The 57671-nt window shown below is 45.1% G+C and carries 49 protein-coding genes, 1 pseudogene and 1 other annotated feature (2 of these 51 only partly in view); of the genes and pseudogenes, 13 read left to right on the top strand and 37 right to left on the bottom strand.

All coding sequences use genetic code 11. The features are described 5' to 3' along the window. On the bottom strand, nt 1–758 hold the 5' portion of the coding sequence (brnQ, locus tag NSS94_RS09770) for a branched-chain amino acid transport system II carrier protein (protein ID WP_069011368.1). 601 nt of this gene lie to the left of the window's left edge; only the first 758 of its 1359 coding nucleotides appear in the window; the start codon lies at nt 756–758; its stop codon lies off the left edge, out of view. Between the two features lie 544 nt (nt 759–1302). Between brnQ and NSS94_RS09765 the strand changes: the two genes are divergently transcribed. After that, nucleotides 1303–2577, top strand: a complete 1275-nt coding sequence (locus NSS94_RS09765; protein WP_341039224.1) for an oligosaccharide MFS transporter — start codon at nt 1303–1305, stop codon at nt 2575–2577. Nucleotides 2578–2672: 95 nt separating this feature from the next. Here the strand turns inward: NSS94_RS09765 and NSS94_RS09760 are convergent, their stop codons facing one another. Beyond that, nucleotides 2673–4376, bottom strand: coding sequence for a methyl-accepting chemotaxis protein (locus NSS94_RS09760; protein ID WP_341039223.1), 1704 nt, complete (start codon nt 4374–4376; stop codon nt 2673–2675). 33 nt (nt 4377–4409) lie between these two features. After that, nucleotides 4410–5684 (bottom strand): ABC transporter substrate-binding protein, encoded by a 1275-nt coding sequence (locus tag NSS94_RS09755; protein WP_341039222.1) that lies wholly within the window; start codon nt 5682–5684, stop codon nt 4410–4412. A 242-nt stretch (nt 5685–5926) separates the two neighbouring features. On the opposite strand from NSS94_RS09755, the gene NSS94_RS09750 reads away from it, so the two are divergent. Continuing rightward, nucleotides 5927–6775, top strand: a complete 849-nt coding sequence (locus tag NSS94_RS09750) for a copper amine oxidase N-terminal domain-containing protein (protein ID WP_341039221.1) — start codon at nt 5927–5929, stop codon at nt 6773–6775. A gap of 141 nt (nt 6776–6916) precedes the next feature. Here NSS94_RS09750 and NSS94_RS09745 read toward each other — a convergent pair whose 3' ends face one another. The 5 genes from NSS94_RS09745 to NSS94_RS09725 all read right to left on the bottom strand — a co-directional run bounded on the left by NSS94_RS09745 (nt 6917) and on the right by NSS94_RS09725 (nt 13809). Beyond that, the gene (locus NSS94_RS09745) at nt 6917–7258 is read right to left on the bottom strand and encodes a darcynin family protein (protein ID WP_341039220.1); all 342 of its coding nucleotides are present in this window, start codon (nt 7256–7258) and stop codon (nt 6917–6919) included. A gap of 82 nt (nt 7259–7340) precedes the next feature. Next, entirely contained in the window at nt 7341–7922 is a 582-nt protein-coding gene (locus NSS94_RS09740; RefSeq protein WP_029516774.1) for a Crp/Fnr family transcriptional regulator, read from the bottom strand. A gap of 125 nt (nt 7923–8047) precedes the next feature. Next, nucleotides 8048–9889, bottom strand: a complete 1842-nt coding sequence (locus NSS94_RS09735; protein ID WP_069011364.1) for an adenine deaminase — start codon at nt 9887–9889, stop codon at nt 8048–8050. Between the two features lie 153 nt (nt 9890–10042). Next, complete coding sequence (gene helD, locus NSS94_RS09730; RefSeq protein ID WP_239645170.1) at nt 10043–12421, bottom strand: RNA polymerase recycling motor HelD; 2379 nt, start codon at nt 12419–12421, stop codon at nt 10043–10045. A gap of 356 nt (nt 12422–12777) precedes the next feature. Further along, the gene (locus NSS94_RS09725) at nt 12778–13809 is read right to left on the bottom strand and encodes an FUSC family protein (protein WP_175405266.1); all 1032 of its coding nucleotides are present in this window, start codon (nt 13807–13809) and stop codon (nt 12778–12780) included. 204 nt (nt 13810–14013) lie between these two features. On the opposite strand from NSS94_RS09725, the gene NSS94_RS09720 reads away from it, so the two are divergent. Together NSS94_RS09720 and NSS94_RS09715 are read left to right on the top strand one after the other, a co-directional pair. Beyond that, nucleotides 14014–15318, top strand: a complete 1305-nt coding sequence (locus NSS94_RS09720; RefSeq protein WP_049816954.1) for an MFS transporter — start codon at nt 14014–14016, stop codon at nt 15316–15318. Between the two features lie 93 nt (nt 15319–15411). Beyond that, nucleotides 15412–16581, top strand: a complete 1170-nt coding sequence (locus NSS94_RS09715; protein ID WP_029516770.1) for a glycosyltransferase family 4 protein — start codon at nt 15412–15414, stop codon at nt 16579–16581. 135 nt (nt 16582–16716) lie between these two features. Here NSS94_RS09715 and NSS94_RS09710 read toward each other — a convergent pair whose 3' ends face one another. From NSS94_RS09710 to NSS94_RS09685, 6 genes and pseudogenes are all read right to left on the bottom strand, one after another. Beyond that, on the bottom strand, nt 16717–17349 hold the full coding sequence (locus NSS94_RS09710; RefSeq protein WP_029516769.1) for a DUF2238 domain-containing protein: 633 nt from the start codon (nt 17347–17349) through the stop codon (nt 16717–16719). A 25-nt stretch (nt 17350–17374) separates the two neighbouring features. Then, the gene (locus NSS94_RS09705) at nt 17375–17578 is read right to left on the bottom strand and encodes a YwbE family protein (RefSeq protein WP_025721733.1); all 204 of its coding nucleotides are present in this window, start codon (nt 17576–17578) and stop codon (nt 17375–17377) included. 63 nt (nt 17579–17641) lie between these two features. Then, on the bottom strand, nt 17642–18382 hold the full coding sequence (locus NSS94_RS09700) for a DUF1361 domain-containing protein (RefSeq protein ID WP_029516768.1): 741 nt from the start codon (nt 18380–18382) through the stop codon (nt 17642–17644). Between the two features lie 313 nt (nt 18383–18695). Next, nucleotides 18696–18993: pseudogene (locus NSS94_RS09695) on the bottom strand (sugar phosphate isomerase/epimerase); the annotation flags it as partial. Nucleotides 18994–19193: 200 nt separating this feature from the next. Further along, nucleotides 19194–21746 (bottom strand): beta-mannosidase, encoded by a 2553-nt coding sequence (locus NSS94_RS09690; RefSeq protein WP_029516767.1) that lies wholly within the window; start codon nt 21744–21746, stop codon nt 19194–19196. Between the two features lie 205 nt (nt 21747–21951). Next, the gene (locus NSS94_RS09685; RefSeq protein ID WP_341039219.1) at nt 21952–23019 is read right to left on the bottom strand and encodes a LacI family DNA-binding transcriptional regulator; all 1068 of its coding nucleotides are present in this window, start codon (nt 23017–23019) and stop codon (nt 21952–21954) included. A gap of 280 nt (nt 23020–23299) precedes the next feature. Here NSS94_RS09685 and NSS94_RS09680 point away from each other — a divergent pair, with 280 nt between their 5' ends. Then, nucleotides 23300–24991, top strand: coding sequence for an ABC transporter substrate-binding protein (locus NSS94_RS09680; protein ID WP_341039218.1), 1692 nt, complete (start codon nt 23300–23302; stop codon nt 24989–24991). 71 nt (nt 24992–25062) lie between these two features. On the opposite strand, the gene NSS94_RS09675 is transcribed toward NSS94_RS09680, so the two are convergent. Genes NSS94_RS09675 through NSS94_RS09665 form a run of 3 tightly spaced genes read right to left on the bottom strand, consistent with a single transcriptional unit; the run spans nt 25063 to nt 27251 of the window. After that, the gene (locus NSS94_RS09675; RefSeq protein ID WP_341039217.1) at nt 25063–26286 is read right to left on the bottom strand and encodes an MFS transporter; all 1224 of its coding nucleotides are present in this window, start codon (nt 26284–26286) and stop codon (nt 25063–25065) included. Nucleotides 26287–26288: 2 nt separating this feature from the next. Beyond that, complete coding sequence (locus NSS94_RS09670) at nt 26289–26849, bottom strand: GNAT family N-acetyltransferase (protein WP_029516763.1); 561 nt, start codon at nt 26847–26849, stop codon at nt 26289–26291. 39 nt (nt 26850–26888) lie between these two features. Then, on the bottom strand, nt 26889–27251 hold the full coding sequence (locus NSS94_RS09665) for a DUF2500 domain-containing protein (protein ID WP_069011357.1): 363 nt from the start codon (nt 27249–27251) through the stop codon (nt 26889–26891). Between the two features lie 407 nt (nt 27252–27658). Here NSS94_RS09665 and nrdI point away from each other — a divergent pair, with 407 nt between their 5' ends. From nrdI to nrdF, 3 genes are all read left to right on the top strand, one after another. Next, nucleotides 27659–28018, top strand: a complete 360-nt coding sequence (gene nrdI, locus NSS94_RS09660; RefSeq protein ID WP_016819181.1) for a class Ib ribonucleoside-diphosphate reductase assembly flavoprotein NrdI — start codon at nt 27659–27661, stop codon at nt 28016–28018. Continuing rightward, the gene (gene nrdE, locus NSS94_RS09655) at nt 28005–30089 is read left to right on the top strand and encodes a class 1b ribonucleoside-diphosphate reductase subunit alpha (RefSeq protein ID WP_029516761.1); all 2085 of its coding nucleotides are present in this window, start codon (nt 28005–28007) and stop codon (nt 30087–30089) included. The genes nrdI and nrdE overlap by 14 nt, the downstream gene beginning before the upstream one ends. 218 nt (nt 30090–30307) lie before the next feature. Then, entirely contained in the window at nt 30308–31273 is a 966-nt protein-coding gene (nrdF, locus tag NSS94_RS09650; RefSeq protein ID WP_029516760.1) for a class 1b ribonucleoside-diphosphate reductase subunit beta, read from the top strand. 96 nt (nt 31274–31369) lie between these two features. Here the strand turns inward: nrdF and NSS94_RS09645 are convergent, their stop codons facing one another. The 11 genes from NSS94_RS09645 to NSS94_RS09595 form a co-directional block, all read right to left on the bottom strand. After that, nucleotides 31370–32620 (bottom strand): MFS transporter, encoded by a 1251-nt coding sequence (locus NSS94_RS09645; RefSeq protein WP_069011356.1) that lies wholly within the window; start codon nt 32618–32620, stop codon nt 31370–31372. A 154-nt stretch (nt 32621–32774) separates the two neighbouring features. Further along, nucleotides 32775–33248, bottom strand: coding sequence for a MarR family transcriptional regulator (locus NSS94_RS09640; RefSeq protein WP_029516758.1), 474 nt, complete (start codon nt 33246–33248; stop codon nt 32775–32777). 160 nt (nt 33249–33408) lie between these two features. Further along, nucleotides 33409–33834, bottom strand: a complete 426-nt coding sequence (locus NSS94_RS09635; protein ID WP_039270073.1) for a VOC family protein — start codon at nt 33832–33834, stop codon at nt 33409–33411. A 91-nt stretch (nt 33835–33925) separates the two neighbouring features. After that, on the bottom strand, nt 33926–34576 hold the full coding sequence (locus NSS94_RS09630; RefSeq protein ID WP_341039216.1) for a hypothetical protein: 651 nt from the start codon (nt 34574–34576) through the stop codon (nt 33926–33928). Nucleotides 34577–34785: 209 nt separating this feature from the next. Continuing rightward, entirely contained in the window at nt 34786–36894 is a 2109-nt protein-coding gene (locus NSS94_RS09625; RefSeq protein WP_318626706.1) for a class I SAM-dependent methyltransferase, read from the bottom strand. 328 nt (nt 36895–37222) lie between these two features. Further along, complete coding sequence (locus tag NSS94_RS09620; RefSeq protein WP_029516754.1) at nt 37223–37567, bottom strand: DUF3024 domain-containing protein; 345 nt, start codon at nt 37565–37567, stop codon at nt 37223–37225. A 235-nt stretch (nt 37568–37802) separates the two neighbouring features. Continuing rightward, the gene (locus NSS94_RS09615) at nt 37803–38774 is read right to left on the bottom strand and encodes a glycoside hydrolase family 43 protein (protein WP_341039215.1); all 972 of its coding nucleotides are present in this window, start codon (nt 38772–38774) and stop codon (nt 37803–37805) included. A 40-nt stretch (nt 38775–38814) separates the two neighbouring features. After that, entirely contained in the window at nt 38815–40200 is a 1386-nt protein-coding gene (locus NSS94_RS09610; RefSeq protein WP_341040405.1) for an arabinan endo-1,5-alpha-L-arabinosidase, read from the bottom strand. Nucleotides 40201–40280: 80 nt separating this feature from the next. Then, nucleotides 40281–41123 carry a carbohydrate ABC transporter permease gene (locus NSS94_RS09605; RefSeq protein ID WP_029516751.1) on the bottom strand — a complete coding sequence of 281 codons (843 nt, stop codon included), beginning with the start codon at nt 41121–41123 and terminating at the stop codon, nt 40281–40283. A gap of 27 nt (nt 41124–41150) precedes the next feature. Further along, on the bottom strand, nt 41151–42041 hold the full coding sequence (locus tag NSS94_RS09600; protein WP_013309768.1) for a carbohydrate ABC transporter permease: 891 nt from the start codon (nt 42039–42041) through the stop codon (nt 41151–41153). Between the two features lie 92 nt (nt 42042–42133). Further along, nucleotides 42134–43477 (bottom strand): ABC transporter substrate-binding protein, encoded by a 1344-nt coding sequence (locus NSS94_RS09595; protein WP_250244585.1) that lies wholly within the window; start codon nt 43475–43477, stop codon nt 42134–42136. Nucleotides 43478–43984: 507 nt separating this feature from the next. Here NSS94_RS09595 and NSS94_RS09590 point away from each other — a divergent pair. After that, nucleotides 43985–44914 (top strand): ArsR/SmtB family transcription factor, encoded by a 930-nt coding sequence (locus tag NSS94_RS09590; RefSeq protein WP_341039214.1) that lies wholly within the window; start codon nt 43985–43987, stop codon nt 44912–44914. 57 nt (nt 44915–44971) lie between these two features. Here NSS94_RS09590 and NSS94_RS09585 read toward each other — a convergent pair whose 3' ends face one another. Further along, the gene (locus NSS94_RS09585; protein WP_341039213.1) at nt 44972–45682 is read right to left on the bottom strand and encodes a DUF1361 domain-containing protein; all 711 of its coding nucleotides are present in this window, start codon (nt 45680–45682) and stop codon (nt 44972–44974) included. A 92-nt stretch (nt 45683–45774) separates the two neighbouring features. Beyond that, entirely contained in the window at nt 45775–46383 is a 609-nt protein-coding gene (locus NSS94_RS09580; protein ID WP_341039212.1) for a DUF1349 domain-containing protein, read from the bottom strand. 189 nt (nt 46384–46572) lie between these two features. Beyond that, nucleotides 46573–46811, top strand: a binding site (T-box leader). Between the two features lie 43 nt (nt 46812–46854). Between NSS94_RS09580 and NSS94_RS09575 the strand changes: the two genes are divergently transcribed. Next, a complete protein-coding gene (locus NSS94_RS09575; RefSeq protein WP_250244582.1) occupies nt 46855–48039 on the top strand; it encodes an aminotransferase class I/II-fold pyridoxal phosphate-dependent enzyme in 1185 nt (394 codons plus the stop codon). A gap of 175 nt (nt 48040–48214) precedes the next feature. Here NSS94_RS09575 and NSS94_RS09570 read toward each other — a convergent pair whose 3' ends face one another. From NSS94_RS09570 to NSS94_RS09555, 4 genes are read right to left on the bottom strand one after another with little or no spacing between them, the layout of a single operon-like run. After that, entirely contained in the window at nt 48215–48775 is a 561-nt protein-coding gene (locus NSS94_RS09570) for a GrpB family protein (protein ID WP_341039211.1), read from the bottom strand. Between the two features lie 35 nt (nt 48776–48810). Beyond that, the gene (locus NSS94_RS09565; protein ID WP_341039210.1) at nt 48811–49386 is read right to left on the bottom strand and encodes an O-acetyl-ADP-ribose deacetylase; all 576 of its coding nucleotides are present in this window, start codon (nt 49384–49386) and stop codon (nt 48811–48813) included. Between the two features lie 32 nt (nt 49387–49418). After that, complete coding sequence (locus NSS94_RS09560) at nt 49419–49811, bottom strand: hypothetical protein (protein WP_328802339.1); 393 nt, start codon at nt 49809–49811, stop codon at nt 49419–49421. Between the two features lie 22 nt (nt 49812–49833). Then, nucleotides 49834–50421: a TetR/AcrR family transcriptional regulator gene (locus NSS94_RS09555; RefSeq protein WP_341039209.1), complete on the bottom strand. Its 588-nt coding sequence runs from the start codon at nt 50419–50421 to the stop codon at nt 49834–49836. A 195-nt stretch (nt 50422–50616) separates the two neighbouring features. Here NSS94_RS09555 and NSS94_RS09550 point away from each other — a divergent pair, with 195 nt between their 5' ends. Continuing rightward, a complete protein-coding gene (locus NSS94_RS09550) occupies nt 50617–51852 on the top strand; it encodes an MFS transporter (RefSeq protein ID WP_341039208.1) in 1236 nt (411 codons plus the stop codon). An 85-nt stretch (nt 51853–51937) separates the two neighbouring features. On the opposite strand, the gene NSS94_RS09545 is transcribed toward NSS94_RS09550, so the two are convergent. The 3 genes from NSS94_RS09545 to fabF form a co-directional block, all read right to left on the bottom strand. Continuing rightward, nucleotides 51938–52678 (bottom strand): zinc ribbon domain-containing protein, encoded by a 741-nt coding sequence (locus NSS94_RS09545; protein ID WP_341039207.1) that lies wholly within the window; start codon nt 52676–52678, stop codon nt 51938–51940. A 107-nt stretch (nt 52679–52785) separates the two neighbouring features. Beyond that, a complete protein-coding gene (locus NSS94_RS09540) occupies nt 52786–53739 on the bottom strand; it encodes a helix-turn-helix transcriptional regulator (protein WP_029516740.1) in 954 nt (317 codons plus the stop codon). A 293-nt stretch (nt 53740–54032) separates the two neighbouring features. Beyond that, nucleotides 54033–55271: a beta-ketoacyl-ACP synthase II gene (gene fabF / locus NSS94_RS09535; RefSeq protein ID WP_029516739.1), complete on the bottom strand. Its 1239-nt coding sequence runs from the start codon at nt 55269–55271 to the stop codon at nt 54033–54035. A gap of 163 nt (nt 55272–55434) precedes the next feature. On the opposite strand from fabF, the gene NSS94_RS09530 reads away from it, so the two are divergent. Both NSS94_RS09530 and NSS94_RS09525 read left to right on the top strand, forming a co-directional pair. Next, the gene (locus NSS94_RS09530) at nt 55435–56274 is read left to right on the top strand and encodes a helix-turn-helix transcriptional regulator (RefSeq protein WP_023988057.1); all 840 of its coding nucleotides are present in this window, start codon (nt 55435–55437) and stop codon (nt 56272–56274) included. 136 nt (nt 56275–56410) lie between these two features. After that, on the top strand, nt 56411–57671 hold the 5' portion of the coding sequence (locus NSS94_RS09525) for a DEAD/DEAH box helicase (protein ID WP_069011346.1). Its footprint extends 554 nt past the window's final position; the window shows 1261 of its 1815 coding nt (coding positions 1–1261); the start codon lies at nt 56411–56413; its stop codon lies off the right edge, out of view.

The raw sequence follows: 57671 nt of genomic DNA, 5'->3' as shown, positions 1-57671 counted from the left end.
ATGTATGAAAGAGACGTATAGATAAAAGCTAAGAGTATAACCGCAATTGCTATCGCTTTGCCACAAATGATCATCAGCTCTTTTTTTGTATTAACCCCTCTATCCTTAATCGCATTCACAATGATAATTCCAAAAATAAAGGCTACAAGAGCGTCCAATGTTAAATAACCCTCTTGAAAGCCTTTAAAAAAGACATTGGATGTATAACCCTCCGCAGGTTCTTGGAATTTTCCTATTGGGTGAATAATAGCTACAATCACAAGTAATCCAATGAATGTCAATTTAATGGGTGTTAGGAACTTTCCGATGACATCAATAATTTTTGTAGGATTAAGTGACAACAAACATGCAACTGCAAAAAAAAGGATAGTAAATACAAAAAGTGCGACAGGATGATCTGCATTGTCTGAAAAAAAAGGCTTTACTCCAATTTCAAATGACACACTACCGGTTCTAGGAATTGCATACAAAGGCCCGATGGCTAGATAAAGGATTGTTGTAAAGACAAGACCGAATACAGGATGTACACGACTCGCTAAAGTTTGCAAATTGCTTTTGCCCGAAAAAACAAAGGCTGTGACGGCTAGTAATGGTAAGCCGACACCGGTAACCAAGAAACCCGCATTGGCTATCCATACATTCTTTCCGGCCATTTGCCCAAGCATAGGTGGAAAGATTAGATTCCCCGCGCCAAAAAATAAGGCAAATAGCATTGATCCTATAATGATAATAAAGGACGTAGAAACACTTTTAGACATAATAAATCCTCCAACCACGAACTCACAATATTTTGTTTTTATTCGTTTTCTTTTTAAATTGTATAATATATGTTAATAGGGACGTAGCCCATTGTTACATCCAAAGAACGGTATCTGATTGGCTAGCGTATGTAATCCTCGTGCTTTCGTTCTAACCTGTGCCTTTAGGATGAGTGGGTTTCGTCTTAACTCATCGTTACACAATACTCTATATACGATCAGTGTTTCAAGTAACTTTGTACTTGCAGAAAGAACTCAGTGAGTCTAATGAACTATAAGGGAATTTTACACTTAGGACTTATTTCTTACAAGATGCAGAATTCCTCTTCAACATATTTAAAATAGTTTGAGCCCCAATTTAATCCATATCAGGATCTGCTGTTTTATTCGAATCCTCAACTGATTGAAATAAGCACAGGAAATCTTGGGAAAATGCCCTATGGAAGCAAATGAATACTCCTTACAATTAATAGTATAGACAATGCATATTGACGTTGACGTTAACAACTCATTGAGCGGCTACAATTTGAAGGGGTGCTTAAACATGATGAATTTGGCAAAACGCAACTATTGGTCTCTGAGTATTTTTAACTTCGCTTATCTGTTTACATGGTCTGCTGCCATGTCTTTTTTTGTCATTTGGCTGGGACAAAGCCTGGGAATTTCAGAAACCTACACGGGATTTCTATACGCGGCTAACTCAATCGTGGCCTTGATCATGCAGCCCCTGTTCGGTTACTTATCTGACAAGCTGGGCTTGAGAAAACATCTACTGTACATACTCTTTACAATCCTTTTGCTCGTTGGACCCTTTTTTATCTATGTATACGGTCCATTGCTTCAAACGCAGTTCGTCATTGGTGCCATTGTTGGTGCGCTATTTATCGGCCTGGTATTTAATGCAGGTAACGGTGTCGTCGATTCGTATATGGACAAAGTTTCGCGTAAATATGGCTTTGAATATGGCCGGGTTCGTATGTGGGGTTCACTTGGGTGGGCGGCGGCTACTTTTGTTGCAGGACGAGTCATCAATATCAATGTAAATCTGACCTTCTGGATTGCCTCCGTATCTGCCGTAGTTGCCATGATCTGCATCTTCCTAACCAAAGTCGAAATTTCTGGACAGGAGCAGCAGAAAACAGAATCATTGAAGCTCATTGATGTGCTGCATCTCGTACGTACCACAAAGTTCTGGTTTCTTATGCTATTCATGGTTGGCGTGACCCAAATTTATGAGGTATATGACCAACAGTTTGCCACATACTTCGTATCGCAGTTCAGTTCCAAAGCGGAAGGAAATCAATTCCTTGGCGATTTGAGCGCTGTGCAGGTTTTCCTGGAATTTGTGTTCCTTTTCGTTACCCCTTGGTTTGTGAACAAAACGACCGCCAAATGGGCATTAATTATTGCCGGCTCGATTATGTCTTTGCGTATTATTGGCTCTTCGCTGCCATTCGGTTCCATATGGGTAGCTGCAATGAAGATGATTCACTCCCTGGAGAAACCGCTTATTCTGGTAGCCATCTTCAAATACATTACCGTTAACTTTGACCAGCGCTTGTCCTCCACCATGTATCTACTGTATTTGTTTATGGGCTCCCTGGTAGTTTCCATTTTCTCGCCCATTGTGGGGCATATGTATGAAGTATTAAATTTCCCGATTACTTATGTAATTCTGGGTTCCATTGCAGGCCTATTCACCATCATATCCTGCTTTACACTGACAGCAGACAAGAAGAATGGAGAGCGGTATCTGGAGGAACGCCGTAAACAGGATCTGAAAAGAGCAGCCAAAAAAGCTGAAGCCGTTCATTCGTAATCTAATGGTTTGAGCTTAACAAAACGGCGGCAGTCTAGGAATTCTTTTCTCGTCCAAGGCTGCCGCTCTTAACTCCAGTTGATTTGAAGCTTATTTTAAATCTTGAATACCGACACCGTTTGATTCATCTCTTCCGCCCTCTTGGCAAGCATGTTAGCACCTGCAGACACTTCCTGCATGGATGCAGTTGTTTCCTCGACTACGCTTGCGACTGTTTGAGTAGAATCTGCTGCACGTTCGGAGATTTCAGCAATTTTCTTCATCGATTCCACCATAGAAACGGTTCCTTCATTTACGGATCTTGCTTCTACAGCCGCAGTGTCCACCTCACCGCTCACTTCTTCAACGGCACCTACAATCTCGGAAAAAACGTTACCTACACCTTCGACAAGCATCATGCCTTCATTCAGAGATTGAACGCCTTCATTCATTGAAATCACAACTTCATCTGTTCTTAAGGCAATTTCATTAACCAGAGAAGAGATCTTGCCCGTTGCTTCACTTGCTTGTGCCGACAGATTGCGTACTTCAAAAGCAACAACCGCAAACCCTTTTCCCTGCTCTCCCGCCCTCGCAGCTTCTATACTCGCATTTAGTGAAAGCAAGTTGGTTCGGGCTGCTATATCACTGATCATAGCTGTGATCTGTTTAATCTCCGCCGACTTTTCGCCTAGAATATTTACCACTTCAGCGGATTGAGTTACCTTGGTATGCACATCTCTTATTTGGGAGACAGTCGAAGACATTTGGGTTTTCCCGTTGTTTGCTTTTTCTTGTGCTTGGGTTGTGAGATTAGCCACATGAACAAAGCGATTGGTTATGTTGTCTACACTTTTAGAAACGTCTACCGTGTAATTCAGCGTTTCAGCTATATCTGTAAGCTGTGTCTGAGATCCCTCTGCGACTTGAGTGGCACTTATAGCTATCTGCTCGGTAGCGATGCTTGTCTGTTCCGCACTGGCCGTTAACTGTTCAGCCGTAGAGGCAACCAGCAAGGAATTATCCACAACTTCCTTTAAAAGGTTGCGCAGTGAATCGCACATTTCATTAAAATCAGATGCCAGTTCCCCGACCTCATCTTTTGACCGGACTCTAAGGGGCTCCACTTGCAGGTCCCCCCTCGTTACCAGCTTTATCTGTTCCGCTATCTTTAATATGGGCTTAGTGAACGATTGAGCCAGTAAAAAAGAACCGATAATTCCAAGGATCGTACATATGATAGTCAGAGAAATCATCAAAATTCTACCTGAATGGTAAGATTGACTCGATTGATTAGCGGCATCCGTTGCGTATTGCTCATTAAGTAGCTTCAGTTTATTTACATCTTCTAATGCTGCCTTATAAATAGAAGAATTTCCATGAATGATCATGTAGGCCATCACTTTGTCGTTTTCTTCCATGGCAGCGGAAACCACCTTTAGATGGCGAAGATACATTGCCCACTGACCATAAAAGTTGGTGAACAGTTCTTTTTCCTCTGCCGTAGAGGCTAAACTTTGATATTCATTTACACTCTTATCCATTGAAGCTGTAGCTTTGGTTAGTTCTTCTTGATAAGTACTGCGAACAGCCGCATCCTCTTCAAGTATCAATCGAACGGTGAGTCTATCAATTTCTGTAATCTGCTTATCCATACCTTGAAGAAGAATAACCGCGGGTAAAGACCTGTTATTTACCTTGTCAGAAGCCTCACCCATTTCCGACATCTTAATGACGCCTATAACACTTGAAAGGGACAGTACGATAACCAGTATGAGCGCTGCACTAATTATTTTTTTCTTTAACGTTAATTTAAACATCTTTATCTTCCTCCCGTAACTGGTCTCGTATCATCACTGCTGAGCTTTCCAGTATATGCGTATTTGGCGCAACAGCTCAGCTTTATCTATCTTTCCACTGATATAGCTTTGGATAGATGCTCCTGTGATGCCCCCATGATCAGGTGGGAGGGTTGCCATAAACGGTAGTGTCTTTCCGGTCGAGATATACGACTTGATTGATCGTCCCAAAGGATCGGCAGGCTCTAAATCAATATTTTTAAACGCAGGTACCGTATTAGCCTTGTTTACCAGAAAATCTTGTCCGGACTTGTCGTATACCAGCCAGTCCAGAAACTTCTTTGCTTCCTCTTGCTCCTGAGGTGTGGTAGCTGTGGAGTCAATGAAAATATACTTTGTTACACCGACTGTAATCTTAGCATTGTTAGGGTCATCCGTATTATCGCTTAACGGAAGGGGCAAGAAACCGTATTCCTCATTTGCTGTATCATTACTCTTAATCCCAGCCCAAGCCCAGTTGCCCATAAACCAAAGCCCCACTTTTCCCTCTCCTAATGCTTTGGCTCCATCGTCATACGTGCTGTCCAAAGGCGAATTCTTATTGATGCTGTTATCCTTGAGCAGGTCTAAAGTTTGTACCCATCCAGACATTACATTATTTTGGGACATGTCTATGGAGTTATCCTGCATACCCTTAACAAACTCCGGAAAGCCCCCAGGCTGAACAGAATAAGATAAAGCTAAAAGATGTGAGCCGAGAGACCAGTCCATTGGTGAAAGCATGACCGGTGCTACTCCCGTCTTCTGAATTTTAGCCATTAATGAGTTCAGGTTGCTTCTACTTTTTACCGAGGAAGCATCAAAAGCCCCCCCTGTTGCTTTGTCCAGCACTTTCTTATTGTAAATTAATCCGTAGCCTTCCACTGCAAATGGAAACCCCAGCACAGCATCACTTTTCTTAACGGCGTCAAGTCCATTTTCTATCGTATCAGCTACCCACTTTTCTTTGCTTAAATCAACAGCTTTATCCAGGAATGTCTGCGTGTCGCCTGGATCAAGCATCGACATGGTAGCTGGACTTCCTGAGCCGTACATCGACATCAGCTTTTGATATGCAGACGTCCCCTCAGGAGCGGTTATAATTTCTAAAGATACTTCAGGGTGCTCTTGATTGTATTGTTTTGCTACTTCCTCTAACTGGGTTTTTATTTCAGATTTAGAATTCAAAAGTGTAATCTTGGTCGTCTGCTGTGATAATGGTGAAGCTGAACAACCTATAAACATAATTAAACATGCTAGAGAAATCGCAACTTTTAGCTGTTTTCTCATTAACTTCCCCCCTAAGGATTTGCTTTCATAAAATTTATGAACAATATTCAATGTTATCGACATAATCCTTCGCGAAGGTTAGAAGTTTTTCGTTGGTAAATACCGGAAGTTAAATAATAGTACAAACAGGTTGTTACGTTAAGTTAACAGACAAGACAGCACAACAAATTTTATCCAATCGCGTCTTAATATGGGGGAAAGTTACTTCACAACAAATTTAATCAAAAAAGGGGCAATCATTTATGAACAAAGCATTCTTTTGGGTTTTTCTTGCAATCTTTTTATTTATTTCATCATCCACTACTTATGCAGCAGAAAATCAAATCAAAGTTGACGGTGTGACTGCTACATCCGATGTGAAGCCCGAAATGAAGAACAACCGTTTAATGGTACCTCTACGTGTTATTAGTGAAAGTTTGGGGGCTAGCGTCGAATGGTCCAATTCCGAGGTTATTCTCGCTAAAAGCGATATGAAAGTGAAATTAGCAATAAATAGAAGTACAGCGGAGAAAAACGGCGAAAAGATACTGCTTGATGTAAAACCATACACGAAAAACAATCGCATATATGTTCCACTTCGTTTTATTGCAGAGACGTTTGGCTGCAATGTCAATTACAGCAACCTTGCAGTGACTGTTGATACTAAACCACTGTTCATAGACGGTGTACAAGTAAAAGCATTGCAATATGAATACCATATGTTTATGGGCGGCGTAGTTCAGCAAATTAATGGAAATGCATTTAATGAAACCATCTATAGTATTTTTGCAAACAACATAGGTGAAAAGGTTGAAGCACCTGCAAACTACTCTTGGAGCTTCACTATTGACACACTTGGGTCTTATTATAAAAATGCACAATATGATTTTTTAGACAAAAAAGGGAAAAGCTTAGTCCGTTTTGATATTTATTCTTTAATTAGTCCTGTTCCATCTGAACTTTCAACAGAATATCCAGAGATTTTAGTTCATGACGTATCGAAAGATGAGTGGTATTTGTTTAATGATACCGCAAGAAAATCCATTAATCAGTTAATGTTTACCGCTGGGAAGAACGGTTTTCTGAAGATCATAAGTAACACAACTGTATAATGTGGTTTTTCTTATTACACTTTTTTCGTCTCCAAAAGATAAAAGGCAAATTCCCAGCTGAACATAAGCAGCACAGGAATTCGCCTTTATTAACCGTATATAAGATGAACTCTTCATTTTACATAGAAAGCGGAATGACGGTTATTTTTCCATCTGTAGGATTTCTGACTCATAGGACTGAAATGCATTTTCCATACCCATCACTACATCTTTAATCTTCATGTATCCTTTGGTATACGGCTCCGAATCGCGAATTTCTTCCCACATATAGTGATATTGCTTCATATCCTCTGTTTCGCAAACGACGAAATCGGTGTAGTCCTTTCCAGGCAATGCTTCTGCATCAAAAAACCGAACCTGAACCTGTTCGTTATACTTTTGAATGGTAGCCTGCAAGGTCCCCGCATGTTTTCGACGTTCCTCCCGAGGAAGAGCCAACCAGGAAGGGTAGAATTCCAATAATACAATCATCATATAACGCATATGCCTATCTCCTTTTTTGGTGAAGCTTGAATGATGTATCGTTATTGTACGCTGCTTGTCTACAAATTCGCATTAACATAGGTTAATGCGGATCACTACGCAGCAAACGACTAAGTGACACAGGGGAGACGCCTATGTAAGAAGCTATATGATATTGGGCAACTCGCTTGTCCAATCCGGGGTATTTGAGGAGAAAAGCGTGATAACGTTCCTTAGCGGAGAGGTACAATAATTCGCGTTCCCGCTCCTCTTTTCGAATGTAAAGTCTCTCTACACTCTTGCGCACGAATCTTTCCCACATATGGCTTGTATCCATAAGCTCCTTCAATACGTGATATGGAATTTCAATGACAACCGAATCTTCCATTGCCTCAATCGAAAAAGTGGAGGCTTCTTCTTGGATCATAGCCCCATAAGAGGTTACGTAATCATCTTCTGGCGAAAAACCGACATTATATTCTCTGCCATCTGCTAATGTATAAAATAAACGGAATAATCCCTCTGAACAAAAATAGGCATGTTTCACAAGCTCACCTGCTTCAATGAGAACCGTTCCCTGCTGAACATGCTTCACACGGGTTTGCTCTACAAACCTGTTCCAATCCTGCTCTATAATCGAGGCATGATGAGCCATTTTTTCTAGTGAACGATAATAGGGATGCATCTGCCCACCGCTCCTTGACTTTTATAAAGAAATCGAAGATAACTTTTATGGCTTCGTATATGAAAAACAGGGGTTATCCCTTAGGTCTGGACAGACCCGCAGGACAACCCCAGCAACGTGTTCTTTCAGACTTCCGCAGCATCCTCTTCCACGAAAAGAGATACCTTGCGAATACCATCCGCTCCAATCACGACAAGCCCCTGATCCGACAGGCGGATTTCAGGGATAACGACCAGTGCGAGCAGTGACAGTGTCATCAGCGCGTTGTTCAGCATGCAGCCGGCTTGCTGAAGCGCGCGGCTGATACTTTCGGACTGCGCTGCCACCTCTGCAAACGGAGCTGGTGACATCAGCCCGGCAATAGGCAGCGGGAAGCGCGTCTCACCCGAGGCGGATACGACCACCACGCCACCACGCAGGCCAACAGCCTGCTTCGCCGCCTGGGTCATGAGCTCGTCATCATTACCAATGACGAGCAGGTTGTGACTATCATGCGCGACGGTCATGGCAATCGCAGCCGGCTCAGTGAAGCCGACACCTGTCACAAGTGCGACCGCGTGACTGCCACTGGCATGATGTCGCTCGAAAACGGCGATTTTGCACAAATCCTGCGCAGGATCTGATGCAACTTCACCATCACGCACCGGAACGGTCATCCGCACTTCCTTCGTGTCCACGTGATTTTCCGTAACACGAATCACCCGTACGGGTACGTTCCCCTCCTGTACTGGAGCCGCAATGCGGAAATCTGCTGCACTCAGCTCTCGTCCCAGATGGACCGTGTCCATTACTTCCGCAGGATAAACGAATCCGTCCCAATCGGCGACCATTTGACCGTGCTCGGCCACCAGCTGGCCCGCTGCGATGGTAGCCGTCACATTCACTTCGGCCAATCGGCCATCAAGCAAAATAATGTCGGCAATCGCACCCGGAATGATCGAGCCGATGTCCCGTGCCACGCCGAAGCGCTCTGCCGTATTCAGCGTAGCCATCTGAAACGCGGTTACGGGCTTGACGCCCTGTGCAATGGCATGACGCACAACGAAGTCCATCTGCCCTTCATGGAGCAAGGATTCTGCGCTGCGGTCATCCGTTACCAGCATCATGCGGCGCGTGTCGAGACCCATTTCCGTGCTGGCGCGGATCGTCTCGGCCACATCATGCCATGCGGAACCTTGCCGCATCTTGGCATACATGCCGAGCCGGATACGCTCAGCTACATCCTCGGGCGTGACACACTCGTGGTCGCCCGAAATTCCCGCGGCTGCATAGACCGGCAGTCGCCAATCATCGGAGGCCCATGTAAAATGGCCATCCGCCACCTTGCCCGCGCGCAGCGTGGCCTGAATTTCCCCGATCATCACATCGTCTCCATAGACGACACCAGGGAAATTCATGACTTCGCCCAGCCCGATCATATCCGGGCCCCAGCTTAACGCTTCTGCGACTTCCACCGGGCCGAAGGAGGCACCCGTCGTTTCCAGCTCCGGGCCTGTGGACGGCACGCAGGAAGCCACCTGCATGTAAGCTGCCAGCGGTGTCGTACGGGCTTCGTCCAACATCAGACGAAGCCCTTTTAGACCCAGTACATTAGAAATTTCATGCGGGTCAAAAAAACCACCCGTCACTCCCAGCGGCAGTACAGCCTTAGCAAACTCAGTTACCGTAAGCTGCGTGCTTTCGATGTGACAATGTCCGTCCAGTAACCCCGGTGCCATATAGCGGCCATCCGCTTCAATGATTATGGTGTCTTCACCAATCGCATGACTGACGTCCCTACCGACGTAAGCGATACGAGAACCTTGCACAGCAATAGACATGCCCGGCAGCAACTCGCCCGATACCACATTGACCAGTGTTCCTCCGCGGATCACCAGTGATGCCTTGCGCTCCCCTCTAGCTGTAGCTACTAACTCGGGTACACACTCCGCCAGTGGCGGCCGTTGAAATACACTCTTCATGTCCATTACGTTTGTAACCTCCGTTTATGCTTCTTACCTGTTTTGCTTATTTGCTTATGTTACTGGAATACGCTCCATAATGCCAGCCAACTCTATATCTATTCAAACATCGCAAAGGTTCCTGTGGCATTTGTCCCCAGCTGATTGCCAATATCCTCTCTACAGAACACGATCACTTTCTTCCACATTGCGGGTATACGTATCCGAATCCCGTAAACTCACGAATGGTGTAATCTCCCCTATGCTATAAATATGCAGCAAATGCATCGCTCGCGTACAGGCGGTGTAGAACAACTTACGCTCACTCTCACGCTGGTATTGTTTCGCTGATCCGTCATAAATCAGGACCGCATCGAATTCCACGCCTTTTGCCAGGTAGGCTGGAATGATATGAATCCCCTTTTCAAAAGCGGGGGTTGTTTTCTTAATTAATTTTGGCTTCACTGACAGCTGTCCTTCCAGCGCTTCGTAGGCTGCCGCGCTTTCGTCAGCATTTTTACAGATCACCGCGATGGACTCATAGCCTTCTGCCAACAATTCAGTGACATTCCCAGCTATCCGTTGATGCAACTTTTCACGTGAACGCACCTCGGTTACCAGAGGCTTCTCACCCTTACGGTTAAACGGTACAATGTGCTCTCCCCCAGCGACCATCCCCCGGGTAAATTCCACAATCTCCTGTGTCGAGCGATAGCTGCGTGTCAGGGAAATCATCTCGGTCTGGTCTGCTCCATACAGGTCATACAATGGTTCTGCATCCTGAAGCACCGAGGCATGGGCATAGATGGCCTGATTAAAATCACCCAGTGCCGTCATTTTAGCCTGTGGAAATAAACGCTTGAAGAACGCCAGTTGGAATGGGGAATAGTCCTGTGCCTCATCAATAAAGACGTGACGGATGTTGCTATTGGAACGGAAGCCCAGCATCAGCTCACGCAAATATAAAAAGGGGGTTACATCCTCATACGCTAACTCCCCAGCCTGAATTCGTTGCAGGGTTTGCCGACTAATTTCACCCCAGCTGACGGGCAGCTCTGCATGATTCGCCAGTTGGCTCAACAGTGTCTCGTTCATAAACAGCTCGCTGTAGAGCCGGGTCGTATCTACGAAGCGAAGCGCCTTAATCCATTTGCGCAGAGGCTTTAAGCGGTCACTGACCACCATACGCGCCAATATTTCTCTTTCACGTGCAAAATCGTCGAAAGTATCGCCCTTATTCTTGGATTTACGGCGCATACGGTTATAGGCACGCTGATAATCCTCCGGCTCCATCAGATCCATCTGTTGATCCACCCATGGGGCGGAGCATTCTTCCTTACCAAAGCGGGCCAGCTCTTTAAGCATCCAATCCCGCAGCAGTTCCAATCGATTCGCCAGTCGCACCGTAGAGTCGAATTCATAAAACTTGCGTGCCATCTGCTCTACTGAAACCACCTCACGTCCCTGAAAGCGGATGGGTTTAAAACGCATGCCCTCCTGCTCCAAATACGCCTTGTAGCCTGTAATCACATGTAAAAACGTCTTAGACGATTTAAAACGGATACCTTCCATCCTGGCTTCATACCCAGGCAGTAACGACGCTGAAAGCACATATTCCAGCTGTTCAAAGGGATCTTCTAACTGAAACTCCCGGCCCAAACGCCGCTCCAAATATTCCTGAAACGTGGCCTGAAGCATATTTTCCTCACCCAATTCAGGCAATACCGTCGAAACATAACTGTTAAACATCGGGTTTGGCGAAAATAACACGACCTGATCCGCTCGCAAGCGATCCCGATACTTATACAGCAAATACGCTACTCTCTGAAGCGCTGCAGAGGTTTTGCCACTTCCTGCCGCTCCCTGAACAATAAGCATACGGCTTCGGTCATCACGGATGATTCGATTCTGCTCCTTTTGAATGGTAGCGACAATACTTTTCATTTGAGCATCCGAGCTGCGGCTCAATACGGCTTGAAGAAGTTCGTCTCCAATCGTCACCCCTGTATCGAACATAAAACGAATTTGTCCATCACGGATCGAGAATTGACGCTTAAGCGTGAGCTCTCCATCCATCTCCCCTGCCGGAGTTTTATAAGAAGCGGGACCCGGCATGTTATCGTAATAAAGATTGGAAATAGGCGCGCGCCAGTCATAGATCAGAAATTCCTCATCTTGATTATCAAGCAGGGAGGCAATCCCCAGATAAACACGTTCCGCAGTCTGCCCTTCCTCAGCAAAATCAATGCGTGCAAAATACGGTGAATCAAGCAACTTTTTCAAACGACCTAACGCCTCTGTGGAATGCTTGTGTCTTCGTTCCCGCTCAGACAAAATCTCAGACTGCTGACGCAAACTGGTGGACGTCTCGCCCACATCATCCGCCTCACTGAAATTGATCGTTACCTCATCCCAGAAGTCTTTACGCATATCGACGACATCTCCGCGCACAGAACCAACCTCTGTCTCTAGCTTCCGAATACGCCCGCTAATTACTGCGGTCACATCTTCTACTCTTCGTTGTTCTTCATTCCATTGCTGTTCAGTAGTCACTGGCATCGCTCCTGTTCCGTTTCCTCCTGCTCCACGCAGGGCTCCCTTGCGTACAAACTATGCTCTATTATGGACCCGGACATACCCGCGGCATCCCCCTGCTCCGGGAAAATTGACTAATCCTTTGAAACATGCTATAATGTAAAAAGAAGTGTAACTCACAATTTATGCATATGGTTTTACCATAAAACAGAGCATTCTCTATTGTAGCAAGTTCAGTCCCTGTTCGCAACCAGCGGGCTTTTTTTGTGCGTTCTGGCAACCTTCTATTAACCTGTTCTGACATACTTGAATTCATTACATAAAAAAGCGACCGTTCATCTGATTGATGAATGCGGTCGCTTTTCTTTTAGAAAATTCGCCTATCTGCTCTCTTCCACAGGATGAATATGATCGGCCAATCTGCTCAACCTCTCCAGCTGATGACCGTAGTCGTACATGGCCGCAGCCACAATAGAAAGCCGCAGCATTCCTTCCTGACAATGGTCAAAACGTGTAATCGCATGCTTCATAAATTCGCCGTTCGCCTGCTGGAACAATTCACTTTCGTCCTCGTTCGGTTTTAGCTTATTTTCGAATTTCAGTAGAGCGTGCTCGTGAAAACGAATCAGCAACTCCAGGTGACTGTCAAAAAAAGCATCCGTTCCCTTTGGCCGTAAAGACTGGAAGTAGTGCCTTTCCACCGCATCCAGTACCTCATATCCTTTGTGTAAACTTCCGAGCATTTGTTTGTATACTACCATTTGTCTCGTTTGACTAAACTTGGAGCGCTTGAGCTTCTTCTGCTCTTCCTCGAACAAATGATATTTGTCCGACAGCGATTTAATGGCTCCCTCTAGATTTCCTTTTTCCTCTTTAAAGACAGACTCCTTAATCTCATCGGAAATGGCAGTACGCAGCAGCAAGGACATGCTGTTAAATACATTTTGAATCTGATTAATAAACTGCCTTTTCGGTTTCGGGGGAAAAACGCTAACATTGATGACAAAAGCAGACACAATCCCAATCAAAGTGAGCGCAAAGCGGGTCACCGCAAATTTCCAGTCCCCTGAGGCTTCCATTACAGAAACAACGGTCACGAGTGTCAATCCAACCGTATCAGCCATATTTATTTTCAGACATATCATAAGTACCAATACACATACGAGTCCGACTGCAATCGGCTCATTCGAAAATACCATTCCGCCCAGCAATGCCATGATTGCACCTAGTGTGCTTGTTTGGAGTTGATCCAGAAAATAACGCCACGACCTATATATCGACGGTTGCATGGCAAAAATAGCGGCTATCGCTGCCCCCACAGGCGAATGGGTGTTCAAAAGCGTGCTCAGAAAAAGGGCGAGCGTCACTGCAATTCCCGTTTTCAACACCCGTGCTCCAAAAGCCAAAGCCATCCCTCCTGCTTACCTTTCAAATTTATTCATACCGAATTACTATAATGAAAATTCAATGTAAAGTCCATGCTTTATTATTACCCAAAACAAGCGAAGATCAGGAATATTTATGAAATGTACAGTTCCTGATAGAATACATATCAACAGTATTAACTTATTTGCAACACGTCACAGGAGGAACTCATCGTGTCATGGACTAGCAAAATGTTAGAAGAGCCCCGAAAGTGGCCGCGTAATATCCGATTGTTTTTTATGGCCAATCTGTTGTACCAGATGGGCACGGGAATGTTTTCTGTACTGTATAACCTGTATATCCAAGGGCTTGGCTTTGATGATGATATGAACGGCCGGGTGGTCAGCATGCAGGCGCTGGCGACGGCGTTGCTGTTCATTCCGGTCGGATTTTTGGGGGATCGGACGAGCCGCAAAAATATGCTGGTCATCGGTGCATTATTCAGCGGCCTGGCCTTTCTCGCCCGTACCTTTACAGATACCAGCGGAAGCATGTTGGTATTTGCCGTAATCTCAGGTGTATTCGCCGCCTTTATTCAGGTGCTGGCCGTGCCTTTTTTAGCAGAAAGCATAAGCAAAGCCCAACGTTTAAAAATATTCAGCTATTACTCAGCTCTTGTACTGGCAGCCCAAGTCCTGGGCAGCTTCGGGGGTGGCGTACTCGCAGATGGGCTGCAGACGTGGGGAATCACACCGCTATCCAGTCTGCGGGTTGCTCTGTTCCTTGGAGGAATGGCAACATTGACTGCTTTTATTCCTCTATTGTTCATCACAAAAACTACGGCAACCGTAGAAGCACCAGCTCCTGCCGAATCTTCATCTCAAACAGAACAAGTACAGACGCCGCACAGTACATCCGATATCCCTGCCTCGGAGACACCTACTGCTGCTTCTGATCGCCGGGTTATTGGACAATTTGTTCTGGCCCAGTTTTTTCTTGGACTGGGTTCAGGTCTGGTCATCCCGTATCTTAATTTGTATTTTACGAACCGCTTCTCCGTATCGCTCAGCGCAATGAGTTTACTGATTGCACTCGGCCAGCTCATGACCATCCTCTCCATGTTGATCGGACCTACCCTCGGCAGCCGAATTGGTCTAGTCAGAGCTGTAGTTGGCTTCCAACTGCTTTCGCTACCGTTCCTTCTCATTACAGGCTTTACAAACGTGCTATGGATCGCTTCCATCAGCTTTCTATTCAGGCAAGCGCTAATGAATGCAGCCAATCCGCTGCAAACCGCCATTCTCGTCGAACGTGTGTCAGATAAAAATCGTGGCATTGCCAACTCCATTCTCCAGACGACCTGGATGCTAGGCACCGCAGGTATGGGACTTGTACAAGCCTATCTGGTTACAACTTATGGCAACTACTGGGGCTATGCCATCACATTTAGCATGACAGGTGTTTTCTATATTTTGTCCTCCCTCGTCTATTACAGGATGTTTCGAGAAAAGCGTCCGTCCGCGAGCCAGCTTTTACAAAACCCGGCAGGCCCGTAAACAAAATCATGACACAATAAAAGCCGGAGCCTCCAAGCGGACTCCCTTGGAACGTCATAGGATAAATGAGAATGGCGGAGGAGGAATGAAGGCATGCTTCGAGTTGCATTATTTACGGACACGTATACGCCTGACGTGAATGGCGCTGCTCTGACCCTGGAACGATGGATTGGCTATCTGGAGACACATGGAGTATCTACGCTCGTCTTCGCACCGGAGGCAGACCATCATCTGCCCTCTGGGCCGGGTGTAGAGCGATTTCGAAGTATTCCCTTTTTGTTGTACCGGGAATGCAGACTTGCGATCCCCAACGCCAAACAGATCAACGAGCGTCTGTCAGCCTTTTCCCCGCATTTGATTCATGTCGCTACTCCGTTTAACCTTGGCCTGTATGGAACAAGCTACGCAGCCAAACACCATATTCCACTCGTTGCCTCATATCACACCCACTTTGATAAATACCTTGAATATTACAAGCTTCGCTGGCTTGAACCTGCGTTATGGAAATACATGCTCTGGTTTCACAGACATTGCGAAAGGGTATATGTCCCCTCTCAATCAACCATGGAATTATTGCGCAATAAAGGAATGGGGCAGCTCGAAATCTGGAGCAGAGGCATTGATACCGACCGATTTCAACCAAAGGTGGACCGTCATACAGTATGGAAGAAATGGGACGTTCATGCAGATGCATTTGTTATTTTGTATGTGGGCAGGCTTGCACCAGAAAAGGGGATAGACACGTTACTAGATTCCTACCTCCAGTTACCTGACGACGTCCGCGCAGCCTCTGTGCTGGTCATTGCAGGAGATGGTCCATTATATAAGGTCAAAACTGCAGCGGATATAGGGGCGCCGGAGCATGCACTCCACTGGCTTGGTTTTGTGAAAGGGCCGGAATTAGCTGAACTCTACGCCGCAGCCGACGTATTTCTCTTCCCTTCCACCACGGAAACCTTCGGCAACGTAGTACTGGAGGCTATGGCGAGCGGTACACCTGTGGTCGGTGCCAATGAAGGCGGGGTAAAAGATAATCTAATCCATGGAAAAACGGGGCTATTGTGTCCTGCTGGGGACGCCTCTGCCTTTGCCAAAGCTGTACACCTGTTGTATGAGGATGCCTCACTTCGCGATGCTATATCCAGAACTGGTAGAGCCTACAGTCTGGAGCAGACATGGGACCGTATTTTTGAACGGCTACTGGACAGCTACATGGACGCAGCGACCCTCCATCTTGATAGCCATCCCATGAGGCGAATGTAACTCTGAGGACTTCATAGCTACAGATGCTAAAGGGTGGTTAGAAAATGCTCCTTCACGCATTCTGTAACCACCCTTCATCAGCTTAACTATTTCCCCGTCTAACTACAATTGCAGATAAAAGAAGAAAAGCCTTTGCTAATATCTTAATTGTTTCAGCAGCTTGTTATGTACCCCACTCAACAAAATCACTGCGGTCAAAGCGCCGATGAACGCAAGAAGCATATCCCATTGGGTGTCCCATACATCCCCCTGTGTGCCCAAAAAGGCTTCTGCTGCTGTTCCCGTTGCCTTGGCTACAGCAAACTCAATCAGCTCGTACACAGCGCTAATCGCCAGACACACACTAACCGTGAGGAAAGTGAGCCAGCTCCCGCTTCCCAATGGCGTTTTACGCAACAACACTTCCCTGACAATGAGTGCAGGTACAAAACCTTGTACAAAGTGCCCAAGTCGATCATAATAATTGCGCTCCAGTCCGAACGTGTCCCGAATCCAGTTGAACAGTGGCATTTCGGCATAGGTATAATGTCCGCCCACAATCAGGATCAATGCGTGCAGCCAGATTAGGGTATATACCAGATTGGTAAACCGAAATCTTCGGTACAGAGCCGCCAGCAGTACAGCTCCCAAAACTGCTGGGAGAACTTCCAGTACCCATGTAAAATAATCCGCCGGGCGAATCAAAGACCAAATGAGGGCAAGCGCCAGCAATACAAGTAAAACAAGCGGGTAGCGATCATTTTTAGACCATGCCGTTGCCTGGTTCATCGTCATTCCTCCTCAGCCCAAAGCTCTAGCCTTCGTTCGTTACGATATGTTTGACACGCCCAACCTGTCCGTCTGTCAGACGCACTTTGATTCCATGCGGATGACGTGGGGAATTAGTCAAAATATCTTTCACCGTTCCTCGCGTCAACTTACCGGTAGGCTGATCCTTTTTAAGTACAATATCTACCTGAAGACCAGCGCGGATGTCGGATCGATTCTGTCCGTTCATTGTAGCTATTCCTCCTTTGTTTTTATATTTATGATGATATTCAGCCACTCAGTTACAACAAAATCACCAACGACGCCATTCGTCCTGGCGGCTGTTCCCCATCCAGACTACGCACATCGTGGATACATAGCTGACGAGCAAAATAACGAATACCATCCCGCTAAACTCCACAAAATGAGTACGTTGCAAGGAGTCTGCCCATATGGAAGATACCTGTGCATACAGTTGAGAAGGCGCAGAAACAATATCCCATGTGTTCCCTCGAAAGAAACGGCCAATATAAATACCCAGGCTGCTCAACAAGAGTACCGCCATCATAAACAGCCAACTAACAAGCCCACCACGTGCACGTTGTACCAACTGTCGTACGGATTCGAGTGATACAAATCCCATTGTCAGGCCAAGTATGGCTACCAGCAGCATCCCCAATACATGATTCCAAAAGTACGGATTTCCCCAGAAACGTTGCTCCCCGAGAAACGGATATCTGGCGAATACATGCAGCAAATCTGTGATCAAATAGGGTGTATTGGGATAAAAGAAAAGCCATGCCGCCCCCGTGACCCAGAGTAAAAAAGTCCTCGTTCCTCGCCTCCACGAGCTATACACTACATCAAGCAGCAGCGTCAACAGCATAGGAATCCAGGCCAGCATCATATTCCACCAAATAAAAAGATAAGGGCGGCCCCCTGAGGGCAGTCGCACGTTAATGATCCACAATGTACTGATTACGGAGCATAAGGCCAGTGTTAAAAAAACATAAAGTTTTACTGGATAATTTAACGATCTTAAACGGGCATACATACGTGTCTTTCCCTCCTTGTAACCGTCCTGCCTTCCTGACGTTCCAATTTACACCTGTTCTGGACAGTGTACACCACAATGGCTTCAAGCTCAATGGAAGCGCTCCACCTCTGCATAAATGAACATAAAAAGACATCTATTCTTTGGGAATCGACCCCATCCCGAAAAATAGATGCTTACTGTGTTTTAGACTTCACTCACAGGTAAAGGCGTAGCTCCGGTAGTTTTAATATTCGGGCAGCATGAATTAGCATAATACCGCTAACGGCATTATAAATTCCGTTGCTGCGCTCTGTCCATTCGCCATCTGTCGTCCGGGATGCACAATTCCCGCTTTTGCTCCGTACTGATGCGCATATTCCACAGATTGCACCAGCAGTTCTATCGCACGTTGTCGCTTGGTCTCATCGTCAAACCCGAGCAGAACGGAATTCGTGCTAATTCGGATCTGGTGTATGAGGAAATGTATTGTACACACTCGATATGCCGATTTTCCCCCGCTCAATCATAGGCTCAATCGTCGTTAGCATTTCCCGGGTAATGTTATAATTCAGCTCCACCCTGCTAAAGTCCAACTGACGGATTTCCTCTACAAGTTCTCGGCCGCCCATATGTTTTTTTATATTCCAACAGTTAGATGCTGAATAGATAAATTTCTTACAAATGATCTGTTATCACTCAGCTCCCAAGCCTTCTTTTGTTATGTATATGAACATTATGAAATCGCTCCACATATCACAAAAATAAATTTATATTATAAAAAAAAGCCTATCCATCATCTACTTAAAGACGGATAAGCTTTTACTGTTGTCTAACCTTGTATCCAATTGACTAATGAATGTACTGCCAATGTACCCGGCGCAGCTGCCACAAATGCCGCTGAACCGTTGTGCAAAGCCAAAAATTCCACTGTTTTTGGAATACCGGGAGCCAGATCCAGATGGTTGTCGCTGAAAATACCTTCCTGCTCTGCCGATAGCCACACGTGTCGGGCAAGTACATCCGAACACAGCATGAATCTGCTAGCCTCGCTTCCCTGAATCTCTGTCACTTCAATTTTTGCCTGCGGTAAATCCATCTCTTTCGTGTCTGCAAAATAAATTTCACTGGAGATCACCTGTTCACCATTCTGCGTCAGACGCGCGACCAGCATATGCTCCGCACGGTTCAGGCCACTCAGCCATTTGTCGATAGGCAGTATATGTACAATTCCTGCACCACCTGCTGGTTGCTTTACCTTAACATTCTCTTCACGAACAGCCTGGCTGCTTCGGATATGCAAAAGCGTCAGCCGCAGCGTACCTGATATCGGCTCTAGTGTATCGTTGACCAGATGTAGTGCCTTATTCCCCTGTTCTGTATCTGTTGCACTCAACAACACATCGGCAAAGCTACGCTTAGCCGTATATTGGAGCGCCTTCCAACGACCAAAATAGTCCATACTCGACCAGGAGGCAACGGGCCAGCAATCATTCATTTGCCAGTATAATGTTCCCATGCAATAAGGCTTGTGACGACGATGCGCCTCTATAGCTGCTTTCATTGCTTCTGCCTGTAAAATTTGGCTCATGGGAAGAAAACCCGTAAAATCCTTTGGTTCTCGCATGTACCGCTCCATATATTCTTTAATCAGACGATTGCCCGCACCGTTCTTCTGATGTGCCAGCATCACCGCAGATTCCAGTTCCAAATCCTTCTCTTCCGCATAAGTACGAACGGACTTGTATTCAGGAAAAGACTGAAAACCATATTCACTCATAAAACGGCCCACATGTACATGATAATTCTCAAACGGCTCAGACGCGTGCCATACACCCCAATAATGAACATCGCCTGCAGTTGAAGACCGATGGGCATGCTGGTTCCGATCCCTCGTCAGGTCAATTAGCGGGGAGGAGGGCCAATATGCTGTCTGCGCTGACCAGGTGCATACCGCCTCCGGTAGAATCCGATGAAAGAGCATTTCATAATCATCCCACAGGCGTTCCCGTTGCTCAGGTGTGTAGTTCTTTTTCCAGCCCCAGCCTCCATTCTCTTCATAATGCGCCCACGCAGAATCGATCTCATTGTTGCCGCACCATAAGGAAATACAGGGATGATTACGCAGCCGCTTGATATTGTCCTCGGCTTCCTGTGCCACATTGTCTATAAAATCTTCATCGCCTGGGTACATACTGCAAGCGAACATAAAATCTTGCCATACGAGCAAACCGTATTCATCACAAAGCTCATAAAATACGTCTTGTTCATATATACCGCCACCCCACACTCGCAACATATTCATATTCGAGGCGGCTGCGCTGGCAATTTCATACCGATATCGTTCCATCGTAACTTCAGTGACAAAGCTGTCATTCGGAATATGGTTAGCCCCTTTTGCAAACACCGGAATTCCGTTCAGCTCAAAATAAAAGCTCTCTCCTGCTGCATCCCGTTCCCGTACAAGACGGATGGAACGCAGTCCCGTTTTTACTGATTTTTCCGCGATTACAGCTCCTTGTTCTTGTTCCACTAATTCGGCCACAAACGTATATAGATGCGGCTCCCCCAGTCCACGGCACCACCACAGCTTCGGCTTCTTCATCTCCAGCTCCAGCTCCACTGTCTGCTTCCCCTTCAGCAGCCGAACTGGCTTGGACCACACTTTGCCGTCAGCAGAAATACGCAACTCGGCATCTCTAATCTCATCTGCATTTTCGATCTCTACCACTGCCATGAGTTTAGCCCCTGCCGAACTCACTTCGTCCTGTCGAATAAACAAGTCTCTCACGATCAGACCGGACCAAGCCTCGATCCGAACCTCTCTCCAGATACCGCTCGTCACCAGCCTCGGTCCCCAATCCCAACCATAGTGGTAAGGAGCTTTACGTGCGAAAACGCTTACCTTTTTATCGGACAAACCACCTATTTCGGACTGATCATTGGGTGCAGGGAGTCCATAACCTAAGCTTTCCAGCTTGGGTACATCTTCAGCAATCGGAGAACGAAAACTGATTTCTAGCCGATTTTCCCCTTGCTGAACCAATGCCTTCACATCCCGTCTCCATACTCGAAACATATTATTGGCTGACAAGACAGATTGATCATTCACTTTTACATCCGCGTATGTGTCCAGACCTTCCAACACCAACTCTACACATTGACATTGAAGCTGATCTGCATTTATCTCAAAATGGGCTTCATATATCCAATCCTGCTTATCAATCCACTGTACCTCCATCTCGTTCATACCCATAAACGGATCAGGAATTTTGCCATGTCGTAAAAGATCGGTATGCACACAACCCGGCACTTTCGCGCTGAGCCACTCATCACTTTGTGCTTCTCTAAACCTCCAGCCATCCAACCCTATCACATTAACCATCGTCACAAGCCTCCCTATAAGCATGATTGGGAACATCTGGATTCGTCAGTAACATAACAAAAATAACATTAAGCTAACAAAGTAGTCAATTGTTTTTTTGGAACAAGTGACAAAATACAAAATAAAAGTCGCCCTCTGCCCCAAACAGGCTAAAAGCGACCTCCTTTGTCTTCACGATGTATGGTGTCACACACGTATCTGGACATTAACTATATGTGATTGTGCTGATGGGACGCTCACGGTCATCATTTTCCCGACTGATCCGGGGTGCATGAACTTCCCGTATGAATAGCTCAGCATGTAGCAACTTTTTCTCGACAGGCGAGTTCGGGTTCGTTATGCGCCACAACAATTGGTCCACTGCACGCATTCCCAGCAATTCCTTATCCACTCTCACCGTGGCATAAATTGGCATTTGTTCATTCGTATCGTCAAACCCGGTCACTCCGCAACGCCTCGGAACGTCAATCCCCTTTTCTTTCAGCACATCCACGACCTGCGCAGCAGTCACATCATTAGCACACACAAAAACCTCAGGCAGTTTGTCCTCAGACAACTTGTCCATTTCCTCAGCAAGCGCCTGCGCTCCTCCGTGAAGAAGGGCTTTATTTTGTCGCAATTCTACTCCGCTCATTTCCAGTGTGGAACGACATGCTTCCCAGCGTTCGTAGAAACTGTGAGCGTCATCAATATGACCCACAAACTGAAAGCGGGTGTAGCCCCTGCATAGCAAGTCCTTCATTAATTCACTCATGCATGTGCGATTATCTGTAAATACCGTATCACTTAAAAATGCAGAATCCCAATGATCTACCATGACGACCGGAATACCCATCCGATAAATGTTCAGCAACAATGAAGTTGAAATCGTCCCCACTGTGATAATTCCTTTAATCGCCTCCGGGTTCAGTAAAGAAAACATATCTTCAGTCGAGGGCTCCGTTAACGTGATCATATCCATACCCTTACGGTTCAGACGCTCAGAAATCCCTTCAAATACTGGCCCCCAGTATCTAGACTCCCTGTTCTGATACCTAATATTCGGAAATAACACTAGCACGGTACCTGACCATTCTCTGGTATCTGTGTCCCGAGGCTCTACCCCTGTCATTTTGGGGTGACTGCGAAAATAGCCCATCTGGGCGGCAAGCTTGACCAGAACCGCCCTTGTCTCTTCACTTACACCGGGTTTGCCTGATAGTGCACGCGAAACAGCGAACTTTGAAACGCCCGCCGCATCCGCAATTTCTTGCAACGTTACTTTTCCACGCATCTTCTCACCCAACCCTATTCGGAGTCTTTTTCTATCTTAACCTTTCTAATACACGGGTGTATCTATAAACTGGTACCATCGTAGCATACTTTGTTTTAGATCATCAAATGATAGATTTGTACAAATCCACACCCTCCACCAAAATATGTTTGCTTAATAAAAAAACAAACTGCATAACAAGCAATTATAAATAACTTGACGAGAGGTTCTTTATTTCCTACAATTCACTATTGAAAGCACTTACATTGTGTAAATCATACTTATTAAGGGGGATTTGCAAATGTTCATGAACAGGTCGGTACGACAGAGCTCCATTCTACTCCTGTCTTTGCTGCTGCTCGTTACAACGGGCTGCGCGAATGGAACAGGCGGTAAGGCAGAAAAGGAAGATCCTAATGACACCAGTCCCATTACATTTACTTTCTTTGGCGGTGATTCCAGCTCTAACTGGAACAACATGAAGGATGCTGTCGGGCAGGAAATTATCAAGAAAACGGGTGTTACGCTAAATGCCGAACATGCTGTCAATGGCCGAGGCGAGGAAAAGTTTGCTTTAATGGCAGCGAGCGGAGAGTATCCAGATCTCGTGTACCCCAAATCAGACATTGGCAAGTTGGTCGATGCCGGAGCACTCATTGACTTAACAGATCTCATTGATAAATACGGCCCTAACATTAAGAAAGTGTATGGAGACTATTTTAATCGTATTAAATATAGTAGTGAAGATCCAGCCATTTACACGATCCCGACCAATTTGGGTGTGGATCACATCGCGTTTGATGCACAAGCTGGCTTCGAAATCCAGCACCAGGCACTTAAGAAGCTCGGATACCCTAAAATCCGCACCGTTCAAGATTTTGAAAAAGCACTTAAAGATTATGTCGCCAAATATCCTACCACCAATGGCCAGCCTACCATCCCCCTATCACTCGATGCCGAGGACTGGAAAATTCAAATTACAGTGACAAACCCGGCTGTTACTGCTACAGGTGGACCCGACGATGGCGAATATTATATTGATCCTAAAACACACAAAGCCATTCTTCACTACAAGCGCCCAGAAGAACGTGAATATTTCCGTTGGTTGAACCATATGTACAATGAAGGACTGTTGGATAAGGATACTTTTGTGCAAAAAAGTGATCAGTACAAGTCCAAAATCGCCGCAGGCCGTGTCATCGGACTCATTGATCAGGAATGGAACTATCAAGATGCCGAAAATGCGCTCAAGGCAGCAGGTAAGGATGAATTCACTTACGCCCATTTTCCAGTCACTTTAAATGAGAAATACGAGGACCATTCCCTTCAGCCCATCGGCTTCGATACTGCATCCGGGATCGGAATTACAACCTCATGCGAAAATCCGGTGCGAGCTATCAAGTTTCTGGATTTTCTGGCTTCCGACGAAGGACAAATTTTACGCAATTGGGGAATTGAGGGCCAGCATTACAACGTAGAGAACGGCAAACGAGTCATTCCGGCGGATGTGCAACAACGTAAAAACACCGATAACGCTTCTTTTAGCAGAGAGTCGGGAATCGGTTTGTACTGGATATGGGGGCCACATTACGGCGATAGCGTGAAGGACCCTTCTGGCAACTATTACACAACCAATTATCCGGAAATGATTACCGAAAATTATAGTCAAGCCGAAAAAGAGTCCCTTCAGGCATACAAAGCACAGACGTGGAAAGACCTGTTCCCGAACGAAAAGGATTTTCCGGTAAAAGAGTGGGGTGCTGCCTACAACATGCCTGTTCCGACCAATACGAATTACAATGTTATTTATCAAAAGTCGCAGGACATTGTACGCAAACGCATTCCTGAGGCCGTACTCGCCAAGCCAGATCAGTTCGACGCTGTGTATGACCGCATGCTCCAAGAGCTGGATCAGGCGGGTGTGCCAAAGGCTGAAGAAATCTACACTGGCCTAATTCAAAATCGGCTGAAACTGTGGTACGGCGAAAAATAGGGTTTGCCTTTTTAATGAAATATTACAGGGCTGACAGACCATGCTGTTCAGCCCTTCTACATTAACTATTATTACATATTCTGTTTGGTTTCTTTTTCTTTCCAAGAATTACTTTTCCCTGATACACGATTGACGTAAAACAATAAGATGATAGGAATCAACGCAATCCCCCCACACATTACCCAAGATATTTGAATAGGTGTTTGATCGGAAGACAAATCCGTAAAATTACGACTGATGATCCCTGTCACGATTAAACCTATGCACATGCCTAATTGTGAAATCGCAGAATCCAGAGATAGTAGTGTAGAACGATACTCATTAGAGATTCTTTTGTTCAGAAAAATTTGTTTGGCAACCGGGTACATGCCGCGCCCCATTTCATAGATCAAAAAGGTAAGCAGTACAGGATAAAATGTGTTGAACGCACCGGCAAAAATGAGCCATACTCCAATCATGCCGCAAGCATACATGAGTATATGTACATCACTGTATCGTGCGCCTAGCTTTCGAACCAGGTAGCTTCCCAAAGTCATACATAGTGAATACCCTGCCTTGATAAACCCCATAATCCAAATCCCTTGTTCGGAAAGGCCCACCAGACGTGGCTGTTGAAATGTATTTCCAGCCGAGTTTGAAAAGCTGATAAATAAGCCAATCATAAACACAATCCAGATAGACTTATTTTCAAAACCGATACGGACACTTTCTCCGATAATCGTTTTAATGCGGGTAGTGGACGTCTTTCGATGAGCCACATTCTCCTCATCCATATAAAAGAAGCATAGAAAAATGCATACAATAATAGATAAAATGCTAACCGCCCATGGAAGTGAATAGTTAAAAGTTGCGAGAAAGGCCCCCAACAGACCACAAATAAATCCTGAAATGTACTGTATACTGTTAGAGATTGTAAAAAGAACTTCCATGGGCTTATCACTATTTTCCACAACCCATGATTCCAACGAACCTGATTGTAAACATATAGCCAGACCTCCAAAGACTTGCGCAAACACAAGCACCCCGATATGATCTGTCGAAACGAACAATACACTATAGGCTAGAAAACAACAAAGTCCCAAAATAACAGAGATTTTTCTTCCATACTTGTCTGCAATAGCCCCAGTAGGTATCTCAAACAGAAAAATACTTACAAAGAATACAACCAGTAAGAAGTTCGCACTCTGCAAAGAAAGTCCTTTAGCTAATAAAAAAAGGATGAGCGTAGTCCCCGTGATTTCACTCATAAAAAATTGAAGAAAGCTGACGGAGTAATATAGCTTATGAGGTTGCACTCTCAGGATTCCGTCGATTGCTGTGCAGCCTCATATTCACTTCGCAAAATCCCCATCTGAATAATGTCATAGTATCGCCCTTCCCTGAATAGCTTTTCCCGCAGCCGCCCTTCCTCCTTGAAGCCGCTGGCCAAATAGCAACGGTGTGCACGTTCATTGAACGCATAGACCTCCAGCTCCAGTCGATGTAGGTTCAGCGTATGAAATGCAAATTTTTGTAACAGCCGGATCGCTTCCCGTCCATAACCTTTGCCCAGATCACCGTCACGCCCGATCACAATTCCAAGGGTGGCATGCCGATTCACCCAGTTGATTTTAAATAAGTCCAGTTGTCCGATATAATCCAGGGTGTCTTTATGCGCAATGACAAAACCTTTGATCTCGGGGTTGCCGTCAATCATCATCTGTACAAAAGATTCACTATTCACCTGTGAATGCGGATAGATAAACACGTCGCTTAAACCACGTGTGATTTCCGGGTCATTGACCCATTTTCGGATATCTGGTATATCCTCTTGACGGTATTCTCTCAATACAACTCGTTTTCCAATGATATGCGGCATCGTAATCTTCCCTCCGATTATGTATTTGTTTAAGCACCTTTATGCTTCCATTACTCTCACAAACTCCAGAAAACGTGTACCTTTATAATGAAGCTCCCCACGATCCCCGATCACAATCATACCAAAGTCCCTATCCTTCACCTCCAGCTCCTTACGCTCACCCCCGTCAAACTCAAAGGTGATATAATAATAGGTCGAAGCTGAAAAATCGCCTGATCCCCCACGCACTCTCGTCCGTTTATCCACAACCTTACATGAACGTTGTACCCGTTCGGCTGCTTGATTGGACAGGCCCGCTCCGATCGTTTTGACAATTCCCATAATCATTACAAAAGCAATGAGTCCAAATACGATAAAAAAGATCGTATTAAACGATTGAACTTCCATAGAATCACTTCCCATTCACTTCATCCTTTCTACAGTAAAATGTAAATTTTCCATTCAATTGCCCATTGACAAATCGTACATCTTCACCCTCAAAAACTCCAATACTTTTTTAACATACTTACGAAAAAAAAGTTCTTTCGCTCTTTTCCGCACCCCGCTTGGACTTCTACCCGATCTGGGTCCTCTGATCCCCTCTAGACCGATTGACAAAACTATATATAGATATAAAATAGAGAATGTACTCTAAATATAGTGTAAAAAACGTATTTATGCCCGATATCTTGAAGATACAGGTATGAAAATACATGTAAATATAGAGTCAAAAATCTTAAATGGCGCAGCCAGCAAGGGATTCCATCTATAATAGATCCCAGGCAATGCCGTTTTCTTTTTTCGTTAAATGTTTAAGGAGGTTGCATACCATGCTGATTGCATATGATTCCAAGACCGGCAATGTAAAAAGATTTATAAACAAGCTCAAGCTTCCAGCGGTTCAGATCGAGGAGCAAATGACTATAGAAGAACCTTACGTACTTATTACATATACAACTGGGTTTGGGCAGATACCTGAGAGGGTATCTTCCTTTTTGAAAAAGAATGCTCAAAACCTTGTTGGTGTAGCTGCAAGCGGCAACCGTAACTGGGGTGAGAAATTTGCCAAAAGTGCGGATTTGATTGCCGATCATTATAATGTCCCCGTGATTAGTAAATTTGAATTATCTGGAACGTTCGGAGATGTAGAGCGTTTTAAACAGGAGGTGAGCCGAGTTGCGGCATATTGAATTGAACAACATGTTGATGAAACGCGATACAGACGGCTTTTTCCAATTGGAAAAAGACCAAGAGGCTGTAGCAGAGTTTATGAAGGAAGTTCAGGAACGGAGTTTGAAGTTTGCTGACACAGCCGCTCAAGTGCTGTATATGATTGAGAATGATTATTACGAAAATTTCTATAACAGCTACACGGCTGACGAAATTAATGATATTTTCCATATCACTCATAGCTATAATTTTAAATTTCCTTCCTATATGGCAGCATCCAAGTTTTATACCGACTATGCAATGAAGAGTAACGACCGTAAAGTCTATCTGGAACATTACCCTGACCGGGTTGCTGCTGTCGCGCTGCATTTAGGACGCGGTAACGCCGATACGGCACGCCTGTTGTCTCGCTCGATGATGGAGCAACGTCTCCAGCCAGCGACACCAACGTTCCTGAATGCAGGCAAAAGCCGCCGTGGGGAATTGGTATCCTGCTTCCTGCTCGAAATGGACGACTCCCTGAACTCGATCAACTATGTGCTGAACACCTGCATGCAGTTGTCCAAAATCGGGGGCGGTGTTGCCGTTAACCTGTCGAAGCTGCGGGCACGCGGCGAAGCGATTAAAGGCGTAGAAGGCGCAGCAAAAGGCATTATGCCTGTGCTGAAGCTGATGGAAGACGGCTTCTCCTACGCAGATCAAATGGGGCAACGCAAAGGCTCTGGGGCAGCCTATTACAACATTTTCGGATGGGACGTGCTGGAGTTCCTGGATAGCAAAAAAATCAATGCTGACGAAAGAGTACGTCTCAAGACACTTTCGATTGGATTACTGGTGCCAAATCGCTTTTACAAGCTGGCTCAAGATAACGAACCGCTGCATGTATTTGCTCCTTACAGTGTGTTCAAAGCCTATGGAACACATCTGGACGACATGGATTTGGATGAAATGTACGACACGCTGCTCGCCGACGATCGGGTGAAGAAAAAAATAGCGATGAGCGCACGTGACATGCTGACGAAAATTGCCATGATTCAGTTGGAGTCTGGTTATCCATATATCATGAACAAAAGTAACGCGAACCAGGCACATGCTCTTAAAAACGTGGGTCAAGTCAAGATGTCGAACTTATGCACGGAAATCTTCCAGTTGCAGGAAACTTCCGAAATTACAGATTACGGACAACAGGATACTATCCGCCGGGACGTGAGCTGTAATCTGGCTTCTCTGAACATTGTAAATGTGATGGAGCATGGCAAAATCCGCGAATCCGTTCACGAGGGTATGATTGCTCTTACTTCGGTCAGCGATATGACCCAAGTAGCTAATGCACCAGGTGTCGCGAAAGCGAACCGTGAAATGCATTCCGTCGGTTTGGGTGTCATGAATCTGCACGGCTACTTTGCCAAGAACAAAATTGCGTATGAAAGCAATGAAGCAAAAGACTTTGTCCGTACCTTCTTCATGACGATGAACTATCATTCCATCGAAAAGAGTATGGAAATCGCGAAAGCGGCTGGACAAAGCTTTTATGGATTTGAGGAATCGGATTATGCGACAGGCGTATATTTTGACCGATACCTGAACACAGATTATCGTCCAACAACTGCACGTGTGCAAGAGTTATTCAAGGGCATCTATGTTCCGACTACAGCGGACTGGGACAAATTAAAAGCAGATGTGATGAAAAATGGCCTGTACCACGCCTATCGTATGGCAATTGCGCCGACTGCCAGCATTTCGTACATTCAAAATGCAACATCCAGTGTTATGCCGATTGTTGAGCAGATTGAAACCCGTACCTATGCCAATTCGACGACCTACTATCCAATGCCTTATTTGCAAAAGGATAACGTGTTCTTCTATAAATCTGCTTATCAAATGGACCAATTCAAAGTGCTGGATCTGATTGCAGAAATCCAGCCGCATGTGGACCAAGGAATTTCGACCGTGCTTCATGTGAACAGTGACGTGACTACGCGTCAGTTAGCACGTTGCTATCTGTACGCCGCACACAAAGGACTTAAATCGTTATACTACACACGCACTAAAAAGCTGTCTGTGGAAGAGTGCCTCACCTGCTCCATCTAAGCATAAATGGTAACAAGCTGTAGTATAAAAATTAGATTTTAAATAGATATGGATGCTTTGCATTAGAAGCTGTATCCAGCGTGTGGTTCAGACCTTTACGGGGCTGGACAAGACCCTCGCGGATACAGCTTCCGTATGTCAAGCATACGATGATTCGCCTGCACTATTTCAATGTGTGTTTCTAGGGAATCTCGCAAGCTGAAGGGAGAATGCTAACAATGACAGGTATACAAGCCGTAAACTGGAATCGCTCGGACGATGATTTTACACTGATGTTCTGGAACCAGAACATCATGCAATTTTGGACGGATGATGAAATCCCGTTGTCTGACGATAAAATGTCCTGGGTAACCCTCAGTGATATCGAAAAAGAAGCCTACATGAAGGTGTTGGGCGGATTAACACTGCTGGATACCATTCAAGGCGGTGTAGGTATGCCGCAAATTATGGAGCATGTGGACGGACTGCAACGCAAAGCCGTACTAAGCTTTATGGCGATGATGGAACAAATCCATGCCAAGTCGTACAGTAGCATCTTTACAACGCTAGCTTCCACGGAAGAAATTGACGGTGTATTCCGCTGGGTGGAAGAAAATCCACATCTCCAAACCAAAGCAGAAACCATTCGTCAATATTATATGAATATCCACACACCGAAAGACCTCTATCTCGCGATGGCTGCGTCGGTGCTGTTAGAAAGCTATTTGTTTTATAGCGGCTTCTTCTATCCTCTTTATCTGGCGGGCCAGGGCAAGCTGACATGTAGTGGAGAAATTATCGATTTGATCTTACGGGACGAAAGTATTCACGGTGTGTACGTAGGTGTACTGGCACAGGAGATTTATGCAGAATTGGACGAGGAAGAACAACGTGATCTTTACCAGACGCTGGTAGGCTTGCTGCGCTACTTGCATAATAACGAGGAACAATACACCGAGCAAATTTACACCCCTATTGGACTCGTAGACGATGTGAAAGTCTTTTTGCGCTATAATGCCAACAAGGCCATGATGAACTTGGGCTTTGATCCACTGTTTGAAGAAGAAGAAGTTAATCCCATTGTATTCAACGGCATCAGCACCCATACTAAGCAGCATGATTTCTTTTCTAAAAAAGGAAACGGCTATGTGCGGGCGATGAATGTAGAGCCGCTGACAGATGATGATTTTAATTTTGGCGTATAAGTACAATTACGTAAAACTGTAAACAAATAGGGTTTCAGAACTTGTCCCTGAGTTCTGAAACCCTATTGCCTAAAGAAAGTAGATAGTTTACATATTTCAGGATTTTGCAAAATCCTCATTTACATGCGTTCGCTTATATAAAACTGGTATTGCCGCTGTTATAAGGATTATACCCATAAAAGCGGGTGCGGCATGACCCAGTGATACATAGATTTGACCCCCAATAATAGGCCCAATCATTCTTGCTAAAGCCTGAATAGATTGACTACCTCCTTGAATCCTTCCTTGTTCACTAGAATCGACAGACTTGGAGAGCATCCCGTTGAATGAAGGTCCAAAGATCGAATCACCAAAACCAAATATAAACATTCCAGCGATAAAAAGAGGATAGAATGAGAACAAAGTAGATAGCGCAATAAGACTGTAACCTATAATCTCCGAAACCATTCCAAGAATGGCTATCTGTTTATCATTAAGTTTTATCAAAAGCTTGGGCATGATGAAACCTTGTGAAATGATGTCTTGGAAACCCATAATTGAAAACATAAGTCCGATTAGTGCAGGCCTCCAACTGAAAGTATCCATTGTAAATTGTGAAAAAACGGCCTGTAAAGATCCGTTGGGTATCCAAAGTAAGAACGCAGAGACAAGTAACCTATTTAAGTTTTTCATGGAAAGCAGATTTGCAAGCTGTGTAAATGGATTCAGTCTTACAAAGGTAATCTCTTTCAGTCTATGTTTCTTGTCAAGGCTCTCAGGCATAAAAAAGAATCCATAAACAACGTTCAATAAAGTTATGATTGCTCCAAAATACATGGGTACAGAATAACCAAACTTGGCAAGTAATCCGCCTAGAGTTGGCCCAATGACAGTGCCTACACCTACAACCGCACTCACCCATCCAAAGTATTTGGTTCTCTCTTCTGGAGGAATGATGTCTGCAAAATAGGCGAAGATCGTGCTTATGCTCCCGCCTGTTAACCCTTCTATGATGCGCCCAGCAAATAGTACCCATAGAGCTCCTCCTATGCCAAAAACCAAGTACCCAATTGCGGAACCCAAAAGGCATACTAAGAGCAATGGACGACGGCCATATTTGTCGCTCAAAGCTCCAAGTACGGGAGCCGCAAAAAACACGCAGAATGCATAAACAGAGGTCAGCAGCGTAACAACTATAGCTTGTTCTCCCGGACTGCTTGTATAAGGCTGCACTAAGAATGGGACGACAGGTATTATGATACTGAAGCCTATTCCGCAAAGAAATACAGAGATAAGGCCGAATATTAAAGCGTGTTTATCTACGGTTTGTTCTGTGTTCTGTTCATTGTGTGATCTACATTTGAACACTTCATTTCTCCCCTTAAAGGTTAATTTTCACTTCCTCGGAAGCAAAAATATCGTATCACAATTTTGCTTCCTCGGCAACAAAATAATAACAAAAAAATGCAGCCCGTTCTCAATAGAGCCCGGCTGCCTATGGTTTGATTTTCATTATTCAAATTTATTCCGTCTTAATATCTATACCCTGTTTTTTTATTTCTGCATCCAAATGCCTACTATACTTTTCCAAGAAGCTAATCATACTGTTAAATTGTTCTTCGGTTACCTGCTCAAATACGGCTTTATCCCGCTCTTGAAACTCTTTGTGCAGTTCCTCATGGATGTTATAGATTACTTTCCCTTCCTCAGTAAGCCTAAAATAGACTTCTTTCTTGTTATCCAGCTTCTGGTAGCTTTCGATAATGCCTTTTTTTATAAGCTTCTTAGTTATTTTACTTATGGCACCGGTAGTCATATAAAGGGACTCCGCAAGTTTTGTCACGTTGGAATCTGCATTTCTTTCAATGTATTCGATGCAATGTACTTCAGAAGGCTTATAACCCTTAAGGCTGTCTTCCATCTTATCTTTATTAAGCCAAACCATCTTGTTAAATAAGTCCCTGAAACCCACTATGACCTGTTCTTCTTTGTTCATGGCCTGTCCTCCCACCAGTTGGTGCATTAACAATACAATATAGTATATTTTTGTTTCTATTTCAACAATATTAAAATAATTATTGAATTGAGCACGAGGGCATACACGAAAAAAAACGGCCAGATCGCTAAAGTAGCGGAATCGAGCCGTTTTACATTTCTTAAGACCGAGCCTCAGTGAACATTTGAAAAGTGACACCAAACTTGTCTGTTACATTCCCATAAGCTGGACTAAAATGGGTTTCCTGCAAAGGCATTCCCACCTGTCCTCCCTGCTGTAGAGCATTAAACATTTTTTGAGCTTGCTCCACACTATCGGTTGTAATACAGATGCTCACCTGATTCCCGCGGCTAAACGGTGACCCGGGAAAGGTATCAGAAAACATGAGCTCTGTCTCACCCACTTTAAGGGTAGCATGTCCCACACGTTCCTTGACCTCTGCGGGAATGGGAAAATCGGGGTTTTCCGGCATTTCCCCAAAGGTTTGAATAAAAAGCAGTTGAGCATCCAATGCCTCTTTATAAAATTCGATTGCTTCTTTTGCATTTCCATCCATCGTGATGTAAGGAATCAAACGTTTGGACATCTTCAACACAGCTCCTTTAATTCGAGGTGGTTAACCCAGCATTTCTCCTGTATTATATACAAAACTTGTCAAGAAAAACAAATCTGTATTCTTAGCTTTCATGCACTTGAACGCCAAGCTGCTTTAGCTCCTTTATCGCTTCCGTAACGTTACGCTGTGGATGAAGCGCAGAGATCATCTGTGAAGTGATCGGAACGCCGTTGAAAATCTGGCTTACCACCCCTAGAGAAATCGGCAACTCATAGTAACTCTCAGCCCAATCCTGATATTCCTCCGGTGTAACTATAATTTTCCCCAGCAAAAAGGATGAGCCATCGTCATATCCCTCAGGAAAGTTCGCGTTGCCCATACGCCACTCCTTATCTCCCGCTTCCCTCCACATACAAAAGGTAACGTCCTCTTTCTCCAGTGCTTCATTTTCCAAAAGCTCCATCATATCATCAGGCACACCGTCATATATGCCCGGCCAGACTTCATATTCGTCTCTCGCATGAGGACTTACAGGGGATTCATGGTCAAACCCCTTCAGCAGCACACCTTCACCCGTCCATAGCATATGAATCGTATCTCCAGCGCCATTGTTTACCTCACCCAGGCACACATCACCAGACCTTTCAGACTGCATACGATACGTGCGTAACCAATCTTCTGGAGACAATATAATGTCCAGCGCTGACAGTAGTAGCATTCTGTCTTTTAAACCATTCGGCGTTAGCTGTGCATCAAGCATCATATTCTTCATCATTCCCCCACTTTGTTCATGCGTACTAAGAATTCATCTGTCCCTACCTATATCTTTCAAGCTTCGCTCGCTCAACCACCTGCCGAATGAATGGTCCTTTGGCTTCGGTATGCGCTGCACGGTCATATTTGAATGCATAGCTTTCTAAAAAATGCCTTCTAATCGTGCTTGGCACAAATCAGAAGGCATTCTCTTGTTCAATTTAAAAATCATTCAGCAACTCCAACCCTATTATTCGGCTTCTCAATCACGATCAGACAGGTGCTGTCTGGCAAAGAAACCTGCCGGCCCTGCTCATCCATGAACTCAACACGTCTGGACAGCGCCTCGGCATAGCCCTCCTGTAAATAGTGGCGGCTCACGCGGATAATCGCTTGTGATCCAAGTGTGCTACGAATACACTCTTCATACTGTGACGGGGTAAAATAACCAAACTGCTCCTGCACTTCATGCACATAGGCTTCCGCTCCCCATGTATAGGTATAGAGAAATTCCATCGCATCGTTCACTGGTAAAACAGCCTCATGCTCCCCCACACGCTCTATTTCAATGTGGCGACCTGCAAAATCTTGCGCATACCGTATCAGCCATTCCATTCCATCCGGCTCCAAGAATCGAATTCGTCTGCGCTGCTCTACTGGTTCGGTCATAATCCCGTCACGAATGATGATACGCCCGCCGGGTGCAAGCACACGATAGGCGCTCTGCAGAGCTGCCTCCACTGTTTGTGGATTGAACCGAATCCCATCTCGTTCAATGTAGGAATAGAGCTCGTGAAGAATCGAAGAGAAGATGACCGTGTCCATACTCCCCGTTTCCACATATTCCTCTAACTGAAGCGCATCCCCTTTGATGACATCCCAACGATGGCGCTCCAATTGCTTTTTACGTTTAAGTGCCTCAATGACATTTACAGAAATATCAAGACCTAATGGCTTCGCATCTGGTCTTTCCTGTTCGATCAGATCCAGCAGTACGCCCCCGCCGGGTCCAATATCCAGTATGCGGGTTCCAGTCACATAATCTAAAATGACCCTTTTGTAATCTACGGTCTGGTTCATATCTGTAAGGTACGTTTCCTCATTGTGAAAGCGATCATACGCATCGCGCCGTAATCCGAACAGATCGAACAGCAGCAGGACTGCTTTGTCATACAGAGGCGTTTTTTCTGCCTCAATACAAAAGTCAATCAGTTTCTCAGCCGCAGATGAAAATACAAAATTAAAAAATACAGTACTCGGCAGCTCCTCTTTATGCTCCACGATCACACTCAAATGAGGATTATGCTTCCGTTTTCCTTTTGAAATGTCCTGCCAAGACAGTGCACTTAAATATTTTTCTATCATTCGTTTTTTATATACGTTAATTTTCTTGACACCACGATAGTCATAATACATCGTATTCATGAGCGATTCGAAACTGATATGGCGAACGGTCGCAGGCTGTTCCTGCCCTGTGCCATCCCTTAATGTGAGTAAAAATACCTTTACCAGTTCTTGAAGTGAAAAATCCTGCAAAGCTGATTCTACATACCAAAGTGTCCGATTCTCCAACGGAGCCAGCGCCTTCTCTACATTCAACTCCCGCTCTAGTTCTGTGTAAGCCTGCTCGAACGGCTCCCCTTCATGAATGGAAACCGACCGTAATCTTTCCAGTCGCTCCTTTACACTCCAGACTACAGGTGCGTTATCCCATGCAATCCAGCCGATCAGCTGCTCCACTTCACTGCGTACTTGATCCCATAATGCAGGTTCCACCCCGGCGATAATACACTCGTTCAGGGCCCGTAAAACAAGCTCCAGTTCCTCAGGGCTTAGCCAGCCCTTACGAGTAATTTCAAGCAGCAGTCGATTTTCAGCAAAAGGAATTTCCCCCCGTATATATTGCCCGATCAATCCATGCGTCTCAATCAGAATTCGGGTCATGCTATTGCGCGGGTAAGCAGGGGACTCCGCTTGGGCCTGTCTGACATACAGTTGGGAGGATCCGATATTATGTACAAATAAATTAATACCCTCATGCTGCCAGCGTAGCCGTTCGCGGACTGTGCCTCCTTTGGCTGTCTCAGACCATACCAATACATCCTCCAGTAGCTCTTTAACCCAGAATGACAATGGAAGTCCGTCCAAAATAAGCAACGTACGCTCCACGTAATCCAGTACAGGATTGGCATCCTTTAACTCACCTATAGATCGAATGCGTTCCAAATTTACAATACGCTCCTCAGCCGAAACAAGCAGCTTTAACCAAGTCGGTGTATCCCAGGCCAGATCATTTTCTTTCCTGTAATTAGCAATGGCTTTTAACGATTGCAACATTTTTCTCACCTCGTGTGATTCGGATTCGGTATGCACAGGAGACTTTGAATAAGACATTTGGATTAAAACCTTGTATATACTACACTTTACCATACATTTGTAACTTCCACCTCGTGGAAAATATTAAACATTTGTATCAATCAACCGCTTGACATACTTTCCAAACGCACACATAACCCTCAAGTGCACTAGACAGTGCCACTTCAGACAAAACAAATGACCGTAACTTCCATATAAGGAATTACGGTCAGCCTGTTTATTTCCATATACAGTTTAACGACACGACTCCCACTACCTCCATCTTCCGAACTTATCATTCTGTACTTCGTTAACCTGTCCAAAAAATACCTGCATGATCTATTTCTACCTGTTCGAGCTGTTCTTCAAAGCACGGATTAGGTGCAATCTCTTTTACACGCTGCCAGCTTTCAGCCTCTTGCCGGGCATATACATGCCAATGATTTTCTTCCCAGCGAAATTGGACAATGTCCGTGCGATCCCACAACTCAGTTTCATTAGAAGGCCTTTCCTCCGTCAAGATCAAACAGTTATCCTCTATTTGATAAATGAGCCGCACGTCAGAACGCACGTAGCCTGGCACCTTTAGCGCAATATAGCCATTCAGCAGGTATTCAACCTTTTTAACGGTAAACGGATCGATCCGTTCGTTCACGAGATTTCCACCCCTTGATCAATTCGTAAATATTACGATTTAAATATAGCAGAAATCGAAGTTTTTGAAAAGAGTCCTTCATGCCGTCCCAAAAGCAAAAAGATATCCTCCAGCCTGAAGGCTCAGAAGATATCTTATTACTCTTGTTATATGCAGCCGAATCATAATCCCCTATGATTTCTAGAAAGTTACAGTGCCGCTGTGCAACACGTTAACCATCTATAATAGATTTCGCTTATTTATTAACAGAAACGCCATCTGGTACTGGAATACCAAAATCAGGTGTTCCATCTTCTTTCCAGTAGAACGGCTGCACACGTGTATGACGATTCGGATCATACAGCGGGTCGCCTGTAATTTCCTTGTAATTCCGGGCGTGATATACGATAACATCACTACCATCTGCAGCAACCGTAAAACTGTTATGACCTGGCCCGAATTGTCCTGTTTCCTCATGGGTGCAGAATACCGGCTCAGGTGATTTCGTCCATGATTTCGGATCAAGTAAATCCGCATTCTCATCTGCCGTCAACAGACCCATGCAATAATTGTGGTCTGTGGCGCTAGCTGAATAACTGATAAAGATCCGCCCGTTCCGTTTCAGAACCGCTGCTCCTTCATTCACCTTAAAACCGATGATTTCCCAATCATATTCAGGAGTGGAGATCATCACCTGCTCACCGCGCAACGTCCATGGATTGCTCATTTCGGAAATATACAGATTGGAATTACCGACGATGTCAGGGTCCTTCTGAGCCCACACATAATACAAAACTCCATTATGCTGGAAGGTTGTCGCATCGAGAGCGAACGTCTCCCAACGGGTTTTGATCTGTCCTTTTTCCACCCATTCCCCTTCCAGAGGATTAGCTGAATCATTTTCAAGCACGAACATCCGGTGGTCGAACAGGCCTTCCTTCGTTTCTGTTGTACGAGCTGCTGCAAAATAAATGTACCATTTGTCATTAATATAATGAATTTCCGGTGCCCAAATGTTCGCACTTAACGGGCCCGTTTCATATTTGTGCCACACTGCGACAGGCTCTGCTGTACTCAGGCCTTGAATAGTACTTGCTCGTCGAACCTCAATGCGGTCATACTCTGGCACAGATCCGGTGAAATAATAGTATCCGTCACTATGCTTGTAAATCCAAGGGTCTGCCCGTTGCTCAATGACCGGATTATTAATGGGTACAGATTGATTCATGGTTATTCTCTCCTCTATGTGTAGTATGTAGTTCATACAATTAATCGCTGATACGTTTTCCCCAAATGGAAATTCCTTTTTCATTCATACCCGTGAAAATTAAAGTATGGCGACCAAGCTCCCAGTCCCATGAAGGAAGCAATAACAATTCTTCCTTTGTTCCTGCGGATGTATTGCTCCAATCCATTGTTAGAGTACGCTTGCCATCAAAACTCCAGTGACCTTCAAGAGAACCGCTGGTTGCCCGCCCTCCATCTTCCAGACGGAGCGGTTCAGCTTCCACCTGGCCGTCTACTTCCTGCCTTATCACGATGCGCTCCCAGTTGCCGGATAATAGCCTTTTGGGTATATCCTGCTCCTTTTCGCCCGCATACCGCTCCGGAGAGACGACCGGCCAGCCCTCTGCCGTCCACAATATTTTGCGTACATGCAGGTACGGCCAGCTCTTGTCCGTTTCTCCCCGCGCATGATGTACAATATAATAATCCGCACCGTCCTTCAGGACAGAATTGTGACCTGGCGCAACCCAGCCTTCTCCTTCGCTGAACCGATAACCGCCCAATACCTTGTTTCCGATCTCGTATTGAGGCAAATAGCTGGTATCTGCCATATCATGTCCATTCATGTCCACATAAGGGCCTGTGATAGAATCTGAACGGGCAACGCGAACATTGTAGTCCTCAAACAAAGAATCATACGAGACGAACAAGTAGTATTTACGGAACATTGGATTGTACACAATGTAAGGCCCTTCTACAGCACCGTCCTCAGTTGCCCGATCTCTGGCAGCGATATTTCTACCATAGCCAGATTCTTTGAGCTTTCCAGTCTGGGGATCAAGCGGTGTAATATAGATACCGCCGAAAAAAGACCCGTATACCATCCATGGATTTCCCTCTGCATCCAGCACCGGATTGGCATCAATCGCATTCAGCTTGTCATGTTCTTCCGTTTTAACGACCAGTCCCTCATCCTTCCAAGGGCCTTCTGGGGAGCTGGATGTCTGCAATCCGATCGCAGACCGTGTGCTGCCAAAGGTAGAAGCGGAGTAATACATGCGATAGGTATCACCCATCTTGATAATGTCCGGTGCCCACAGATTGGTTGCCGATGACCACGCCTCTGCTTCCTTTGGAATGCCAGGGAGTGCATACTGAACCCAGTTCCAGTGAATCAGATCAGTCGATTTGCGTACCATGACACCAGGTCTCAATTCTCCACCTGTCTTTACATCCGTTGAGTAGACATAATAGCCTTGATCTGTTTTGATAATCGCCGGGTCATGCGCATTGTTAATGGTCCAGCGCTGTTCATCGTTAATCGTACTTTGATCATACAAGTGATCGGGAGGCGGAGCCTGCGGATACACAGGGTCCGGAGTGTTATCCCCACAGCCGGATAGACCCAGCATGAGCAGCACAACCATAACTGTTATTCTCCTCCTTCCTTTACCCATTACATATTGTGACTGCCTTACATCGTTCATCCGTACCCTCCAAGTGTCAATTAACCTTTGACACCCGAAATGGCAACCGATTCAATAATTTGTTTCTGGAAGATCAAGAATATAATCAGTACAGGTAACAAAGCTATAATGGATGCTGCCATTATAAGCGGATAGTCCGTCTGAATGGCGTAAGTCGCATTAAAATTCGCGATAACCAGCTGCAGTGTTTGCGTTTCTGGTGAGTTCAAGTAAATAATCGGTGCCAAATAATCGTTCCAAATTCCCATGAACCATAAAATAAGCTGTGCCGCAACTGCTGGCTTAATGAGCGGGAACGTAATCGACGAATAGAGTCGGAAATAAGAACTTCCGTCAATTTTCGCAGCTTCGATAATGGCATCTGGTACGCTAAGCAAGTATTGCCGCAGGAAAAAGATCATAACTACATTTCCGAATAAGCCTGGAACGATCAGAGGTAAAAGTGTATCAACCCAGCCAAGTTTGGAAAACATCATAAACTGTGGAATCATAACCGTTGGGTATGGAATCATCATAGATGCGATGAGTGCCAAAAACAGTTTGTTTTTATGAGGGAATCTCAGCTTTGCAAATGCAAAAGCGGCCACACTGGATGTAAAGGTACCCACAACGGTAACACTTACAGCCACAATCACGCTGTTCTTGATCCCGCTTAACAAAGGTCCTGCTTCCCAAATTTCCTTATACTTGCCAAACTGGAACACCTCTGGTATCCATACTGGTGGAAGAGCAAAAACATCCTGCTTTTCTTTCACCGAAGTGGACAGCATCCAAAGCAGTGGCGCGATCATCACAATCGCTCCAATCGCTAGTGCAATAAAGATAATGATATTGGTAACTTTCGTTTTTTGACTATGGGACATAATCAGACTCACTCCTTTCCGCGAAAATCAATCCCCATCAAAGGACGATTTTTCATTCATTTTGAATTGAATCAAAGTTACGATAAAAATGAAGATGCCGAGAATCATAGCCATCGCGGAGGCATATCCCATTTGCAGGTTTTTAAATGCCTTATCCCAAATATAAAAGACGATTGAGGCGGATGAGTATTCCGGACCCCCTGTAGGTGTCATAATGTTCATTTCAGTAAAGATTTGTGAACCACCAATGATATTAGTTACGACCAGGAAGAAGGTTACTGGTTTCACCATTGGCCATGTGATATTGCGGAACATTTGGAATCCGCTAGCTCCATCTAGCTCTGCTGCTTCATAATAAGAGCGAGACACGCTCTGCAGGGCTGCCAAATATAGCAGCATCGTATATCCAAGCCCCTTCCAGACGGTCATGAGAATCAAGGCCGGCTTGACCGTATCCTTATCCATCAGCCAGTTAGGACCCTTGATACCGAATATTTCGAGGAATTGATTCACCAAACCATAGTCTCCGTTGTATGCCCAGTTCCACATAATAGAAACGGCAGCCAACGAAGAAATAACCGGGATATAGTAAATTACACGAAATGTTGTCGTACCTGGAATCTTGCGGTTCAAACCTAGTGCCAGCAGTAAAGCTAGTACAAGACCGATTGGAATACCCAACATTAAAAAAAGCGTATTGTACATCGATTTATAAAAGAGCTCATCGCTAAATAAATCTTTAAAATTGTCGAGACCAATAAAGTTCATTTGTCCCAATCCGTCCCAGTCTGTAAAAGAGCCGTATAACGAATAGACAAACGGGAATAACGTAAAGATTAGCAGACCGAGAATAGGTGGAAGAATAAATAAGTATCCATATACCTTCTCTTTGCGGTAGAGATTAGATTTGGTTATCACAGGGCTCACCTCTGTTTCTAATTTGGAATGAAGATGATGTTAGCAGCATGATATTCAGCCACTAACATCATCCTTTTTCCTCTATTTACGCATTATTTCTGTGATTTTTTCTCTTGCTCCACCGCTTTATCCAGCAGTTTCTGCATCTTCGGTTGTTCTTGTTTCACATAATCAGCCGCCGTAATTTTACCATCCAGCACAGGTTGAATATCTGTGAAGAAAATATCGTACCATTCTGCATTATACGTATAGTTGCCTGGTAATGAGCGTCCATAGTCATTTACGATATCAATAAATTCTTGTTTATTGTTAGGCTTGGTTTTCGTATCTTTGGACCATTCATCAGCCATGTCCAGCAGATTCGGAATTTGTACCTTGGCATCTACAAGCTGCTTCATTCCTTCTTTAGAAGTCGTCAAATAGTTAACCAGTTCAACAGCTTCATCCGGGTATTTTGTTTTAGAGGAAACGCCGATACCCAGAGAACCAATCCATGTTGCTGATTTGCCAGTCGATCCGGCTGGGAACGGCAGCAAATCATATTCGAATGGCAGTTTTTCAAATGTACTCATATCCCAAGGACCTACCGGGAAGAATGCCATTTCACCCTTCATCCAACGTTGGTATGTGTCCAATGTTTGCGATTGTTCAATACCAGGTGTGATTTTATATTTGTTTTGCATGTCAGCAAAGTACTGAAGCGCTTCCGCAAATTTCGGATCATCAATCGTTACTTTAGTTTTGCTCTCATCCAGCCAGTCAGCCCCATTACTCCATACAAAGGCTTGCAATGCCCACTGAACGTTAAAGCCTGTACCGTATTGATCTGGCTTGCCGTCACCATTGGTATCTTTGGTCAACTCTTGGCTAACCTTGATAAATTCATCCCATGTATACGGTTTGTCTTTGTCAGGCAAGGGAACGCCCGCTTTTTCGAACATCGTTTTGTTGTAGCCGAGTGCGAATGGACCTAAGTCCTTCGGCATACCGTAAATATCTCCTTGGCCGGCCATTTTACCGTCATAGCGATACAAATCCACACCGTATTTCCAAATGTTATCCAGTTTAATATCCTTGTTCTTCTCAATGTAAGGAGTGAGATTCTTCAACACCCCACTGTTTACATAAGCCTTCACATCTCCAGGGGCAAAATAAAAGATATCTGGAAGATTGTTTCCTGTAATTGCAGCTCTAAGCTTTGTGGCATATTGATCTGCTGCAGTCACGACCATTTTAACCTTTACGCCAGGATGTTCCGCTTCAAATTTCTTGATTACTTCCTTATAAGCCTTTTGTTCATCTGTTCCACCACGGAACATGAATGTCAGTTCCTTACTTCCATCACTACTGGAACTCCCCCCACTACAACCAGCCAGTGCAGCCACCATTAACAACAAAACAACCATTGTTATTGCAAAACCTTTTTTCTTTATCAACGCGACCCCTCCTAAATTTAAATGAAACCGCATACAATCGGTGCTAAAATAACTTCATACCACTCGGCCTAATCTTTAACTGTGCGGTACACAACCCGTTGTTGATTGCCGCTGTGATTATCATCCCTCTCATGTACCGTATAATTAACATTTTTCTTTATCAATAATGAATTCGTTTACAAACAAAATATAGCATGCCTTTCCTCGGTTCGTCAATGTATTTTTCAATCTTTTTAAATAGTTATAAAACATAAGTTAGAGTAACATGGAAAGCAAAATTAAAACGTATTTAAGTTTATTTTTATCAAAAAAACCAGTAATAAATCTAAAATACGATTTATTTTGGAGTAATCCCTAATTTGGAGTTCAATTCGCTCCTCTCTTTGTTTAGTAAAAAAAATTTACAAAAAAGCAGTTTACTTCTTTTTGATTTTATTTTAACATAAATCAAAGTAAATATATAAGCGCTTACATCACAATTTTTATAGATAAGGATGGTCTATAGCTATGATTTATATTAAGGACTTAATGTCAGGATTAGATATTTTTAAAGCACTGGGTTCAGAAATCCGCATTCAAATTCTCGAGTTACTTGCTTACCAGGGACAAAGTATGAATGACATTGCCAACAAACTTAATTTGAGTAACGGTACAATTACAATGCATATTCGAAAATTGGAAGAATGCGGTCTTGTGGAGATCAATACCGTGAGCGGCAAGCACGGTACCCGAAAAATGTGTTATTTGAATAAGGATAAGCTGATGGTAGATTTGCGCAGCAGAGAACAAAAAAATGTGTATGAGGTTGAGATTCGCGTAGGTCATTATAGTAACTATCAAGCGTCCCCCACTTGTGGATTGGTGACCCGAGACAGCATTATCGGCGATTTTGATGATCCACGCTATTTTGCAGATCCCGAGCGACTGGAGTCGGAAATGATCTGGATGGCCGAAGGCTTTTTGGAATACCGCATTCCCAACTATCTGAAAGCGAATCAATCCTTTAAAGAAATTCAATTCTCCGCAGAACTAGGCTCAGAAGCACCCTGCTATTGTGAGGAATATCCCTCCGACATTTGTTTTCACATTAACGGTATCCCTATTGGACACTGGACCAGCGCCGGAGATTTTGGAGAAGTGCCGGGGGTTCTCAATCCAGATTGGTGGCCACCGCATTTAAATCAATATGGTATGCTCAAATTAATTCGCATCAATCAGCAAGGCAGCTTCATTGACGGGTGCCGCATTTCCGAAGTCACAATAGACGATATTAACCTTAACTATAAAAGCGACATTACACTCCGCTTATCCGTAACCGATCAATCGGAAAACAAAGGTGGGCTCACTATTTTCGGCAAAAGGTTTGGGAATTTCAGTCAGGATTTGCTTGTGCGCGTGCTTTATGATGTGCACGGGGAGGACAACGCCAACTCCTGACACGCCACATGTAAAAATAGGCCGAGGACCTGTATTCATTGAATACAGGTCCTCGGCCTAAATATCCTGATCCTCACTTAAAGAGATATAGATCAATAAATAAAAAATGACTGCTATCCCAAACACCAACCAGCAAAAGGACAGCAAATGAAGCCTTGGTACTGCATGTACTCCCCATCTCCAAATATCCGTAAGGAGCACCAGTGGCTGCAATAATATATCCCAGCTATTCCAGCGAGCAAATCTACCAATATATACACCTATGCTGGCCAGCCACAACAACACAAAAACTACAGCCCATGCGAGCCCGCCTGAACAAATCCTCCTCAGCATATGGTGGATCACCAATACACAAAGGGATGTAAGAAAAAGGCCAAGCCCTGCTGCTGAAAAAGACGTAAATAAGATTAACCAAAATTGGGTGTTCAACCAAAAACGTGTATCAGGATTCACATCGTAAAAACGAAACGCATGAAGTAACTCAGTCACCAAATAAAGAGCATTCGGCAGAAAAAACAACCATACCATTGAGGAGAAAAATAAAAGAATACTCCTCACTTTTGTACTTCGCAGTCTGGATAAAGCCATCATTCCCAGAGTGATAAAGACCGGAACCCAGGCCAGGAATATATCCCAATACAGAAATTGATACATCCTCGTTCCGCTTGTGGACTGCAAATACATAATGAGTCCGAAGCAGCCCAACGTAGCTACAAGCAGCACTCCCAACAAACTGGGCAACTTGTAACCCTTCCTTCTTAACAGCAAGTTTCCATCTACCTCCTGCCTGTGTATGCGTATATACGTCTTTTTAAGTCCTGTTTTATAGCGCTTTCATACTTAGAGAGGCCTTTGTCTATTTACTCCACGTTTCGTATGTCCTCGGATACATGGGTTGTTATCGTCAAGGCATCAAAGGTAACAGCACAGCCCTCCCCCACCGGAGATTGAGCAACAACTCCGACTTTGAGCTGGTTAGGAACATTCATACCAAAATATCTCGCCAGCTTCCAATGCTGGCCGTCTGATGAATAATGAAATGCAAAGCAATTTCCAGCTCGTGCCACTCGTAAATACGGATTGGACACGTCCATCGCCCCAGAGATACAATCATCGGATGTATCCCGAGTGACCACGCTAAGAATAGATGGAGTGCTTTCAAAATATTCAAAGCACAGCTTAGCCCAATGGGTATCATCCGCCATCATCATCAAGCATCCTGAATCATAAGGCTGCTTCATATCAACACGAACCCTCGTCCATATTGTAAAATCACCCTGAAGCGTTGTATGCAAAAAGGGTGCGGACGATTTTACCGCTGCGCCAGACGGATCCCTAAAGAAATCTGCCTGTGAAGGTGCAGAAATTTGCAAAGACTTGGAATCATCGAATCTCCATTCAACCGGCTCATTGATCCAGCTCCAATCCGCCGGCAAAACTTTACCGCTAAAGCGTTCAAATACGTTCATAGGAGTACCATTCCTCTCTGACAATATAGTCATATAACACATTGAAATCTGGGGCACAATCCCCTTTATACCACTATATACGTTATTTTCCAGTCGTCAATGATGATGATGTGTCTTTAAAGTTTATGAAAAAAAGACTTGCCATCCTGAAAGGTTGTGCTTATAATTACACCTAACTTGATACGGTAACAAATTTCAATGACGAGAACGAGTAAGCTATACAGCGGATTTGCAGAGAGTTGGGGCAGGTGAAAGCCAACATTCCGAGGGTAGCCGAACGCCATCTCTGAGAAGCGGGCTGAACCTGAAGTAAGCTCTGCCGCCTTTCCAGCGTTAACCGGAACACGTATTGATGGATACGTGAACAGAGTGTCATTTCGTATGGAATGAAACTAGGGTGGTAACACGGGTATAAACTCGTCCCTTTTACAGGGGCGGGTTTTTTTGTTTTTCAAAAAGGAGGAAATCATCATGACAAATGTATCGACAGCAGTATCTATAACCGATTTTTTGACTCCGGCTGTACGGGAAATGCCGCCTTCAGGCATCCGTAAGTTTTTCGAATATAGTACTGGCAGAAAAGATATTGTATCGCTTGGTGTTGGTGAACCAGACTTTGTAACCCCTCAACATGTCAGAAAGGCCTGTATCACAGCACTGGAAAATGGTAAAACATCATACACACCGAATGCTGGACTTCCCGAGCTTCGTGAGGAGATTGCCGGGTATCTGGAGAGCAGCTTCAGCACATCCTACAACCCGACAGATGAAATCATGGTTACCATTGGAAGCAGTGAAGCACTGGATTTGGCACTACGCGCCCTGATCACCGCAGACGATGAAATACTCATTCCGGCTCCATGTTATATTTCGTATTCGCCCATCACGTTTCTGAACGGAGGACATACCGTGACGGTTGAAACCTCTGCGGATCAGCAGTTCAAGCTCACAGCTAAGGCACTCCAAGCCAAGCTGACTCCACGTTCCAAAGTGCTTATTCTCTGTTATCCGAATAATCCGACGGGTGGGGTGATGACCTATGAGGATTGGTTACCGATTGCCCGCCTGGTTGAAGAGCATAATCTTGTCGTCATATCAGACGAAATTTATGCTGAACTGACCTATGGACAGAAGCATGTAAGCTTCGCTGCTCTGCCAGGCATGAAAGAGCGCACCCTGCTCATCAGCGGCTTTTCCAAAGCATTTGCGATGACAGGCTGGAGGGTCGGCTACGTGTGTGGCCCAAGGGAGCTGATTTCAGCTATGCTGAAGATTCATCAATATACCGCCATGTGCGCTCCTATTATCGGACAAATTGCCGCTATTGAATCCCTGCGCAACGGGCTGGAGGAAAAGGATCGTATGATGGAATCCTACAATCTGCGTAGAAAATGGTTCGTTGAAGGCCTATGTCAGACAGGACTGCCATGTCACGAACCAAACGGTGCCTTCTATGCTTTTCCTTCCATTATGCACACAGGGTTAAGTTCAGAGCAGTTTGCCAAGCGGTTGCTGGAAGAAGAAGGAGTCATTACTGTACCCGGTTCCGCATTTGGCCCAGGCGGCGAGGGCTTTATCCGCTGCTCGTACGCGTCATCGCGAGAACAGCTGGAAATGGCTTTGGAACGCATCAGCGCATTCTTGAAACGTCTATAAATACGATTTTCCTATCACGAAATGAACATGAGTACTGGATGAACACTATTATAGTAGCTTCTGAATAAGCCTTTTCTGGTGTGCTGGCAAGCCTTCCGGCCATTCCCCTACACGGCAATAACAAATGTCGGAGATTTCGGCGCTTGGTCGGAAAGTACCCGGGAGTCCGGACATCCTAATCTTTAGGATGTCCGATATTCAGAACGTTTTGCACAAAATCAGTCTTGGCCTCCGTGTACGCTTCACGATCATGCTGATTTTCCATCGCCAGCCGCCTTTTTAATACATCATATTGCTGAATCAGCTCAGGCTGTTCACGAAGTCGGTTCCGAAACAATAGCTGCCGATCCCAATGCTCATCAGATTTCAGTATGAGATGCAGATGTCCCTTTCTTTGATCCTGTTCCACTTTAACCAAAAATCTTCTCCATTCCCGACCGTCCAATTCAGGCGGAACATAGTTCCAGCCTGCTGGTTGTAAAGCAGACACGATCTGTTCCAGTTGATCCCAAGATTCTAATTTTGCCATTATGTCAATAATGGGCTTAGCGGAAAGATTGGGAATTGCCGTGCTTCCTATATGTTCGATTTCCGTCACCTTAAACGGCAGTAATAACTCCCGCAACTGGTGAATGATCTTTAAGCCCTGCTCTGACCAGGCAGGATCAGGATTCACTATTTTTACAGGCTCCGTAGCCCACACCGGCCAATGTTCCTGGTTTTGCCCCTCATGCATACATGATCCCCCCTAATTTCTACTCATGTATTCTGTCATTCAACTGTATCTTTTTGAATATCGTTAACACCATCTTGTAACTTACGGCTGTATAACTGAGCATTTTCTGCATCAAAACAAACAAAAATAATCTCATTCAAAGCAGCATGTTCACGTACAAAACGTGTCACTTCCTGTATAGCAATATCCGCCGCCTTTTCTTTCGGGAAACGGTAGATGCCTGTGCTGATATTCGGAAAGGCAATGCTTCGTGCATTCAGTTTTAAAGCTAATTGGAGTACATTATGGTAGCATTTCGCCAATAGCTCCTCTTCCCGATGGTCGCCACCATTCCACACAGGGCCGACGGTATGAATAACATATTGGGCATCCAGCTTGCCAGCTGTGGTATAAACTGCCTCTCCTACGGGACATCCACCCTGCTTGTTTCTGATACTTACACAATTCTCTAAGATAGCTGGACCGCCAGCCCTATGAATCGCGCCATCTACGCCACCGCCACCCAGCAAGCTTGTATTGGCTGCATTGACAATAATATCGGCCTTACAACGGGTAATATCCCCTTGCATCACACGTATTGTCACGTTTAATAGTTCAATTTGGGTATTCATTAATCCTCCTCCTCTCGTAAAAAACAACTTCGTTATATAACCATTTTATAGTCAGCACAAGCGATTTCTAATATATCGTCATAGGTTTTCAGCATATAGTGCTTTAGATTTTTCCCCCGCGCGCTTGCTATTGTAGCTAATAATGGCGTATCTGTAAGCTCATCAAAGCTGCTGCCCTGCGTATATTCCCGTTCAGACATGTGCAAAGCGACGTCTAATTCAATCATGTTGAAGTAGTATACTTCTGTAAATATCAGTTCATAGGGCACAAAATCATCTGCTGCTTCCGTTGCCAGCCCCCCATTAATTTCTCCCTTTAAAACCAGCTCCTTCTTCGGATAATTCATATGCACATGGTCCAAATAGACCGCATCACGTCCATACAATGCCCCAATTGAAGTTTGAACGGCCTTTATCTGTGGCATCCAGGTGTTCTCCCTTCCTAAGTTATTTTCCATCTAGCAACATGAGTGCAGTCGCAACCGCATGATCCACAAAAGAACGCTCTGGGCGTGACTTCATCATCACGGTAATCCCGATTAACAAAGAGACCAACGTATGGGCCAGAGCTCGTGCGTCCATGCTAGCCTCCAGCTCTCCTGATCTTATACCACGCTCGAGGGTCTCCTGAAAGACAGCAGAAAGATACATCTGATGCTCTCTGGTTAAAATTTCAAATTTCTCATCATGAGGGGCTAATTCTACCATCGTATTAATACAAAAGCATCCCCTATTAGGCCCATCCTCGTACTCTTCTGCCACGACTCCTCCAAAAAAATTGTAAAACGCTTCTTTTACAGAAGAATTGCTTTGTAGTCTAGAGCGTACATAAGCAGCGTGGGATTGCGTATATTTGCGCAGCGCGGCTTCGAATAATTGCTTCTTGTCTCCAAAGGCAGCATAAATGCTAGGGCGCTGAATTCCCATATGGGAGGTCAAATCACTTAAAGACGTGGCCTCGAATCCTTTTTCCCAAAAAATTTGCATCGCTGCATCCAATGCTTGATCTTCATCAAATTCCCGTGGTCGAACCATAACTAACCCCTTCTTTTCGTATCGTTCAGTATATTAAGATTGTATAATCACGATAAGAAACTGTCAAATATGTACATGACGAACTCTTGACATTTCATATGTACACGAGTTATATTGACCTAAATTCATTACATACCAATCGGTATATTATATTAAACGGTATGTAAATTACAGAAAGCGACGTGGTATGTGAAAATGAAGACGTCAGAAGAAAAAACGGTACTGCTCCCTCATCAAACGGTAGCAAATGCTGCCGAAACAGCCCCCATTCCCTCCTTGTCCCGATCTGTGGCACTCTTGTTTGCCATAGCCTGTGGGCTGGCTGTCGCCAACATTTATTATGCGCAACCATTACTTGACGCGTTGGCGCACGAGTTTGGAATTACGCATTCATCGGTAGGTATGGTCATTACGGTGACGCAAATTTGTTATGCTTTGGGATTACTGCTACTCGTCCCGCTTGGCGATCTTTTGAATCGACGGCGACTGATTACAGGACAAATGCTGCTATCCGTGCTGGCACTAATCGTGGTTAGCTTTGCTCCTACCCGTACAATACTGCTTATGGGAATGGCAATGGTTGGTCTGCTGGCTGTAGTCACTCAAACACTCGTGGCTTTCGCTTCTACCTTGGCTAATCCGACTGAACGTGGGCGTATCGTAGGTCTGGTGACCAGTGGAGTCGTTATCGGCATTCTGCTGGCACGAACCGTGGCCGGTGTATTAACTGATCTGGCAGGCTGGCGTTCAGTTTACCTTGTTTCTGCTATACTTACGTTGTTTATGGCTGGAGCTCTGTTGCGGGTGTTGCCAAAGAACGAACCCACAAGTGCGACACTTTCCTATCCGCAGCTGCTCCGATCGGTTATCTTGTTGTTCGTGCAAGAACGAATTCTACGCATTCGCGCTGTCCTTGCATTGCTCATTTTTACGGCATTCAGCATATTGTGGACTTCGCTTGTGTTACCTCTCAGTGCACCCCCATTTTCTCTTTCACATACTTCTATCGGGGCCTTTGGTCTGGCTGGAGTCGCCGGAGCATTAGCAGCAGCACGAGCAGGGCGTCTTGCCGATCAGGGCTTGGGACAACGGACGACGGGTGTTGCATTAGTTTTATTGCTACTGTCCTGGTTGCCTATTCACTATACCGAGCATTCTCTATTCGCTTTAGTTCTTGGCGTAATACTTTTGGATTTGGCCGTACAGGCTGTACATGTCACAAACCAAAGCTTGATTTTCAACGTTCGCCCTGAGGCACGAAGCCGACTTACCGCAGGCTACATGATATTTTATTCCATCGGTAGCGCCACCGGGGCCATTGCCTCCACTCATATGTACATCTATGCCGGATGGAACGGGGTGTGTCTATTAGGAGCTGGTGTCAGTGCTCTGGCTCTCATCTTTTGGGCTTTAACTCGACGTTCAACTTGATGGGGAGACTGCTATTGATTGAATCAGAAAAAACCGCCGGGTCCACGACAATGACCGGCGGTTCTCTTCTGTCATGACAAAATTATCACTTGATTGCAATATAAATCAAAACAGGTTCATCAGGACTGCCATACACCTCAAAATCACCTGTGTATGTCCGCTCCCCTTGTCCCGTGGCAGCCCACTGCCAGATCGTCTGCCATACACGGAAGACAGAAGAGGGTTCCTGAGTTGCCTGAAAAATGGCGTAGCGTGCAGCCGGAATGACAAGTTCCTGAAGGTCATCAGGAGTCTGGAAATCCTTATCCGCTTCCTTTCCGATAAAAAACGTATACTCTCCCAAAGCTCCATTTTCATAGTCAGTATAGCAACCATAGACAGAAGCAGATCCTTCATGCCCCCTGATCCGACCTGGCACACCCTCACTCCAAAAACGTTCCCACATGTTTGGAATGATCCCGTGAGATGTTTGTTCCTTCTGATTATTTGTACGTGCTTTCAACCCAATTAAATGGATTTCACCTCGGTATTCCTCCCGAATGGGTCCATCAAGTTGAAGCTCTGTATCCTCTAAAGACCTCCACCTTTTCAAATGCGGTAGGTAATTACGCAGCATCGAAGTCGCTTCTTCTGCCTGCATCCCCTCTTCTACCAGGATAGGCACACACTGCTGAATCATCCCCTCCATAGTCAATTCAGGCTGTACAAATTCGCCTTCCTTGTAACAATACTTGCAATACTCATCCGTTTTATGATGTTGTGCATCCGTTCCATATTGGTCCTCATGCTCCAGCGGCATCCCACAACTTTGACAAGCTTTATCCATCCTCGTAAATCCCCTTTCGCTATCTGATATCAGGTATGCCACCAGTATAACGAAACAAACCTGACAACTATGGGTCAGGTTTGTTTTACTTTAATCTAAGAATTCCTTTATGATTCCCGAACTTCTTCGTAATTAGACGCAATACGCAGCGCCATCTTATGAATCTTATCCCGCAAATGGGCTGGTTCTTTGACAACCACATCCGGTCCCAGGCTTAAAATAAATCCGTACGCCCATGCATCCTCAGGAAACGGGACCGAGACCGTATAGATCCCTTCCTCCTGCTCGGTCAATGCTTCTACGCCAAACCAGTCCTCCGCCAGATGCCTTGAGTTACGGTTAAATTGTAGCGTAAATGGTTGTACGGCCCTGGATACCTCCATCCGCCCCTCATTCCACGGCAACACTTCATAAGAAAGATCCCTGCGAGCAAAAACGGTCTCTGTAACCACAAGGTCACTCATGCGGGAAAGCTTGAATAGACGAAACTGTTCCCTATCGGGACAATATGCATATACAAACCATTGTTGTCCTTTCAGAACGAGCGTATGCGGTTCAACATTCCGTTCTGTAATGGCTCCCCCCGCATTTCGATAGGTAAAGGCGACAGTGCGCGCTTGGCTCATTGCTTCTTTTACCTTTATCAATTTGCCTTCCTGCGCAGCCCGATTTCCCCATCCCGAATGATCGACGATAAACTGTGTGGTATGGACACTAAATTGCTCTTTCCCAGACTCTGGTATAATACTTTCAAATTTATGAAGTAACCGCGACACATTCGGGCCGCCCAACGACGAGGACAAACTCTGCAGCCCCATTACAATGTCCTTGACATCATGATCCGTCAACATACTGCGATCCAGGCGGTATCCTTCCATCAAGCCGATCCCCCCATTGGCTCCCTGATAAGTCACCACCGGAATACCTGCCATACTAATCGCTTCAATATCTCTATAGATCGTCCGGATCGAAACCTCATATAAATCAGCCAGTTCCTTCGCTTGTATTCTATTTTTCTTTAGTAGCAAAATGACGATAGAAAGCAATCGGTCAATTTTCATTTTTTCAAAACCTTTCACCATTAATAAAAATAAGCCATGAACTCCTCATCGTATTCCTTCATCTTACTCTATCTCTTATCTTGGGATTTAGCAAAAATCCATTGAGCGACTTTCAATAAACAAGATATAGATCGAAATGGTTTAGTTCGTCTATATCTTGCACTTCAGAGCCACTAGTATCGAATTTTGCAAAATCCGGATCTAAAATGAATCTGTTATTCTTCAATTAAAATAACCTCAGGTACTCTATCCAGCCGAATAGAATGCCTGAGGTTTCAATAACTCCTTACAAATTATGATTCGTAGCGCTTCAGCACAATGACCGCATTATGACCACCGAAGCCGAAAGAATTAGATAGCCCAATATTTAGTAGAGCCTTGCGCGCTTCGTGAGGCACATAATCCAGATCGCAAGCCGGGTCCGGATTGTCCAGGTGCATCGTTGGTGGAATGATGCCCTCCCGTAGGCTTTGCACAAGCGCAATCGCTTCGACCCCGCCCGCAGCTCCCAGCATATGACCCAGCATGGACTTATTCGCAGTAACCGGAATCTGATAGGCATAGTCGCCAAACAGTTTGTGGATTGCCAAAGTTTCAGCGGTATCCCCTACAGCTGTACTCGTTGCGTGGGCACTGATCACGTCCACTTCTTCCGGGGAGATGTGAGCCGAACGAAGGGCCGCTTTCATCGCCAAGTAAGCTCCGGTTCCTTCGGGATGCGGTGCAACCATGTGATAAGCATCCGAACTCGCTCCATAACCGATGACCTCACCATAGATTTCCGCTCCCCTCCGGGTAGCGTGCTCCAGCGACTCCAGTACTAGGATGCCTGCTCCTTCGCTCATGACAAAACCGTCACGATCTTGATCAAACGGCCGGCTTGCTATCGAAGGCTCCTCGTTACGTGTGGACAAGGCTGTTGCATTAGCGAAACTTGCCAAGGCCAATCGGGACACCGCTGCTTCAGCTCCACCGGCAAAAATGACATCCGCATCTCCTGTACGAATCGTCCGAAACGCCTCTCCAATTGCTGTATTCCCAATAGAGCAAGCCGTCACGGGGGAAAGCGTAGGTCCCATCGCTCCAAACGCGATACTAATTTGAGCAGCAGCCATATTTGAGATCATCATGGGTACCAGCGTCGGGCTAACTCTGCCCGGTCCACGCTGTAGCAGTACATCTACATTGTCCACCAACGTATCCAAACCGCCGACTCCCGATCCCACATAAACACCGACACGCTCCAAATCGGTGTGATCCAGTTCCAGACCGGAATCCTTGAGCGCTTGCTCTGCCGCATATAATGCAAACTGAGTAAACCGATCCATTCGTCTAGCATCTTTACGTCCCCATTGCTTTTCTGCATCAAAATCCTGTACCAGTCCAGCAATTTGTGCTTTCAAATCGGACACATCGAATGTATCAATTTTACGTATACCTGAATTGCCTTCCAGCAAATTCTTCCACAACGTGTCCACTTCATTACCCAGTGGGGAAACGACACCCATACCTGTTATCACTACTCTTTGCATAATCTATTCATTCCTCCTGCTCGGTGACTTACTTATAATCCTCATTTTACCCTCGTCTTATCCTATTACAAGTGTTTGTTTATCCTGGTATAATGAACACTACTATAGTACACGCCTTATTGGCTCACTTCGGATATACCCATTGAATGGAGAGAAAATACCTATGAAAACGGAAGCACGTCTGGAAGCACTATCTGTTTTTCTAAAAACAAAAAGAGCCCGCCTACACCCACATATGGTCGGTCTCCCCCAAGGATCACGTCGGAGAACACCAGGCTTGCGCAGAGAAGAAGTCGCTCAGCTGGCTGGTGTCAGTACGACCTGGTATACCTGGCTGGAGCAAGGACGAGATATTAAGGTGTCCGCCTCTGTGTTGGATGCTATTGCTGCCGCATTGCAGTTGAACACAGACGAGCGCAAATATTTGTATGATTTGGCGATCGAGGCTGGGTCTCACAGCCTTCCTGCTCCTGCAGAGCAAGCCGTCATTTCCCCCTCTCTGCAAAAGATCGTACAAGAGCTACACTACTGCCCTGCTATTATTTCAGATCGGCGCTGTCATATTGTCGGCTGGAACGCCGCTGCTGCTCATGTTTTTATGGATTTTGCCGAGCTACCACATGAGCAACGCAATATGATCGAACTGTTATTCACCAAAAAGGAGTTTAAAAGTCTAGCTGTGAATTGGGAACACTTTGTAAAGGGGTTCCTTGCTATTTTCCGCGCTTATTACGGGCAATACGTGACAGATCCCTGGTATGCACAATTTATACAAAATATGAGCCAGGCCTACCCGGAGTTTAACGAGCTTTGGAATCAGAGTGAAGTAAGCTCTGCACCGGAGGTGCTCATTGAATTTCGTCATGCGAAGGCTGGCAAAATGCTATTTGACCTAACTTCTCTTCAGGTACAAGGCAGTGTTGATCTCCGTTGCAGCATCTACACCCCCAATGCGCAAACCTCAACGGAAAGCAAACTCCAAAAGTTAATGGAAGGCAGCTAAAGGATTTCATCCCTCCTGTTATGAAGATATCATTTTCCGTCCATACTACATCTACGATCTGTGCAAAAATAGATGCCACGTATGTGACAGAACCAAGAGCTTCAACTGTGCTACTACCAGGAGGGAGGGAATCATCATGAAAGCCAAATCGACAAGTTCCCCGCACATACACAATCAAGCGCCACTGCCTGTTCCGGTGCAATTTGATCGAAGCTGGCAGGATGAGCTGGACCAACGCCTACGCAAAGGCGGCCCTTGGGGAGATTGGAATCTGTATCAGCTGGCCATTGAGGCAGAAAAAGTCAAACTGGTGCCGAACTTCGATGAGCTTCAATGTCTACAGCATTTGCAAGACCTCACTCCACTACCCCATCAGCTGGATACCGCTCGGAAGGTACTGTTTCAAATGTCCGGACGTGCCATTCTTGCCGATGAAGTCGGCCTGGGCAAAACGATCGAAGCTGGAATGATCCTAAAGGAATATCTGGTTCGCGGGCTGGCTTCCAAAGTGCTTATTCTTGTACCCGCATCCCTGGTCCTACAATGGGTGCGTGAGCTGAACAGCAAATTCGGTATTCCCGCTGTCGCCCAGAAAAAAGCGTATTCTTGGTCTTCCGAGGTTGTCGTGGCCTCTATGGATACCGCCAAGCGAGAGCCCCATAGTAACATCCTGCTAGATACCGATTATGACCTGCTCATTATAGACGAGGCCCATAAGCTGAAAAATAAAAAGACATCCAACTACCAGTTCATTATGAAGCTGCGTAAAAAATATTGTTTGCTCCTGACAGCGACACCTGTACAAAACGATCTGTCTGAGCTGTTTAACCTGATTACACTGCTCAAGCCCGGTCAATTGGGAAGACATGGCGATTTTTCAGCCAACTTTGTTGTAGATAAACGTCTGCCCAAAAATGAAGATCAGCTCAAGGATGAACTGTCTAAAGTCATGATCCGCAATCGTCGCGGAGAAGGCCCAGTTCAATTCACCAAACGAAATGTTTCCAATATTCACTTGGAACTTTCGCCGGAAGAGCAAGCGCTGTACGATGGGGTAACCTCTTTTGTCAAAGAGCAATACCAGGCGAATGGCGGAAATTTAAGTAGCATGCTGTCTCTCGTTACCCTTCAACGGGAAGTGTGCAGCAGCCGGGACGCTGTGTTCGTGACGCTGGTCAATTTGTCTAAAAAAATGGCTCCAGACTCTCCCCTACGCGATCGTGTCTGGGATTTGGTTGCACACATTAAAGCGATCAAGGCCAATTCCAAAGCAGAAAAGGCGCTCGAGCTTATCCGTCAGATGAACGAAAAGGTGATCATTTTTACAGAATACAGAGCCACACAGGAGTATTTGCTGAACTATTTCCGTGACCGTGGCCTATCTGCTGTTCCTTACC

The sequence above is a fragment of the Paenibacillus sp. FSL L8-0644 genome (assembly GCF_038008165.1).
Classification (GTDB): Bacteria; Bacillota; Bacilli; order Paenibacillales; family Paenibacillaceae; genus Paenibacillus; species Paenibacillus polymyxa_D.
The sequence above is the reverse complement of the archived record's forward strand: the minus strand, read 5'-3'. Positions and strand labels throughout refer to the sequence as shown.

Bases quoted from the DNA above. Each gene is read 5' to 3' on its own strand.
- NSS94_RS09610 (WP_341040405.1), bottom strand. From the start codon at position 40,200: ATGGTTGTGCTGCTCATGCTGGGTCTATCCGGCTGTGGGGATAACACT.
- NSS94_RS09725 (WP_175405266.1), bottom strand. From the start codon at position 13,809: ATGGCTTTGGCTTTTGGAGCACGGGTGTTGAAAACGGGAATTGCAGTG.
- NSS94_RS09550 (WP_341039208.1), top strand. From the start codon at position 50,617: ATGAAGACGTCAGAAGAAAAAACGGTACTGCTCCCTCATCAAACGGTA.
- NSS94_RS09565 (WP_341039210.1), bottom strand. From the start codon at position 49,386: ATGAATACCCAAATTGAACTATTAAACGTGACAATACGTGTGATGCAA.
- NSS94_RS09560 (WP_328802339.1), bottom strand. From the start codon at position 49,811: ATGCCACAGATAAAGGCCGTTCAAACTTCAATTGGGGCATTGTATGGA.
- NSS94_RS09740 (WP_029516774.1), bottom strand. From the start codon at position 7,922: ATGCATCCCTATTATCGTTCACTAGAAAAAATGGCTCATCATGCCTCG.
- NSS94_RS09630 (WP_341039216.1), bottom strand. From the start codon at position 34,576: ATGAAGAATATGATGCTTGATGCACAGCTAACGCCGAATGGTTTAAAA.
- NSS94_RS09635 (WP_039270073.1), bottom strand. From the start codon at position 33,834: ATGTCCAAACGTTTGATTCCTTACATCACGATGGATGGAAATGCAAAA.
- helD (WP_239645170.1), bottom strand. From the start codon at position 12,421: ATGCCAGTGACTACTGAACAGCAATGGAATGAAGAACAACGAAGAGTA.
- NSS94_RS09555 (WP_341039209.1), bottom strand. From the start codon at position 50,421: ATGGTTCGACCACGGGAATTTGATGAAGATCAAGCATTGGATGCAGCG.
- nrdF (WP_029516760.1), top strand. From the start codon at position 30,308: ATGACAGGTATACAAGCCGTAAACTGGAATCGCTCGGACGATGATTTT.
- nrdI (WP_016819181.1), top strand. From the start codon at position 27,659: ATGCTGATTGCATATGATTCCAAGACCGGCAATGTAAAAAGATTTATA.
- NSS94_RS09605 (WP_029516751.1), bottom strand. From the start codon at position 41,123: ATGTCCCATAGTCAAAAAACGAAAGTTACCAATATCATTATCTTTATT.
- NSS94_RS09765 (WP_341039224.1), top strand. From the start codon at position 1,303: ATGATGAATTTGGCAAAACGCAACTATTGGTCTCTGAGTATTTTTAAC.
- NSS94_RS09530 (WP_023988057.1), top strand. From the start codon at position 55,435: ATGAAAACGGAAGCACGTCTGGAAGCACTATCTGTTTTTCTAAAAACA.
- NSS94_RS09575 (WP_250244582.1), top strand. From the start codon at position 46,855: ATGACAAATGTATCGACAGCAGTATCTATAACCGATTTTTTGACTCCG.
- NSS94_RS09745 (WP_341039220.1), bottom strand. From the start codon at position 7,258: ATGCGTTATATGATGATTGTATTATTGGAATTCTACCCTTCCTGGTTG.
- NSS94_RS09735 (WP_069011364.1), bottom strand. From the start codon at position 9,889: ATGGACATGAAGAGTGTATTTCAACGGCCGCCACTGGCGGAGTGTGTA.
- NSS94_RS09545 (WP_341039207.1), bottom strand. From the start codon at position 52,678: ATGGATAAAGCTTGTCAAAGTTGTGGGATGCCGCTGGAGCATGAGGAC.
- NSS94_RS09715 (WP_029516770.1), top strand. From the start codon at position 15,412: ATGCTTCGAGTTGCATTATTTACGGACACGTATACGCCTGACGTGAAT.
- NSS94_RS09755 (WP_341039222.1), bottom strand. From the start codon at position 5,684: ATGAGAAAACAGCTAAAAGTTGCGATTTCTCTAGCATGTTTAATTATG.
- NSS94_RS09680 (WP_341039218.1), top strand. From the start codon at position 23,300: ATGTTCATGAACAGGTCGGTACGACAGAGCTCCATTCTACTCCTGTCT.
- NSS94_RS09685 (WP_341039219.1), bottom strand. From the start codon at position 23,019: ATGCGTGGAAAAGTAACGTTGCAAGAAATTGCGGATGCGGCGGGCGTT.
- NSS94_RS09710 (WP_029516769.1), bottom strand. From the start codon at position 17,349: ATGAACCAGGCAACGGCATGGTCTAAAAATGATCGCTACCCGCTTGTT.
- NSS94_RS09750 (WP_341039221.1), top strand. From the start codon at position 5,927: ATGAACAAAGCATTCTTTTGGGTTTTTCTTGCAATCTTTTTATTTATT.
- NSS94_RS09590 (WP_341039214.1), top strand. From the start codon at position 43,985: ATGATTTATATTAAGGACTTAATGTCAGGATTAGATATTTTTAAAGCA.
- NSS94_RS09625 (WP_318626706.1), bottom strand. From the start codon at position 36,894: ATGTTGCAATCGTTAAAAGCCATTGCTAATTACAGGAAAGAAAATGAT.
- NSS94_RS09665 (WP_069011357.1), bottom strand. From the start codon at position 27,251: ATGGGAAGTGATTCTATGGAAGTTCAATCGTTTAATACGATCTTTTTT.
- NSS94_RS09705 (WP_025721733.1), bottom strand. From the start codon at position 17,578: ATGAACGGACAGAATCGATCCGACATCCGCGCTGGTCTTCAGGTAGAT.
- fabF (WP_029516739.1), bottom strand. From the start codon at position 55,271: ATGCAAAGAGTAGTGATAACAGGTATGGGTGTCGTTTCCCCACTGGGT.
- NSS94_RS09640 (WP_029516758.1), bottom strand. From the start codon at position 33,248: ATGAACAAAGAAGAACAGGTCATAGTGGGTTTCAGGGACTTATTTAAC.
- NSS94_RS09615 (WP_341039215.1), bottom strand. From the start codon at position 38,774: ATGAATCAATCTGTACCCATTAATAATCCGGTCATTGAGCAACGGGCA.
- NSS94_RS09720 (WP_049816954.1), top strand. From the start codon at position 14,014: ATGTTAGAAGAGCCCCGAAAGTGGCCGCGTAATATCCGATTGTTTTTT.
- NSS94_RS09700 (WP_029516768.1), bottom strand. From the start codon at position 18,382: ATGTATGCCCGTTTAAGATCGTTAAATTATCCAGTAAAACTTTATGTT.
- NSS94_RS09760 (WP_341039223.1), bottom strand. From the start codon at position 4,376: ATGTTTAAATTAACGTTAAAGAAAAAAATAATTAGTGCAGCGCTCATA.
- NSS94_RS09540 (WP_029516740.1), bottom strand. From the start codon at position 53,739: ATGAAAATTGACCGATTGCTTTCTATCGTCATTTTGCTACTAAAGAAA.
- NSS94_RS09670 (WP_029516763.1), bottom strand. From the start codon at position 26,849: ATGCCGCATATCATTGGAAAACGAGTTGTATTGAGAGAATACCGTCAA.
- NSS94_RS09570 (WP_341039211.1), bottom strand. From the start codon at position 48,775: ATGCATGAGGGGCAAAACCAGGAACATTGGCCGGTGTGGGCTACGGAG.
- NSS94_RS09580 (WP_341039212.1), bottom strand. From the start codon at position 46,383: ATGAACGTATTTGAACGCTTTAGCGGTAAAGTTTTGCCGGCGGATTGG.
- NSS94_RS09690 (WP_029516767.1), bottom strand. From the start codon at position 21,746: ATGGTTAATGTGATAGGGTTGGATGGCTGGAGGTTTAGAGAAGCACAA.